The 57022-nt window shown below is 67.0% G+C and carries 47 protein-coding genes and 1 pseudogene (1 of these 48 cut by a window edge); 22 read left to right on the forward strand and 26 right to left on the reverse strand.

Going from position 1 to position 57022, the window contains the following annotated elements; genetic code table 11:
- Positions 1–180: 180 nt before the first annotated feature.
- From galU to cmk, 8 genes are all read right to left on the reverse strand, one after another.
- Positions 181–1059, reverse strand: coding sequence for a UTP--glucose-1-phosphate uridylyltransferase GalU (gene galU / locus C9412_RS16720; RefSeq protein ID WP_107232676.1), 879 nt, complete (start codon positions 1057–1059; stop codon positions 181–183).
- Positions 1056–2969, reverse strand: coding sequence for a nucleoside-diphosphate sugar epimerase/dehydratase (locus C9412_RS16725; RefSeq protein ID WP_107232677.1), 1914 nt, complete (start codon positions 2967–2969; stop codon positions 1056–1058). Before C9412_RS16725 ends, galU begins: the two co-directional genes overlap by 4 nt.
- Positions 2970–2972: 3 nt before the next feature.
- Positions 2973–3962 (reverse strand): glycosyltransferase family 4 protein, encoded by a 990-nt coding sequence (locus tag C9412_RS16730; protein ID WP_107232678.1) that lies wholly within the window; start codon positions 3960–3962, stop codon positions 2973–2975.
- A 3-nt stretch (positions 3963–3965) separates the two neighbouring features.
- Positions 3966–5144 (reverse strand): lipopolysaccharide assembly protein LapB, encoded by a 1179-nt coding sequence (gene lapB, locus C9412_RS16735; protein WP_057498115.1) that lies wholly within the window; start codon positions 5142–5144, stop codon positions 3966–3968.
- A gap of 6 nt (positions 5145–5150) precedes the next feature.
- Positions 5151–5435 carry a lipopolysaccharide assembly protein LapA domain-containing protein gene (locus C9412_RS16740; RefSeq protein WP_107232679.1) on the reverse strand — a complete coding sequence of 95 codons (285 nt, stop codon included), beginning with the start codon at positions 5433–5435 and terminating at the stop codon, positions 5151–5153.
- 75 nt (positions 5436–5510) lie between these two features.
- Entirely contained in the window at positions 5511–5816 is a 306-nt protein-coding gene (locus C9412_RS16745) for an integration host factor subunit beta (protein WP_005409286.1), read from the reverse strand.
- 89 nt (positions 5817–5905) lie between these two features.
- On the reverse strand, positions 5906–7591 hold the full coding sequence (gene rpsA, locus C9412_RS16750; protein ID WP_057498113.1) for a 30S ribosomal protein S1: 1686 nt from the start codon (positions 7589–7591) through the stop codon (positions 5906–5908).
- 198 nt (positions 7592–7789) lie between these two features.
- Positions 7790–8467 carry a (d)CMP kinase gene (cmk, locus tag C9412_RS16755; protein ID WP_065199123.1) on the reverse strand — a complete coding sequence of 226 codons (678 nt, stop codon included), beginning with the start codon at positions 8465–8467 and terminating at the stop codon, positions 7790–7792.
- Positions 8468–8664: 197 nt separating this feature from the next.
- Between cmk and ykgO the strand changes: the two genes are divergently transcribed.
- The 7 genes from ykgO (at position 8665) to C9412_RS16790 (ending at position 14181) form a co-directional block, all read left to right on the forward strand.
- Positions 8665–8790 (forward strand): type B 50S ribosomal protein L36, encoded by a 126-nt coding sequence (ykgO, locus tag C9412_RS16760; RefSeq protein WP_005409283.1) that lies wholly within the window; start codon positions 8665–8667, stop codon positions 8788–8790.
- A 145-nt stretch (positions 8791–8935) separates the two neighbouring features.
- Positions 8936–9265 carry a hypothetical protein gene (locus tag C9412_RS16765; RefSeq protein ID WP_057498111.1) on the forward strand — a complete coding sequence of 110 codons (330 nt, stop codon included), beginning with the start codon at positions 8936–8938 and terminating at the stop codon, positions 9263–9265.
- A gap of 39 nt (positions 9266–9304) precedes the next feature.
- Positions 9305–10342 carry an agmatine deiminase family protein gene (locus C9412_RS16770; RefSeq protein ID WP_107232680.1) on the forward strand — a complete coding sequence of 346 codons (1038 nt, stop codon included), beginning with the start codon at positions 9305–9307 and terminating at the stop codon, positions 10340–10342.
- 247 nt (positions 10343–10589) lie between these two features.
- Complete coding sequence (locus tag C9412_RS16775; protein WP_107232681.1) at positions 10590–11477, forward strand: carbon-nitrogen hydrolase; 888 nt, start codon at positions 10590–10592, stop codon at positions 11475–11477.
- 14 nt (positions 11478–11491) lie between these two features.
- Positions 11492–12022 (forward strand): GNAT family N-acetyltransferase, encoded by a 531-nt coding sequence (locus C9412_RS16780; RefSeq protein ID WP_107232682.1) that lies wholly within the window; start codon positions 11492–11494, stop codon positions 12020–12022.
- Entirely contained in the window at positions 12015–13247 is a 1233-nt protein-coding gene (locus C9412_RS16785; RefSeq protein ID WP_181358684.1) for a TraB/GumN family protein, read from the forward strand. Before C9412_RS16780 ends, C9412_RS16785 begins: the two co-directional genes overlap by 8 nt.
- 88 nt (positions 13248–13335) lie before the next feature.
- Complete coding sequence (locus C9412_RS16790; RefSeq protein WP_107232684.1) at positions 13336–14181, forward strand: phytanoyl-CoA dioxygenase family protein; 846 nt, start codon at positions 13336–13338, stop codon at positions 14179–14181.
- An 85-nt stretch (positions 14182–14266) separates the two neighbouring features.
- Here C9412_RS16790 and C9412_RS16795 read toward each other — a convergent pair whose 3' ends face one another.
- The 3 genes and pseudogenes from C9412_RS16795 to C9412_RS16805 form a co-directional block, all read right to left on the reverse strand.
- Positions 14267–17347 (reverse strand): efflux RND transporter permease subunit, encoded by a 3081-nt coding sequence (locus tag C9412_RS16795; RefSeq protein ID WP_107232685.1) that lies wholly within the window; start codon positions 17345–17347, stop codon positions 14267–14269.
- Positions 17344–20799, reverse strand: a pseudogene (locus tag C9412_RS16800) (efflux RND transporter permease subunit); the annotation flags it as partial. The pseudogene C9412_RS16800 and the gene C9412_RS16795, both read right to left, overlap by 4 nt.
- 62 nt (positions 20800–20861) lie before the next feature.
- Positions 20862–22019 carry an efflux RND transporter periplasmic adaptor subunit gene (locus C9412_RS16805; RefSeq protein ID WP_107232687.1) on the reverse strand — a complete coding sequence of 386 codons (1158 nt, stop codon included), beginning with the start codon at positions 22017–22019 and terminating at the stop codon, positions 20862–20864.
- 205 nt (positions 22020–22224) lie between these two features.
- Here C9412_RS16805 and C9412_RS16810 point away from each other — a divergent pair, with 205 nt between their 5' ends.
- On the forward strand, positions 22225–22620 hold the full coding sequence (locus C9412_RS16810; RefSeq protein WP_107232688.1) for a c-type cytochrome: 396 nt from the start codon (positions 22225–22227) through the stop codon (positions 22618–22620).
- A 9-nt stretch (positions 22621–22629) separates the two neighbouring features.
- Positions 22630–23091, forward strand: a complete 462-nt coding sequence (locus C9412_RS16815) for a cytochrome c (RefSeq protein WP_019661289.1) — start codon at positions 22630–22632, stop codon at positions 23089–23091.
- Between the two features lie 196 nt (positions 23092–23287).
- Here the strand turns inward: C9412_RS16815 and C9412_RS16820 are convergent, their stop codons facing one another.
- On the reverse strand, positions 23288–25159 hold the full coding sequence (locus C9412_RS16820; protein ID WP_107232689.1) for an ATP-binding cassette domain-containing protein: 1872 nt from the start codon (positions 25157–25159) through the stop codon (positions 23288–23290).
- A gap of 308 nt (positions 25160–25467) precedes the next feature.
- Positions 25468–26343 carry a LysR family transcriptional regulator gene (locus C9412_RS16830; protein ID WP_107232691.1) on the reverse strand — a complete coding sequence of 292 codons (876 nt, stop codon included), beginning with the start codon at positions 26341–26343 and terminating at the stop codon, positions 25468–25470.
- Between the two features lie 102 nt (positions 26344–26445).
- Here C9412_RS16830 and C9412_RS16835 point away from each other — a divergent pair, with 102 nt between their 5' ends.
- Positions 26446–27525: a YeiH family protein gene (locus C9412_RS16835; protein WP_107232692.1), complete on the forward strand. Its 1080-nt coding sequence runs from the start codon at positions 26446–26448 to the stop codon at positions 27523–27525.
- Positions 27526–27616: 91 nt separating this feature from the next.
- Positions 27617–28993 carry an ATP-dependent RNA helicase DbpA gene (gene dbpA, locus C9412_RS16840; protein WP_107232693.1) on the forward strand — a complete coding sequence of 459 codons (1377 nt, stop codon included), beginning with the start codon at positions 27617–27619 and terminating at the stop codon, positions 28991–28993.
- Between the two features lie 78 nt (positions 28994–29071).
- Here the strand turns inward: dbpA and C9412_RS16845 are convergent, their stop codons facing one another.
- From C9412_RS16845 to C9412_RS16860, 4 genes are all read right to left on the reverse strand, one after another.
- The gene (locus C9412_RS16845; RefSeq protein ID WP_107232694.1) at positions 29072–29608 is read right to left on the reverse strand and encodes an adenine phosphoribosyltransferase; all 537 of its coding nucleotides are present in this window, start codon (positions 29606–29608) and stop codon (positions 29072–29074) included.
- Between the two features lie 407 nt (positions 29609–30015).
- Entirely contained in the window at positions 30016–31581 is a 1566-nt protein-coding gene (locus C9412_RS16850; protein WP_107232695.1) for a YdiU family protein, read from the reverse strand.
- Between the two features lie 31 nt (positions 31582–31612).
- Entirely contained in the window at positions 31613–32302 is a 690-nt protein-coding gene (locus C9412_RS16855; RefSeq protein WP_107232696.1) for a glutathione S-transferase, read from the reverse strand.
- Positions 32303–32472: 170 nt separating this feature from the next.
- Positions 32473–32682 (reverse strand): cold-shock protein, encoded by a 210-nt coding sequence (locus C9412_RS16860; RefSeq protein ID WP_005416210.1) that lies wholly within the window; start codon positions 32680–32682, stop codon positions 32473–32475.
- Positions 32683–32984: 302 nt separating this feature from the next.
- Between C9412_RS16860 and C9412_RS16865 the strand changes: the two genes are divergently transcribed.
- On the forward strand, positions 32985–33473 hold the full coding sequence (locus tag C9412_RS16865; RefSeq protein ID WP_107232697.1) for a YaiI/YqxD family protein: 489 nt from the start codon (positions 32985–32987) through the stop codon (positions 33471–33473).
- A 6-nt stretch (positions 33474–33479) separates the two neighbouring features.
- On the opposite strand, the gene C9412_RS16870 is transcribed toward C9412_RS16865, so the two are convergent.
- Complete coding sequence (locus C9412_RS16870; protein WP_107232698.1) at positions 33480–34358, reverse strand: pseudouridine synthase; 879 nt, start codon at positions 34356–34358, stop codon at positions 33480–33482.
- Between the two features lie 123 nt (positions 34359–34481).
- Here C9412_RS16870 and C9412_RS16875 point away from each other — a divergent pair, with 123 nt between their 5' ends.
- The 3 genes from C9412_RS16875 (at position 34482) to C9412_RS16885 (ending at position 38372) form a co-directional block, all read left to right on the forward strand.
- Complete coding sequence (locus tag C9412_RS16875) at positions 34482–35030, forward strand: YaeQ family protein (protein ID WP_107232699.1); 549 nt, start codon at positions 34482–34484, stop codon at positions 35028–35030.
- Positions 35027–36211, forward strand: a complete 1185-nt coding sequence (locus tag C9412_RS16880; protein ID WP_107232700.1) for an NAD(P)/FAD-dependent oxidoreductase — start codon at positions 35027–35029, stop codon at positions 36209–36211. The genes C9412_RS16875 and C9412_RS16880 overlap by 4 nt, the downstream gene beginning before the upstream one ends.
- Before the next feature lie 91 nt (positions 36212–36302).
- Positions 36303–38372 carry an EAL domain-containing protein gene (locus tag C9412_RS16885; RefSeq protein ID WP_107232818.1) on the forward strand — a complete coding sequence of 690 codons (2070 nt, stop codon included), beginning with the start codon at positions 36303–36305 and terminating at the stop codon, positions 38370–38372.
- Between the two features lie 114 nt (positions 38373–38486).
- Here C9412_RS16885 and fabV read toward each other — a convergent pair whose 3' ends face one another.
- From fabV to queA, 6 genes are all read right to left on the reverse strand, one after another.
- Positions 38487–39746, reverse strand: coding sequence for an enoyl-ACP reductase FabV (gene fabV, locus C9412_RS16890; RefSeq protein ID WP_107232701.1), 1260 nt, complete (start codon positions 39744–39746; stop codon positions 38487–38489).
- Positions 39747–40703: 957 nt separating this feature from the next.
- Positions 40704–41684 carry a protein translocase subunit SecF gene (secF, locus tag C9412_RS16900; protein WP_107232703.1) on the reverse strand — a complete coding sequence of 327 codons (981 nt, stop codon included), beginning with the start codon at positions 41682–41684 and terminating at the stop codon, positions 40704–40706.
- 16 nt (positions 41685–41700) lie between these two features.
- Positions 41701–43557 carry a protein translocase subunit SecD gene (gene secD, locus C9412_RS16905; RefSeq protein ID WP_181358739.1) on the reverse strand — a complete coding sequence of 619 codons (1857 nt, stop codon included), beginning with the start codon at positions 43555–43557 and terminating at the stop codon, positions 41701–41703.
- Between the two features lie 61 nt (positions 43558–43618).
- Positions 43619–43963, reverse strand: coding sequence for a preprotein translocase subunit YajC (gene yajC / locus C9412_RS16910; RefSeq protein WP_006434333.1), 345 nt, complete (start codon positions 43961–43963; stop codon positions 43619–43621).
- 133 nt (positions 43964–44096) lie between these two features.
- Positions 44097–45227 carry a tRNA guanosine(34) transglycosylase Tgt gene (gene tgt / locus C9412_RS16915; RefSeq protein WP_006434331.1) on the reverse strand — a complete coding sequence of 377 codons (1131 nt, stop codon included), beginning with the start codon at positions 45225–45227 and terminating at the stop codon, positions 44097–44099.
- Between the two features lie 254 nt (positions 45228–45481).
- Entirely contained in the window at positions 45482–46549 is a 1068-nt protein-coding gene (gene queA / locus C9412_RS16920; protein ID WP_107232705.1) for a tRNA preQ1(34) S-adenosylmethionine ribosyltransferase-isomerase QueA, read from the reverse strand.
- Positions 46550–46760: 211 nt separating this feature from the next.
- Here queA and C9412_RS16925 point away from each other — a divergent pair, with 211 nt between their 5' ends.
- Entirely contained in the window at positions 46761–48257 is a 1497-nt protein-coding gene (locus C9412_RS16925) for an aminotransferase class III-fold pyridoxal phosphate-dependent enzyme (RefSeq protein WP_107232706.1), read from the forward strand.
- Between the two features lie 178 nt (positions 48258–48435).
- Positions 48436–49029, forward strand: coding sequence for a TIGR00730 family Rossman fold protein (locus C9412_RS16930; RefSeq protein WP_107232707.1), 594 nt, complete (start codon positions 48436–48438; stop codon positions 49027–49029).
- Positions 49030–49048: 19 nt separating this feature from the next.
- On the opposite strand, the gene C9412_RS16935 is transcribed toward C9412_RS16930, so the two are convergent.
- Positions 49049–51889: an EAL domain-containing protein gene (locus C9412_RS16935; protein ID WP_107232708.1), complete on the reverse strand. Its 2841-nt coding sequence runs from the start codon at positions 51887–51889 to the stop codon at positions 49049–49051.
- Between the two features lie 247 nt (positions 51890–52136).
- Here C9412_RS16935 and C9412_RS16940 point away from each other — a divergent pair, with 247 nt between their 5' ends.
- The 5 genes from C9412_RS16940 to C9412_RS16960 all read left to right on the forward strand — a co-directional run bounded on the left by C9412_RS16940 (position 52137) and on the right by C9412_RS16960 (position 56284).
- On the forward strand, positions 52137–52655 hold the full coding sequence (locus tag C9412_RS16940; RefSeq protein WP_249845006.1) for an RNA polymerase sigma factor: 519 nt from the start codon (positions 52137–52139) through the stop codon (positions 52653–52655).
- Entirely contained in the window at positions 52652–53617 is a 966-nt protein-coding gene (locus C9412_RS16945; RefSeq protein WP_107232710.1) for a hypothetical protein, read from the forward strand. Before C9412_RS16940 ends, C9412_RS16945 begins: the two co-directional genes overlap by 4 nt.
- 40 nt (positions 53618–53657) lie before the next feature.
- Positions 53658–54254: a YigZ family protein gene (locus tag C9412_RS16950; RefSeq protein WP_107232711.1), complete on the forward strand. Its 597-nt coding sequence runs from the start codon at positions 53658–53660 to the stop codon at positions 54252–54254.
- A complete protein-coding gene (locus C9412_RS16955; protein ID WP_107232712.1) occupies positions 54247–56019 on the forward strand; it encodes an ABC transporter transmembrane domain-containing protein in 1773 nt (590 codons plus the stop codon). The genes C9412_RS16950 and C9412_RS16955 overlap by 8 nt, the downstream gene beginning before the upstream one ends.
- Positions 56020–56089: 70 nt before the next feature.
- On the forward strand, positions 56090–56284 hold the full coding sequence (locus tag C9412_RS16960; protein ID WP_100441541.1) for a hypothetical protein: 195 nt from the start codon (positions 56090–56092) through the stop codon (positions 56282–56284).
- A 320-nt stretch (positions 56285–56604) separates the two neighbouring features.
- Here the strand turns inward: C9412_RS16960 and C9412_RS16965 are convergent, their stop codons facing one another.
- Positions 56605–57022, reverse strand: the final stretch of a protein-coding gene (locus C9412_RS16965) for a prephenate dehydrogenase (protein WP_107232713.1). The gene runs 707 nt beyond the window's last position; 418 of the gene's 1125 nt are visible here — the last part of the coding sequence; its start codon lies beyond the right edge, outside the window; its stop codon occupies positions 56605–56607.

Raw genomic sequence — 57022 nt, forward strand, 5'->3', positions numbered from 1 at the left:
ATCGAGCCCCCATGGGTGAGGGCGCTTTGCTTGCGAAGCACTGCTTCGCAAGCGCCCGAACGCACAGCCGCCAGCGGCTGGGCCGGACCCCGGAGGGGGGTTTACGGCATGTCCTGCAGCGGACTGCCCGCGCCTCCCCCACTTTCGCACGAAGGCGCTGACGGAGCGCTTGAAAAACCCTTATTCCGCCAGCATCGCCGCCAGCTTCTCCCGCGCCGGGCCGGCCAGCTTCGGGTTGTCCAGCGCGAAGCGGATCGTCGCCTCGACCAGACCCAGGTGCGTACCGCAGTCGAAACGGGTGCCCTCGAAGCGATAGGCGTCGACCTGTTCGGTCTTCAGCAGCTGCGCGATCGCATCGGTCAGCTGGATCTCGCCACCGGCACCACTGCCGGTCTGCTCCAGCAGTTCGAAGATCTTCGGGCTCAGCACATAGCGGCCGACCACGGCCAGATCACTCGGCGCGTCCTCCGGCTTGGGCTTCTCCACGATCTGCGAGATACGACCCTTGCGGCCATCGAACGCCTCGGTGGCGACGATGCCATAGCTGGCGGTCTTGTCATGCGGCACGTCTTCCACCGCGATCACGCTGGCACCGCTGGCTTCGTTGAGATCGGCCATCTGCTTCAGCGCGCCGGCGCCACGGTTCCAGATCAGGTCGTCCGGCAGCAGCACGGCAAACGGCTCGTCGCCGATCACCGCCTTGGCGCAGAGCACCGCATGGCCCAGACCCAGGGCTTCGGCCTGGGTGACGAACACCGCACGCACGCCGTTGGGCAGCACGTGGCGGATCATCTCCAGCTGTTCCTGCTTGCCGGCGCGTTCGAGCTTCTGCTCCAGCTCGTAGGCCTTGTCGAAATAATCGGCCACCGCGTGCTTGTAGCGGTTGGTGATGAACACCAGCGTGTCGCAGCCCGCTTCAATGGCCTCGTCCACCGCGTACTGGATCAGCGGGCGATCAATGATCGGCAGCATCTCCTTGGGCACGGTCTTGGTTGCGGGCAGAAAACGTGTGCCCAGCCCTGCCACGGGAAATACTGCCTTGCGAATTCGCTTGCTCATTGGTGCCTGTTGGCCTCACGTGCCGGGAAAGGCACGACTTTAGCGGATGAAATGTAAGCGTCCTGTTCGATCGGCGAGAACTCCGGCATCGTCGTGAACAGGATTTCCTGGATGCTGGTGGTGTCGTAGGTGGCGATCGCCTCGCGCAGGCGCGGCACGTTGCCCAGCACCAGGTCGCGCGAGAACGCGCGTACGCCGGCTTCGAGAATTTTCGGATGCGCGGTCGAACGATAATCCTCGTCCGAATAGAACAGCGTCTCGTGCAGCTTCTCGCCGGGGCGCAGGCCGGTGTAGATGATCTGGATGTCCTTGTACGGCTGCTTGCCGGTCAGGCGGATCATCTGCTCGGCCAGCACGCGGATCGGCACAGGCTCGCCCATGTCCAGCGTATAGATGGCGCCATGCGACGCCGAGGCGGCCGCCTGCAGGATCAGCTGGCAGGCCTCGGGGATGGTCATGAAGTAGCGGCTGACTTCCGGGTCGGTGACGGTGATCGGACCGCCCCGCAGGATCTGTTCGCGGAACAGCGGCACCACGCTGCCCGCCGAGGCCAGCACGTTGCCGAAGCGGACCGTGACGAAACGGGTGTGCGTGGACTTCTGGTCCAGGCTCTGGCAGATCATCTCGGCGTAGCGCTTGCTCGCACCCAGCGCGTTGACCGGATCGACCGCCTTGTCGGTGGAGATGAACACGAAATGCTCCACCCGTGCCTCCAGGCACGCGCGGGCCACGTTCTCAGTCGCCAGGATGTTGTTGCGCACCGCTTCGCGCAGCTGCCGTTCCAGCACCGGCACGTGCTTGTAGGCGGCAGCGTGGAAGGCGGTATCGACCGGATGCAGCGACAACGCGTGACGGATCACCGCCGGGTCGCCGCAATCGCCGAGTACGGCCTCGATCTCGACATCGGGGAAGCTGCGGCGCAGCTCGCCTTCGATGGTCAGCAGCAGTAGCTCGCTGATTTCCAGCAGGATGATGCGGCCGGCGCCATGTCGCGCGCACTGCCGGCACAGCTCGGAGCCGATCGAGCCACCGGCGCCGGTCACCATGATGGTGCGTCCGCCCAGCCAGCCCCGGATCAGGTTCCAGTCCGGCATGATCGGCTTGCGCCCCAGCAGGTCTTCGATCGCCACTTCCTTCAGCTGGCCCGGCAACGACTGGCCCTGCAGGATGTCGCTGAGCTTGGGCACGGTGCGGAACGGCACGCCGGTGCTTTCACAGATGGCGACCACCCGCTGCATGCCAGCGGCATCCAGCGATGGAATGGCGATGACCAGCAGCTTGGCCGCGGTTTCGCGCACCACGGTCGGCGCATCGTCCAGCGTGCCCAGGATCGGCAGGCCCTGCAGCTTGGCCCCACGCAGGTGCGGGGCGTCGTCGAGCAGGCCGACCGGCTCGAAATTGCCGGAGCGGCGCAGGTCGCGCACCAGGGTTTCGGCCGCCTGACCGGCGCCCAGAATCAGTACCCGGCGCGCGCTGGAATCGGACTGCAGTGCCTGGTAGTCCTTCCAGGCCCGGTACAACAGGCGCGGTGCGCCCAGCAGCGCCGACAGCGCGAAGGGATAGATCACCAGCACCGACATCGGCACGCCGTCGAAGCGCTTCCACATCAGCACCAGGACGATGGCAACCATGCCGATGAAGCTGGCCTTGAAGATGTTCAGCAGGTCGCTGACGCTGGCGAAACGCCACAGCCCGCGATACAGGCCCACCCGCCAGAACACCAGGCCCTGCAGCAGCAGCACCAGGGTGGTATCGACATTCCAGAGCGGCAAGGCCGGCGCGTTGGGCAGGATCGAGTAGCGACCTGCATGGAGCAACTGCCAGCATGCCCAGACCATGAACAGGTCGTGGCAGACGATGGCCGAACGCGGCATCAGGCCGAGAATTCTGTCCCGCCAGGGTGAAGCCATAAGTCAGGTAGTTCCTTGTCGATGGCGCATTCCATTGCGCAGGAGGAGCCAAAGGACAGTCAGCGCGATGAACCACGCGACCGCCACGACAGCCTCCCACCTCGGCTGCAGATTCGAGCAGACATTGAACACTGTAATACTGAACAGGCCCAAAGCAAAGTACATCCCTGTCACCTGGGGGTGACTGGCTCCTGCCTGCACCGCGCGCTGGTAGACGTGCTGGGTATGGGGTTCCATCCAGCGTTGTCCGGAAATGATGCGCGCCAGCAGTGTGAAGCCTGCGTCCACGAGGAACGGCGAAATGGGCACCAGCAGCAGGATCCAGTTGATATCGGTACGCACGCTGGCGATGGCCAGCACCACGGCGACCGCATAGCCAAGCGCGCCACTACCGACATCGCCCATGAAGATCCGGGCCCGGGGGAAGTTGAACGGCAGGAAACCCAGGCAGGCCAGGCCCAGGGCGATGGCCGCCAGCGAGTACGGCCACGGCAGCACCGGCGCCAGCCCCAGCGCGGCCACCACGGCCTGGCTGGCGGCGATACCGTTGATGCCGTCCATGAAGTTCCAGATGTTGATCAGCGAGGCGGTGAACAGCAGCACCAGCACCGCCAGCAGCCAGCTGCCGCCGTGCACCTTGACCAGCCCCGCCAGCAGCGCGGCGGCGATGAAGTGCACCATCAGCCGGCGCATCGCCGGCAGCGGCCTGTGGTCGTCCCACCAACCAATGCCGGCCACCAGCACCAGCCCGAGGCTGGCCACCAGCAGGCTGGGCGTGGCCTGCGGCCAGGCCCACATGGCCGCGCCGGCGGCCACCAGCAGGCTGATGACAATGGCAATGCCACCACCGCGGGGCGTGGCAACGCTATGGCTGCGGCGCTCGCCGGGCTGGTCCAGCAACTGCCGGCGCACGGCGTAACCGCGCGCCGCCCAGGTCAGCGCGGCGCTGAGCAGCGCAAGCGCCAGCAGCGACGCCATCACAAGCCACGGCATGGATCAGAGCACCGCGTAGTTCAGCAGCGGCTTGACCGTACCCCATTCCTTGCAGCTCGGGCACTGCCAGTGATGGGTGCGCGCACCGAAGCCGCAGCGCGTGCAACGATAGGCCGGGTTGCGTACCAGCAGCTGGTCGGTGATGTGCTTGAGGTCGTGCAGGGTGGCCGTGGAATCGGCACCTTCGGCCAGGGTCAGGTCGATCAGCGCCGACTCGCCGCGCACCGAGGGGCGGTCCTTCAACTGGCGGCCGAGATAGGCCCGTGCCGGCGCCACGCCCTCCTGCTCTTCCATCAGGCGGGTGAGTGCCAGCACCGGGGCGATGCCACGGTAGTGCTCGGTCATTTCCGACAGGAACGCACGCGCGCCCGCCAGGTCGCCCACCTTGCGGTAGTTCTGCATCAGCGCCGGCAGCAGCTCGGGCAGGTACTCGGGGTCGTTGCGGGCGGCACGCTCGAACGCGCGCACGGCCGCTTCGGAATTGCCGGCATCGGTTTCCAGGCGGCCTTCGATGATGCCGGCACGCACCGACATCGCATCGGCCTGGTAGGCGCGGGCGATGGCCGCCCTCGCCTCTTCCAGCTTGCCGGCGCCACGGAAGCGTTCGGCCAGCTCGCACTCGAACTGCCCGATCAGCTTGCCCATCGGCTCGCCGGTGACGTCTTCGAAACGGGTGGCGTTGTCGATCGCCTTTTCCCAGTCACGCTCGGCCTGGTAGATGCCGATCAGATGCTTGAGCGCCTGCGGTGCGCGCTGGTCGAGCTGGGCCAGTTCGGTGAAGACCGTCTCGGCCCGGTCCAGCAGACCGGACTTCATGTAGTCCTCGCCCAGCGCCAGCAGGGCCTGCACGCGCTGCGCGTCACTGAGGTCGCTGCGGTTGACCAGGCCCTGGTGCAGGCGGATGGCACGATCGACTTCGCCGCGGCGGCGGAACAGATGGCCCAGCGCGACCTGGGTCTCGAAGGTTTCCTTGTCCAGCTCGGCGATATGCAGGAACAGCTCGATGGCCTTGTCCGGCTGCTCGTTGAGCAGGTAGTTCAGGCCGCGGAAGTAGGTGCTGGACAGGCGGCTGACCTGGTTGTCACCGTGGCGCTGACCGCCACGCCGTCCGATCACCCATCCGGCCAGAGCGGCCAGCGGGACGAACAGGAAGAACCAGAACCACTCGGTGACGAAATCCATCTTCGATCAGCGTCCATCAAAGGATTGGGGGGAGGCAACCGGTGCCGGCGAGGCGGCAGCGGACTTGTTGGCGCGGCGCAGCTGGCTGTAGAGCGGAATGACCACGCTCACCAGCACCAGGCCGGCACCGACCACGACACCGACCAGCAGCGCGGCGATCAGGGCCACGCCCACCGAGGTGTGCAGTTGGGTAAACAGCAGGTTGATCGACATCGCGGTCATGTTGACCGCACCGATGATCAATCCAAGGATCAGCACCGCCAGCAGGACCAGCATACGAAACACCTTCATGCGAGAGCTCCAGTGGCAGGAGTCCGTAGCTTATCCGACTCGCGGCTGGATTCGCACGCGGTGGCGCGACGGGGCTCAGGCCGGATCGGCGTCCAGCGGCAGCACGCTGCTGACCCGCTCGCGCAGTTCCTTGCCCGGCTTGAAATGGGGAACGTGCTTGCCCGGCAGGGCGACCGATTCGCCGGTCTTCGGGTTGCGACCCAGGCGCGGCGGCCGGTAGTGCAGCGAGAAGCTGCCAAAACCACGGATTTCGATGCGATCCCCGGCGGACAGCGAACCGCCCATCATTTCCAGCAACGACTTTACCGCCAGATCGACATCATCGGCCTTCAGGTGCGCCTGGCGGCGCGCGAGGATTTCGATCAGTTCGGATTTGGTCATCGCCGGCTCACATCAGGGGTCACTCAGCCTGAAACGGCCCGGGCAATGCCCGGGCCGTCCAGGAAACAACGAACAGCTACAGGCCGATATTACTCGGACTTGTTGCCGTTCAGCTGTGCACGCAGCAGCGCGCCCAGCTGGGTGGTGCCGCTGGAAGCCGAAGAGGACTGGTATTCCTCCAGCACTTCGCGCATTTCAGCGTCGTCCTTGGCCTTGATCGACAGCTGCAGGGTGCGGCCCTTGCGGTCCATGCCCACGAACTTGGCTTCGACCTTGTCGCCGACCTTCAGGTGCTGGGTGGCGTCGTCAACGCGCTCGTTGGCGATGTCGCGTGCCGAGACGTAACCTTCGATGCCGTCAGCCAGCTCGATGATCGCGCCCTTGGCGTCGACTTCCTTCACCACGCCTTCGACCTTGGAGCCCTTCGGATTGGCAGCCATGTACTGGCCGAACGGATCCTGCTCCAGCTGCTTCACGCCCAGGGAGATGCGCTCGCGTTCCGGATCGACGGCCAGGACAACAGCGTCCAGGGTGTCGCCCTTCTTGAAGTTGCGAACGACGTCTTCGCCGGTGGTGTTCCAGCTGATGTCGGACAGGTGGACCAGGCCGTCGATGCCGCCGTCCAGGCCGATGAAGATGCCGAAGTCGGTGATCGACTTGATCTGGCCCGACACCTTGTCACCCTTCTTGTGGGTGGCAGCGAAGGTTTCCCACGGATTGGCGGCAACCTGCTTCATGCCCAGCGAGATACGGCGACGCTCTTCATCGACGTCCAGCACCATCACTTCGACTTCGTCACCAACCTGCACAACCTTGGACGGGTTGACGTTCTTGTTGGTCCAATCCATCTCGGAGACGTGCACCAGGCCTTCGACGCCCGGCTCGATCTCAACGAACGCGCCGTAATCGGTGACGTTGGAGACCTTGCCGAAGACGCGGCTGTTGGCCGGGTAACGACGGGCGATGTTATCCCACGGATCTTCGCCCAGCTGCTTCAGGCCCAGCGAAACGCGGTTGCGCTCGCGGTCGAACTTCAGCACGCGCACGTCCAGCTCGTCGCCGACGTTGACGACTTCGGACGGATGGCGCACGCGCTTCCATGCCATGTCGGTGATGTGCAGCAGGCCGTCGATACCGCCCAGGTCCACGAACGCGCCGTAGTCGGTCAGGTTCTTGACGACACCCTTCAGGATCGCGCCTTCCTGCAGCTTGTCCATCAGCTGCTCGCGCTCTTCCGAGTGCTCGCTTTCGACGACAGCGCGGCGCGAGACCACGACGTTGTTACGCTTGCGGTCCAGCTTGATGAGCTTGAACTCGAGCTCCTTGCCTTCCAGGTAGGCCGGATCGCGCACCGGGCGCACATCGACCAGGGAACCCGGCAGGAAGGCGCGGACATCCTTGATGTCCACGGTGAAACCACCCTTGACCTTGCCGCTGATGCGGCCGGTGATGGTTTCGTTCTTTTCCAACGCTTCTTCCAGCTCGTCCCACACCATCGCGCGCTTGGCCTTCTCGCGCGACAGGACGGTTTCGCCGAAGCCGTTCTCGATCGAGTCGAGGGCGACCTTGACGATGTCGCCTTCGGCGACGTCGATTTCGCCAGCGTCGTTACGGAACTGTTCGATCGGCACGATGCCTTCGGACTTCAGGCCAGCGTTGATCACCACGACGTCGCCGCGGACTTCAACAACGGTACCGCTGACGATGGCGCCCGGCTTCAGCTTGGCCAGATTGGCCTGGCTGGCTTCAAACAGTTCGGCAAATGATTCGGTCATTAGATTTACTCTGTTGGACACATGGGTCGGTGGCGTCCCCTTCAGGGGAATGGCGACCGCCCGCCTGTTGGTCGACCCCGGAAACGCAGGTCGTGTGTAGTAGGAAAACCGCCACGCATCATTGCGCGACGGAGCTTGTACAGCACTGCAGTGCGCGACCACCACCGGTATTGCTGGCAGTGCTCCTGCGCGAACGGATCAGGCAGCCGGAACCGGAAGCAGATCCATCACTCTGGCAACGACATCTGCGATGCCGATGCCTGTGGTGTCGATGAGGACAGCATCGTCTGCCGGCTTCAGGGGCGCCACGGTACGCTGAGCATCACGGGCGTCGCGGGCCATGATCTCGCGCAGGAGGTCATCAAAGTTAACAGAAACCCCCTTGTCTTTCAACTGCTTATGCCGGCGCTCGGCGCGCTCCTCGGCACTGGCGGTCAGGAACACCTTGTAGGGGGCGTCCGGGAAGATCACCGTACCCATGTCGCGGCCGTCGGCGACCAGGCCCGGCAATTCCCTGAATGCGCGCTGGCGCTCCTTCAGGGCGGCCCGGACCTCCGGAATGGCGGCAATGGCCGAGGCCAGGGCGCCGGTGGTCTCCAGGCGCAGCTCGTCGGTGGCATCGGTGCCGTTGACCATGACCCGCATGGCCTCACCCTGCTCGACAAACTGAACGTGGGTGTCAAAGGTGCAGCGGACCAGCGCCGAGGCGTCGGAGGTATCGATGTCGGCCCAGCTGGCGGCCACGCCCACCGCCCGGTACAGCGCGCCCGAATCCAGGTAATGCCAGCCCATCCGGCGCGCGACGATGCGGCTGATGGTACCCTTGCCGGCCCCGGATGGGCCGTCGATGGTCAGGACGGGAGCGAGTGGATTCATGGGGGTCCCAGAGCGTGTGAAGGGGTCATTCTAGCCCCTGCCAGACGCCCCCAGCGGGATCTTTTGTGCAACCACTTGAAACCACGAGGAAAAGCCCGGTAGAATGGCGGGCTTGAACGAGCGTCAACTGCCGATTGTCTTTCGCATATCGCGGCCACGCTCCACCCGAACAACTACTGTTTACGCCGAGGTATGCCATGAAAGTCCTGTCCTCCCTGAAGTCGGCGAAGGCCCGTCACCGTGACTGCAAGGTCGTGCGTCGTCGTGGCAAGATCTTCGTCATCTGCAAGTCGAACCCGCGTTTCAAGGCGCGTCAGCGCTAAGCCTCACAGCCTTCCGGCTGCGGCTGGCCCTGCGCGGGGCCGACCCGATGCAAGAAACCGCCTTCGGGCGGTTTTTTGTTTATGCGGCTTTTTCCTGCCGTTTTTGCTGTAATCGCCTTTCTTGACCACTGGGGAGTAGATCGAGATGAAGCGTTACCTGTCCGCATTGGCCGTCCTGGCCACCCTGGCCGCCGCCACACCGGCGCTGGCCGATACCCTGCTTGTCGACCGCGCCCGCGAAAAGCCGGCCGGTGCCCTGCCCGTGCGCGGCCAGAGCATGCAGCAGGTGCAGGCACAGTTCGGCGCGCCGAGCGAACAGCTGCAGCCGCGCGGCGGGCAGAAGCGGCAATGGCCGACCATCAACCGCTGGGTGTACCCGCAGTTCACCGTCTACTTCGAGAAGCAGAAGGTGATCGACGTGGTGGCCAACCAGGCGGACCCGAACGAAATCGGCCCGAAGCCGCCGATCCGTTGATCCCCTTACCCGCCGTGGGCGGGCCTGTGTAGCGAGACCATGAACCAGACCCTTCGTTTTCCTGCCGAATGGGAAGCCCAGAGCGGCGTCCTGATTGCTTGGCCCACCGCCGACACCGACTGGGCCGACCGCCTGGGCCAGGTGGAAGAGACCTACATCGCCCTGGTTGCGGCCATCACCCGCTTCCAGCCGGTGCTGATCTGCGTGGCCGATGACGATGTGGAGACCTATGCCGAAATGCGGCTCCGCTCCAACCGCATCGACATGGACAAGGTGCACTTCACCACGGCCGCCTATGACGATACCTGGCTGCGCGATTCGGGCCCGATCACCCTGCGCCGCGCCGATGGCGGTTTCCAGCTGCTGGACTTCCGCTTCACCGGCTGGGGTGGCAAGTTCGACGCCACCCTGGATGACCAGCTGGTGGGCGTGCTCGACCAGGCCGGCGTGTTCAACGACGCGCCGGTGCGCAGCATCCCGTTCGCGCTGGAAGGCGGCGGCATTGAAACCGATGGTGAAGGCACCCTGCTGACCACCTGGAAGTGCCTGCACGAGCGCCACCCGGACCGCGACCGCGCCAGCCTGAGCGCCGATCTGGCCGACTGGCTGCAGCAGGACCGCGTGCTGTGGCTGGACCACGGTTACCTTGAAGGCGACGACACCGACGCCCACATCGACACCCTGGCCCGCTTCGCCTCGCCCGACAGCATTGTCTACCAGGCCTGCGACGACCAGAGCGACTCGCACTACGCCGAACTGCAGGCGATGGGCAACGAACTGGCTGCGCTGCGGACCAAGGACGGCCAGCCGTACCGCCTGTTCCCGCTACCGTGGGCACAGCCGGTGATCGACGAAGGCCGCCGCCTGGCCGCGTCGTACGCCAATTACCTGATCGTCAACGGCGCGGTGCTGATGCCGGCCTATGGCGACCCGGCCGATGACCTGGCCCGCGACGTACTGGCCCAGGCCCACCCCGGCCGCGAGATCGTGCAGGTGCCCTGCCGCTCGCTGATCTGGCAGAACGGCAGCCTGCACTGCATCACCATGCAGCTGCCGGCAGGGCTGTTGAAGGCCTGAGGGCCTGGCGCCGGGCTCCGCCCGGCACCGCTTTTGTAGAGTCGAGCCATGCTCGACTGCCTTTCCGCGCGATCTGACCGGAGAGCAGTCGAGCAAGCTCGACTCTACGGCTTCGGCGCCTTTGGTAGCGTCGAGCTTGCTCGACGGCCGTTTGCAAGGCGGACGGAGCGCACCCATTCAGCGCGCGACACGCTGGCGCCCGTCATCCGCGCTAACATGCTGGTTTTCCCCCGCAGGAACGCCCCGCATGAACTCGCGCAGCCCCCTTACCGTCGCCCTGATCCAGGAGCGCAACCACGGTGATGCCACCGCCAACCTGGCGGTGATCGAAGCACGCGTGGCCGAGGCGGCTGCCCAGGGTGCCAAGCTGGTGCTGTTGCAGGAACTGCATAACGGCCCGTACTTCTGCCAGCACGAATCGGTGGACGAGTTCGACCTGGCCGAGCCGATTCCGGGCCCCAGCACCGAACGCCTGGGCGCGCTGGCGAAGAAGCATGGCGTGGTGCTGGTCGGCTCGCTGTTCGAACGCCGCGCCGCCGGCCTGTACCACAACACCGCGGTGGTGTTCGAAAAGGACGGCACCCTGCTCGGCAAGTACCGCAAGATGCACATCCCCGATGATCCGGGCTTCTACGAGAAGTTCTACTTCACCCCGGGCGACATCGGCTTCACGCCGATCGATACCTCGGTGGGCCGTCTGGGCGTGCTGGTGTGCTGGGACCAGTGGTACCCGGAAGCAGCGCGTCTGATGGCACTGGCCGGTGCCGAGCTGCTGCTCTACCCGACCGCGATCGGCTGGGACCCGGACGACGTGCAGGACGAGAAGACCCGCCAGCGCGACGCGTGGGTACTGAGCCACCGTGGCCATGCGGTGGCCAACGGTCTGCCGGTGCTGAGCTGCAACCGCGTCGGCCACGAAGCCTCGCCGCTGGGCGCGTCGGGCATCCAGTTCTGGGGCAACAGCCACGTGCTCGGCCCGCAGGGCGAATTCCTGGCCGAAGCCGGTACCGATGCCACCGTGCTGCTGTGCGATGTTGACCTGCAGCGCAGCGAGCATGTGCGCCGGATCTGGCCGTTCCTGCGTGATCGCCGCATCGATGCCTACGGCGACCTGCTCAAGCGCTACATCGACTGAGCCGGAGCCCGCGCATGGCCGTCCTCATCCGTGATGCCGGCACGGCCGACATCGACGCGATCACCGCGATCTACGCGGTGGAAGTGACCGACTTCGTCAACACCTACGAGTACGACATCCCGGACGCGACCGAGATGCTGCGCCGCATGCGCGACATCATCGACCGTGGCTTCCCCTACCTGGTCGCCGAGATCGATGGCCAGGTAGCCGGCTATGCCTACGCCAACACCTACCGCACCCGCATCGCCTACCAGTGGACCGTGGAGAACTCGGTCTATGTCGATGCCACGTTCCAGGGCAAGGGCGTGGGTACGGCCCTGCTGCAGGGATTGATCGACGCCTGCACCGCACGCGGCTACCGGCAGATGGTGGCGGTGATCGGCGAGCCCACCAACACCGCCTCCATCAAGCTGCACGAACGCTTCGGCTTCCACCTGGTGGGCGTGTTCCAGGGCCTGGGCCGCAAGCATGGCCGCTGGCTGGATACCGTGCAGATGCAGCGCGCGCTCGGCGATGGCGCCGACACCGCACCTTCCAATGAATGAACCCATGACCGAAAACCTTCCCGAAACCAACGACGACCTGTTCGCCGGGCAGCCGGTGCGCGTCGTTGAACGCGACGGTGTGCGCTACACCCTGCTGGGCACCGCCCACGTCTCACACGCCAGCGTGGAGGCCGTGGAAAAGGCCATCGACAGCGGCCGCTTCGATGCGGTGGCGGTGGAACTGGACCCACAGCGCCTGCAGGCACTGAGCGATCCGGATACGTTGGCCAAACTCGATCTGGTCGAGGTGATCCGAAAGGGCCGCGTCGCCCTGTTCGCTGCCAACCTGGCCTTGTCGGCCTACCAGCGCCGCCTGGCCGAGCAGCTGGGCATCGAGCCCGGGGCCGAGCTCAAGCGCGCGGTGGAACTGGCCCGCGAGCGCAACCTGCCGGTGCACCTGATCGACCGCGAAGTGGGCCTGACCTTCCGCCGCGCATCGCAGCGGCTGGGCTTCTTCGGCAAGCTGAAGCTGGTGGCCGGGCTCGGCGCCGGCCTGTTCTCGTCCGAAGAAGTGGGCGAGAACGAGATCGAGAAGCTCAAGCAGGGCGACATGCTGGAGTCGAGCTTTGGTGAGTTCGCCAGTGAAAGCCCGGCGCTGTACGAAACCATCATCGGCGAACGCGACCGCTACATGGCCACGCGCCTGCGCGAAGCGCATGATCCGGACCAGCGCGAAGTGCTGGCCGTGGTCGGTGCCGGCCACCTGGCCGGGCTGGCGCGCTACCTGGAAACCGACACCGACGCCCCGGCGCCGCTGCGCGCCGAGCTGGAAGCGGTGCCGAAGAAGCGCAACATCCCCTGGTTCACGCTGGGCATCCTGGCCATCGTGATCACCGGCATCGCGGTCGGCTTCTACCGCGGCGGGCTGGGCGTGGGCACCGAACTGCTGGCGACCTGGGCGATGTACACCGGCGGTCTGGCCGGCCTCGGTTGCCTGCTGGCCGGCAGCCATCCGCTGAGCATCCTCACCGCGATTGCGGTGGCACCGTTCAAGCCGTTCCGCCTGAGCATTCCCACCGGTGCGTTCTCGGCGCTGGTCGAAGCTCGCCTGCGCAAGCCGGCCTACGAAGACTTCCTCAAGCTGCGTGACGATGCGCAGAGCCTGAAGGGCTGGTACCGCAACCGGGTCACCCGCGTGGTGCTGACCTTCATGCTGACCAACCTGGGCAGCATGCTGGGCCTGTGGCTGACCGCCGGCCGCGTGTGGGGCAAGGTCGCCGGCTGAGCCGGCTGCAGCCGACCCACGGCGCCGCCCGGCTCAGCCCGGCGGCGCCCTCGCTATACTGCGGTCCTTCCCCGGACGGAGTCCTGCAATGGATGCATATGACGCGCTGATGCGCGACGGTTTCGTGGTGGTCCGCCAGGCCATTGCGCCGGCCCTGGTGCAGGACATCAACCAGCGCATCGATCGCTTCAAGCAGCGCAATCCGAAGGCAGTCAGCCGCAATCTCGATGCGCACCAGCGCTTGTACCGGGTGGTCAACCTGCATCTGGTGGTCGATGCGATCAGCGGCCTGCTGACCGACAACGCAGCCATCGATGTCTGCGACCGTTTCCTCGGCGAGCCCACCACGCTCTACACCAGCCTCTACTACGAACGCGGCTCGGAACAGCCGCTGCACCGTGACACGCCGGTGTTCTGCACCTCGCCCGGCGAACGCTACCTGGGCGTCTGGACCGCGCTGGATGCGGTGGACGACAGCAACGGCCCCCTGCGTGTGGTGCCGGGCAGCCACCTGCTGCCCGCCATCGACGTCCAGGCGCTGCGCCAGCAGGTGTTCGGTGATGGGCCGGTCAGCCCGATGTCCGGCGAAGGCTGGGCCGCTTACCAGGATGCGGTGGCGCGCCAATGCGAGGAGGCCGGGCTGCAGGCGCAGCCGGTACATGTGCAGCCGGGCGACGTGATCGTGTGGCACCCGCAGCTGTTCCATGGCGGTGCGCCGCATCCTTCTGCCGGCACCCGTCGCAGCGTGGTCATGCACGTCACTCCGAAATCGATGCCGGTCGGGCACATGGACGTGTTCTACGGCGCCAAGCCCGCACAGAGCAAGGCGCCCTGGCGCTACTACCGGCGCGGTGAGCGTGAGATCGCCCGCTTCGGCCAGGTCGATTTTGGCCATGAATACACACGGCGCACCTGGTTCCTGCGGCGCGCCTGAAAAAAGGGGGAGGCCGCCCCACTACGACCGGCCTCCCCCACACCACAACACGTTGTCGCGTATTTCGGTCGAGCAAGCTCGACCACTACACCGCGGTCCCCGCCACGACCTCCAGGCCGCGCGCACGGCGGATCAGCCGCGTCACGGCATTGCGCAGGTCATCCAGCACCGCATAGATGGTCGGCAGGAACAGCAGGCTGACCACGGTGGAGAACGCCAGGCCACCGGCAATGGCGCGGGCCATCGGTGCGTACTCCGGGCCATCGCCGAACATCTGCGTGTTGGTCAGCGAGATCGGCACCATCGCCAGAATCGCCGTGCCCATGGTCATCATGATCGGGCGCAGGCGTTCGCGTGAGCCTTCCACCAGTGCCTGGGTGCGGCCCATGCCGCTGCGCCGCAGGTTGTTGATGTGCTCGATCATCACGATGCCGTTGTTCACCACCACGCCCATCAGCACCAGGATGCCGATGAAGGACATGATCCCGAACGAGGTGCCGGTGATCCAGAACAGCCAGAACACGCCGAAGATCGAGAACAGCACACCGCTCATGATCGCCGCCGGGAACAGCAGCGACTCGAACACCGCAGCCATCACCACGTAGATCATCACCAGCGCGATCAGCAGGTTGAACACCATCTGCTGCATCGCCTCGTCGTCGTTGCCGTAATCGCCGCCGTCGAAGGTGTAGCCATAGCCGGCCGGGAAGTTCATCGGCTTGAGCACCGCCTCGATCGCCTTGCGGCCATCCGGCGCGGTGATCTTCTCGGCCAGATTGGCCTTGATGGTCAGCGTGGTCTGGCGGTTGGTGCGGCCGATCTGGGTGGCCGACGAGCCGACGTCCACGGTGACCAGGCTCAGCAGCGGCACGCTGCGGCCATCGCCGGTGCGCACACTGAAGCTGGCCAGGTCTTCCGGGCTGCTCTGCTCGGCACCGGCGAAGCGCACCCACACCGGCACCTCGTTGTCACCGCGGCGGAACTCGCGCATCGGTGCACCGCGCAGGGCCAGGCCGACGAAGCTGGCGACCTGTTCGGCGTTGAAGCCGAACGCCGCAGCACGCTCGCGGTCGACGCGCACCTTCAGCTCGCCGCCCTTTTCACCGTTGTCGATGCGCACATCGCGCAGCTCGGTGCGCTGCGCCAGCAGCGGCACCACCTCCTGGCCGATCTCCTGCAGCATGCTGCTGGAGTCGCCGACCAGCTGCACCTGCACGCCCTGGTTGCCGCCACCGCCGCCGTCACCGCCCTGGTTGCCGACGAAGTAGTCGGTGCGCGCCGACTTCGGCAGGCCCTTGCGCAGCTCTTCCTGCAGTGCCTTGATGTCCTTGGCGTACTTCTCGTCCAGGGTGACCACGGTCGAGCTGCCTTCCTGCTCGCTGTACCAGGAGTACACCTGCTTGACGTGCAGGCGCTCGCGGTTGGCATCGATCCAGTTCTCCACCCGCGCCACTTCCTCGGACATCTGCCGGTAGGTGTAGGCGCCCTTCCACATGTAGCCTATGAAGATGTCCTTGCCGCCCTCACCGCCGAACATGTCGACCTTGGTCAGCTTCATCGGCACCAGGCTGACCAGCACCACCAGCACGATGCCCAGCAGGCTCCAGCCACGATGGCGCAGCGACCAGTCCAGCAGGTGGGCATAGCGGCGCTGCAGCCGTGCGATCACGCCGGTCTGCGAGTGCACCAGCTTGGGCGTGGCCATGCGTGCGGACAGCATCGGAATCAGGCTGACCGCCACCAGCCAGGATGCCAGCAGCGAGACCGAGATGGTGATGGCGATCTGCGCCATGAAGATGCTGATGTTGTTGGTCTCGCCGAACAGGTTCGGCACGAACACGATGCAGTGGCACAGGGTGCCCGCACTGAGGGCGATGGCCACATTGCGGGTGCCGATGATCGAGGCCAGGCGCGGCTGATCCGGCATGCGCTCGCGTTCCTGGTAGATGCTCTCCACCACCACCACGGCGTTGTCCACCAGCATGCCCACTGCCAGCAGCAGGCCCATCATGGTCAGGATGTTCAGCGTCACCCCGACGAAGTACATGAAGCCCAGGGTGATGGTGAAGCAGATCGGAATGGCCAGGGTCACCATCAGCGTCGATGGCCAGTGGCGCAGGAAGAAGAACAGCACGGTTACCGACAGGATCAGGCCGACCGCGCCGGCCTCGGCCAGCTCCAGCAGCGAGGAGGTCACCGCCTTGCCCTGGTTGTCGATGACCTTGATCTGCACGTCGCGCATCGACGGCTGCGCGCGGATCGCTTCGACTTCGGCCAGCGCCGCACGCGAGACGTCCACCAGGTTGGCGCTGCGCTCCTTGAAGATGTCCAGTCCGACGGCCGGGTTGCCGTCCAGGCGGCGCCCATAGTTCATGCGAGCCGGCTTCAGGCGCACGTCGGCGATGTCGCCCAGGCGCAGCCCCTTGGCGTTGATCACCAGGTCGCGCATCTCCTGCAGGTCGGTGATCTCGCCCACCGGCTGCACGCGCACGCGCTGGCCGTTGTCGTCGATCTGCCCGGCCGAGATCGAGAAGTTCAGCGTGCGCAGGCGTTCGCTGAGCTCGTTGATGCTCAGCCCGTGCGCGTTGAGGCGGTTGGGATCGATGGCGATCTCCACCTCGTTCGGCGGCGCGCCGGTGATGTCCACCCGTGCCACGCCGGGAATGCGCTCGATCCGGCGCTTGAACTCGCGGTCGAGCATGTCATAGGCAGTGGTCAGGTCGGTGGTGCTGGCCAGGCGCACCTTCAGCACCGGCTGGTCGCTGCTGGACCACTTGAACACGTTGTAGCGCTGCAGGTCGTCAGGCAGGTCGCTGCGGATCGCGTCGATCCGTTCGCGTGCATCGGAGGCGGCGATGGCGATATCGCGGTCCCAGTCGCTGAACTCGATATAGATCAGTGCCGCCTCGGAGGTGGCCGACGAGCGCATGCGCTTGATGCCGGTCATCGTCGCCAGCGATTCCTCGACGGGGCGGATGATGGTGCGCTCCACTTCTTCCGGCGTCGAACCGGTGTAGGGAATCTGCACGAACAGGAACGGTGCGGAAATGTCCGGCAGCGCCTCCAGCGGCAGCCGGAACGAGGCGATCAGGCCGATCACCACCAGTGACACGAAACACATGATGGTGGTGACCGGACGACGGATGGAGAACTCGGCAACACTCATGCCGGTTCCTCCGCGCCCGCCGCACTGCCGGTGGCGCCCGGCTCGATCTCACCGGCATGCTTGCGGCCACGCTCGCGGTAGTAGGCATCGCCGCGGCGGTCCATCAGGTCGTACACCACCGGAATCACCAGCAGGGTCAGCAGGGTCGACACCAGCAGGCCGCCGATCACGGTGATCGCCATCGGCGCGCGCACCTCGGCGCCCTCGCCCATCGCCACCGCCAGCGGCAGGAAGCCGAACAGCGTGCACAGGGTGGTCATGATGATCGGCCGCAGGCGCGAACGCGCGCCCTCCACCAGCGCCTCCTGCTTGGCCACGCCGGCTTCGCGCAGCTGGTTCACCTTGTCGATCAGGATGATCGCGTTCTTGGTGACCAGGCCGACCAGCAGGATCAGGCCGATGAACACCACCACCGAAATGGGTTTGCCGGTCAGCATCAGGGCCAGGATCGCACCGACCAGCGCCAGCGGGATGGTGAACAGGATCACGAACGGGTGCAGCAGCGATTCGAACTGCGAAGCCATCACCAGGTAGACCAGGAAGATCGCCAGGCCGAAGGCGAAGATCAGCGACTTGGCGGCCTGCGCCAATTCCTCGCCCTGGCCGCCGATGTGCAGGCCGACGCCCGCGCCCAGTGGCTGCTCGGCCACCATCTGCTGGACTTCGCGCATGGCCGCGCCCAGATCGATGTCGCGCAGGTTGGCCGACACCACCGCCACGCGGGTCTGGTCGGCGCGATGGATCTCGCTGGGGCCGGTGGTGGCGACCACATCGGCCACCGCGTCCAGGGTGACCGGGCGGGTGCTGCCCGGATTGACGATCAGCCGGCGGATGCTCTCCACGCTGGCGCGGTCGCCTTCCTGCGCCCGCACCAGCACGTCGATCTTGCGGTCGCGGAAGCTGTAGCGGGTGGCCACGTCGCCACGCACCTTCTTCACCACCACATCGGCGATCTGGCGCGTGGTCAGGCCCAGCGCGCCGGCACGCTCCTGATCGAAACGGATCTGGATTTCCGGGAAGCCTTCTTCCACCGTCGACTTGACGTCGGCGTAGTGCGCGTTGCCACGCAGCATCGCCGCCAGGCGCTGGCCGGCCACTTCCAGGGTGGCCATGTCCTGCCCGCGCAGTTCGATTTCCAGCGGCGTGGAGAAGCTGAACAGTGCCGGCCGGGCGAAGTCGACCTGCGCACCGGGGTGCTGGGTCATGGTGTCGCGCAGGCGCTCGGTGATCGCCGCCTCGGTCCGCGGGTTGCCGCCACCTTCCATCACCACGGTCAGCTTGCCGATGTTCTCGCCGCTTTCGGTCGGGCTGGCATCCAGGCGGGTGCCACTGCCGCTGACACCGTACAGCGAGTCCACGCCTTCGCTCTTGCCATGCGCCAGCTGCAGCTCACGCACCAGCGCGTCGGTCTGCTTCAGCGGGGTGCCAGCCGGCAGCTTCACAGTCATCTCGAAGCGGTCCTGCGCCAGCTGCGGAATCAGGTCGGCACCGAGCATCGGCACCAGCGCCATGGTCGCCACGAAGATGACGGTGGCCACGCCCAGCACCTTGCCCGGATGCGCCAGCGCGCTCGGCAGCAGGCGCAGGTAACCGCGCTCGGCGCCGGCATAGGGCTTCATCGCCAGGTCGCTGGCCTTGCGCATCACCGGGCCAATCACCGCCACCACGCCGCGCCACAGCCGCACCACCAGCCAGGCCAGCGCATAGAACCCCCAGCGCGCGGTCGCGACCACGCCACGACGGCCCAGCGCGACCGGCTTCTGCCAGCGGTTCTGCGGCTGCCACGCTGCATTCGGCGCTTCCTCGGGGAACGCCAGCGGCGGCTGCCCTTTCAGCGAGCTCAGCATCGGGATCAACGTCATCGACACCAGCAGCGAGATCGCAATGGCGATCGCCACGGTCAGTGCCTGGTCGCGGAACAGCTGGCCGGCGATACCGTCAACGAACACCAGCGGCAGGAACACCGCGATGGTGGTCAACGTGGAAGCAACCACCGCCATGCTGACCTCGCGGGTACCGGCAATGGCCGCCTGCAGGATCCCCAGCCCGCGCTCGCGGGCCTTGGCAATGCTTTCCAGCACCACGATCGAATCGTCCACCACCAGGCCGGTGGCCAGTGCCAGGCCGCCCAGCGACATCACGTTCAAGCTCAGGCCGAGCTGGCCCATGAAGAAGAACGTGGCGATGATCGAGACCGGCAGCGACAGGCTGATCACGAACGTGCTCCAGCCATCACGCAGGAACAGGAAGATGATGAGGATGGCCAGCAGGCCGCCGATCACCGCATCTTTCTTCACGTCGGCGATGGCGTGCTCGATGAAGCGTGACTGGTCCTCGATGGTGGTCAGCTCGACATCGGAGGGGAAGGTGGTCTTGATCTGCTCCAGCCGCTTGCGCAACGCCTCGGCGGTGGCAACGGTGTTGGCGTCGCCTTCCTTGTAGATGGCCAGCTCGACCGATTCCTTGCCGCCCAGGCGGATGATCGCTTCGCGTTCCTTGTAGCCCTGGCGCACGCTGGCCACGTCCTTCAGACGCACCGGCACGCCATTGGCGACCACGCTGGAGGCGCCACCGGACGAAGCGCTCTGCGCCGCCGACGCCGCCGCGATGGCGGCCGCCGAGCCGGTCGAGGCGGCGATGTTGAACATCTGCTGCAGGGCCGAGTCGGCTGCACTGCCGTTGGATGCCTGGGTGGTGACCAGCAGGTTGCGGATCTCCTCCAGGTCGGCGAACTGGTTGACGGTGCGCACCAGGAAGCGCTGCGAACCTTCCTCCAGGCGGCCGCCGGAGATGTTGATGTTCTCGTCCTTCAGGCGCTTGATGACGGTGTCGATGGGCAGGTTCAGCTGCGCCAGCTTCTGCTGGTCGATGTCGACCTGGATTTCGTCTTCCAGGCCACCGCCGACCTTCACCGCAGCCACGCCGGTGACCGGCTCGAGCTTCTTCTTCAGGTCTTCATCGGCGTAGCGGCGCAGGCCGGTCAGCTCGCGGATCGCATCGGCGTCGGTGGCCGCTGCGGTCTTGTTCGACAGCACCAGGCGCATGATCGGCTCGGTGGACGGATTGAAGCGCAGCAGCACCGGCGCCTTGGCCTCCAGCGGCAGGTTCAGCGCTTCCATCTTGTCGCGCACTTCCAGGCTGGCCTGGTCCATGTTGGTGCCCCAGGCAAACTCCAGCACCACGTCGCTCTGGCCGGTACGCGAGACCGACTTCAGCTTGCGCAGGTTCTTGACCACGCCCACCGCTTCTTCCACCGGCTGGCTGATCAGGGTTTCGATTTCGGTTGGTGCGGCACCGGTGTATTCGGTACGCACGGTCAGCGTCGGATAGCTCAGGTCCGGCAGCAGATTGACCTTGAGGTTGCCCAGCGCAATCAAGCCGAACAGCAGCAGCGTGACGGTGCACATGGCGATGGTGACGCGGCGGCGGGTGGCGAACTCCACCAGGCCGCCGCGCATGCCGGAGGCGGCGCGCTCGCTCGCCGGCGAGGCACCGTGGTCGTGGCCCGGGGTGGTCATTGCGTGCTCCCGGCCTTGTCTGCCGGCTTGGCGGCCGGCGTGCCTGCCGCCGCCACCGTCTTCGCCTTCGGATCAGCGATCACCTGCACCGTGGTGCCATCGCGCAGCGCAACCTTGCCGGCGGTGACCACCTGATCACCGGCCGCCAGGCCCTCACGGATCTCCACCCACGGCCCTTCGGCGTAACCCAGCTTGACCGCAACGCGTGCGACCTTGCCTGCGCGCACCCGGAACACGGCAGGTTCGCCGTCGTCGAGCAGTGCCAGGCGTGGCACCACCAGGGCATCTGCGCGCTGGTCGTAATCGATGCGGATGCGCCCGAACATGCCCGGCTGCAACGCATGCGCAGCGCCGTCGAAGGCGCTGACCACGCGAAACGTGCCGCTGCCCGAATCGACCACCGGTGCGATGCGATCGACGGTGCCGGTGAAGCTCTGCCCCGGCAGTGCGTCGGCGGCCAGCGTCACCGGCTGGCCGGCGCGCAGGGTGGCCAGTTCGCGTTCGGGCACGTTGAGCGTGGCTTCCAGCCGCGAGTTGTCGACGATGCGGAAGATCGGCGTGTTGATCTGCACGAAGTTGCCGGTCTTGATCGAACGCGACGCGATCACGCCGGAAATCGGCGCCACCACTGTGGTGTAGGACAGTTCCAGCGTGGCCAGGCGGTACTGCGCGCGGACGTTTTCCAAGTCGTAGCGCAGCTGGTCGACATCGGCGGCACTGACCATCTGCTGGCCGACCAGCTTCTGCGCGCGCTGGTAGTTGTTTTCCAGCTTGCGCATCTGCGCTTCGCTCTGTGCAACGGCCAGGCGCGCGCGGTCCGGATCCAGGCGCACCAGCGGCTGCCCGGCGGTGACCCGCTGGCCTTCCTCGACCAGCACCGCCAGCGCCACGCCGGAGGTCTTGGCGACCACCTGCGATTCGGCGCGCGGTTCCAGCGCGGCGGTACCGGTGTAGCTGGCCGCAACCGCGCGATGGCTGGCCACCGCCACTTCGACCGGCACCGCATCGACCTTCTTCTCGTCTTTGCTTTCGGCGGCCTTGGCTTCGGAATTGGGCCCTGCGGCGCAACCGCCCAGCAGCAGGGAGGTGGAGATCAGCAGTGCGGCAGCGCAGATTCCGCTGCGGCGGCCGGACAGGAAGGTTGGGTGCGACATCGTCAGATCCCTGGAGGATGCGTGGGCAGGTGTGGTAGCAAAGTAATGCACCACTTCACGGCAACACCATATCCCAAAGGTCATGGTGCCTTCACGCCGCTGGTCGGCGCGACCCCATTTCAGCTAGATGAAACCTGAGGCTATACTCGGGTCGTTCCGTACCCCACGCCGGAACGACCAGACCCGAATCCCCGGAAACGACACCATGCGCCCGCAGCCGCTCGCCGCTTGTCTCGCTCTGGCCGTCCTCCTGCCCCTTGGGGCCGCCGCACAGCCCGCTTCTGCTCCTGCTCCTGCAACACCTGCCCCGGCCACGGCTCCCGCCGCTGCGCCGCCGGCCACCGCCCCCACCGGCAATTTCGACAATGGCCGCGTGCTGGCTTACACCTGCCAGGGGTGCCACGGCATCACCGGCTACAAGAACGCCTACCCCAGCTACCGGGTGCCGAAGATCGGCGGCCAGACCCAGCAGTACCTGGCCCAGGCCCTGACCGAGTACCGCCAGGGCAAGCGCCGGCATCCGACGATGCAGGCGCAGTCGATGAGTTTCAGCGAACAGGAGATCGCCGATCTCTCTGTTTACCTGTCCACCGTCAAGTAAGGCCCGCCCATGTCGAAAGCCGCGCATCCGATGCGTCATGCCATCGCCCTGTCCGTTGCCCTGCTGCTGGCCGCCTGTTCGCAGTCGCAGGTGGAAAACAGCGAGAAGTCCGCCGCCGACCCGGGCCATGCCAGCGGCGAACATGGCTCTTCTTCATCGGCCGGCCTGCCTGCAGGCCGCGAGGCCGCCGGCGAGGCCCGCGCCAAGGTGAAGGGCAAGGCCACCAACCAGAGCTGCATCGATTGCCACGGCGCCGACGGCAACGCGCCGATCGACCCGACCTACCCCAAGCTGGGTGGGCAATACGGTGACTACCTGGCGCATGCCCTGCAGGCCTACCGCGCCGGTGACCGCCAGCACATGCTGATGACGCCACAGGCGAAGGACCTGAGCGATCAGGACATCGCCGATCTGGCGGCGTACTTCGGCAGCCGGCCGAGCCAGCTGCGGGATCTGCACGGGGTGAAGTGACCCCTGGCCCCCGGTGGGTGCGGACCGTTGGTCCGCACAGATCCGGATATCCACGCATGGCGTGGATCTACCAGCCGAGCATGGGCTCGGCTCTACAGCGCCTGCTGGCATGCCTCGGTAGAGCCGAGCCTACGCTCGGCTGCTCTCCGGCCAGATCACGATGAGCCGAGCATGGGCTCGGCTCTACAGTAGGCGCTCAGCCTTCCAGCTCTTCCCAGCGCGCGTAGGCGGCGTCCAGCTCGGCCTGCACCTTGGCCAGCTGCTGGGTGTGCGCGGTCACTTCTGCGCTGCTGCGGGTGTAGAACGACGGGTCGTTCATTGCCGAGGTCAACCCTTCGACATCACCTTCCAGCTTCTCGATGGTCTTCGGCAGCTGCTCCAGCTCGCGCGCCTCCTTGTAGGCCAGCTTGCGCTTGGGCGCGGCAGGCGCGGCCGCTGCAGCCGTTGCCGGCTTGGCCGCAGCCACTACGGTCGGAGCCGGCGCCACACTGGCCGCATAGCGCTGCCAGTCGCTGTAACCGCCCACGTACTCGCCGATCACGCCGTCGCCTTCCATCACCAGCGTAGAGGTCACCACGTTGTCGATGAAGTCACGGTCATGGCTGACCAGCAGCAGCGTGCCGGTGTATTCGCCCAGCAGCTCTTCCAGCAGCTCCAGGGTTTCCACGTCCAGATCGTTGGTCGGTTCGTCCATCACCAGCAGGTTGGACGGCTGTGCGAACAGCTTGGCCAGCAGCAGGCGGTTGCGCTCGCCACCGGACAGGCGGGTGATCGGCGCGCGCGCGCGTTCCGGGGTGAACATGAAGTCCTGCAGGTAGGCATGCACGTGCTTGCGCTTGCCGTTGAACTCGAGGAAATCGCGGCCTTCGGCCACGTTCTCGATCGCGCTCCAGTCTTCGCGCAGCACCGCACGGTACTGGTCGAAGTACGCGATCTGCAGGTTGGTGCCGGCGTTGACTTCGCCCTTGGCCGGCTGCAGCTCACCGAGCAGCAGCTTCAGCAGCGTGGTCTTGCCGCTTCCGTTGGGACCGATCAGGCCGATGCGGTCGCCACGCAGGATGGTGGTGGTGAAGTCGCGGACCATGGTGCGCTCGCCGAAGGCGAACGAGATGTCCTTGACGTCGATGACCTTCTTGCCGGAGCTGACGCCCTGCGCGGCTTCCATCTTGACGTTGCCGCTGAGATCGCGGCGCTGCGAACGCTCGGTGCGCATCGCCTTCAAGCGGCGTACGCGACCCTCGTCGCGGGTGCGACGGGCCTTGATGCCCTGCCGGATCCAGACTTCTTCCTGCGCCAGCAGCTTGTCGAAGCGGGCGTTTTCCTGCGCCTGCGCGTTGAGGCGTTCCTCACGGCGGCGCTCGTAGTTGGCCCAGTCGCCCGGCCAGCTGGTGACCTGGCCGCGATCGATCTCGACGATGCGGGTGGCCAGCGCACGCAGGAAGCGGCGGTCATGGGTGACAAACACTACGCTGCCGCTCCAGCCCTTCAGGAACGCTTCGAGCCAGTCGATGGCTTCGATGTCGAGGTGGTTGGTCGGTTCGTCCAGCAGCAGCACGTCGGGGCTGGACACCAGCGCGCGGGCCAGCAGCACGCGGCGCTTCATGCCGCCTGACAGGCGGCCGAACTCGGCCTCGCCGTCCAGATCGAGCTTGGTCAGGGTTTCGCTGACGCGCTGGTCCAGACCCCAGCCGTTGGCGGCGTCGATCTTGGCCTGCACGTTGCCCAGTGCTTCGCCATCGAACACCTCGGCATGGCTGAGGTGGTGGAATTCGGCCAGCCACTGGCCCAGTTCGCCCAGGCCGTCGGCGACGACGTCGAACACCGAACCGGCGGCGCCGTGTGGCACTTCCTGCTCCAGGCGGGTGACGCGCACGCCCTGCTGCACGCGGACTTCGCCGTCATCGGGCTTGTGGTCGCCGGACAGCAGCTTGAGCAGGGTGGATTTGCCGGCGCCGTTGCGGCCGATCAGGGCGATGCGTTCGCCCGGCTCGATCGACAGTTCGGCCTTTTCCAGCAACAACGGGCCGCCGACGCTGAAGTCGACGTTCTGCAGAGTAATCAGAGGCATCCCACCATTGTAGCGGGTTGCGGGCGTCGGCCGGGTTGCACCCGGCACCCGCGGTAGTGCCGGCCGCTGGCCGGCAACGTCAACGTCAACGTCAACGTCAAACGCAGGTTCGCTCTGGGATGGCGAGGCGGTGTGGGTCTGCAGGACACGCCGTAAACCCATCCATGGGGGCTCGATGGCGCCATCCATGGCGCCAACGGTCCTGCAGACCCACACCGCCCCGCCCCTGACAGTTTCCCGCGATCTGTCGGAACGGCATTCTGCTCTGGTGGGTGTCGACCTTGGTCGACACATGGGAATCTGATGGCTTACCCCACCTCCCCCAGCAGTGCCTGTAGGCCCGGCAGCCATTGCTTGCCGGGATGCCGTACCAGCCACAGCGTGCGCTGCAGGGCAGGCAGCGGGGTCTGGAGCATGCGCAGGCGGCCCAGCGCCAGCGGCTCCTCCAGCGCATGACGGGAGAGGCAGGCCAGGCCGAGGCCGGCGATCGCGGCCTGCTTGATCGCTTCGGTGTTGCCCAGCTGCAGGGTCTGCGCGAAGCCGCGCAGATGAGGCAGCAGGGCTTGTTCCACCGCCTCGCGGGTACCGGAGCCGGGTTCACGCAGCAGCCAACGTGCACCGCGCAGCTGCTCCAGCGACCAGCGCGCCGGGGCATCGGCGGCAGCCACGATCACCAGCGGGTCCTGCTGCCAGGCGGTCACCTGCAGGCCGCGCTCGTGGCAGGGGCCTTCGATCAGCCCGGCGTCCACATCCAGGCGCTGCACGGCGGCGACCACGCCGGCACTGTTGTCGATGCGCAGATCGACCTCAGCCTGCGGTGCCTGACGCAGCAGCTCGGCGATGCGCGGCGGCAACAGGTAGTTGCCGATGGTGGTACTGGCGGCCAGTACAAGCCGCAGGGGGGCGCCCTGCGCCGGGTCGCCGCCCGCAGCCAGCTGCCGTTCGAGGTCGGCAGCGTTGACCAGCAGCGTGCGCGCCGGCTCCAGCAGCGCGCGGCCGTGCCCGTTCAGGGCCAGGCGGCGTCCGATGCGGTCGAACAGCGGCGTGCCGAAGTGCGCTTCGAGCTCCTGCAGGGCCGCACTGCTGGCCGACTGCGAGAGCGCGATGGCCTGGCCCGCAGCCGTGGTGCTGCCGTGGTCGGCGATGGCGACGAACACCTGCAGCTGGCGCAAGGTCAGGCGCATGGCAATTACCTGCTTGATAGGTAGGTTTCACCCATATTATTCGTTTTACAGGTCGATCATGCGGGCGCACGCTTGCACCATCACTTCAGCCCTGCCCTCGCCATGAACGCCCCCGCCCTTTCCTCCTGGTCACTGCCCGCCCTGCGCCAACGCTGGCAGCCGCGCCTGCCCGGCCTGCTGCTGGTCGGCCTGGTGGCGGCGGCGTCACTGTACCTGGCCGAGCTGCCCTGGCTGCAGGCACATGGCCTGAGCGCGCTGACCGTGGCCATCGTCGCCGGCATCGTGGTTGGCAACACCTTCTACCCGCGGTTGGCGCCAAGCAGTGCGGCCGGCGTCGGGTTCTCCAAGCATTGGCTGCTGCGCGCCGGCATCGTGCTGTACGGCCTGCGCCTGACCTTCCAGGACATCGGCCATGTCGGCGTGGCCGGTGTGCTGATGGACGTGCTGGTGGTCGCCAGCACCTTCGGCCTGGCCTGCTGGCTGGGCGTACGCGTGTTCCGGATGGAACGCGAGGCGGCGATGCTGATCGGTGCCGGCAGCGCGATCTGCGGCGCGGCAGCGGTGATGGCCGCCGAACCGGTGGTTCGCGGACGCGCGGTGCAGGTCACCGTGGCGGTGTCGACGGTGGTGGTGTTCGGCACGTTGGCGATGTTCCTGTACCCGGCGTTGTACGCACTGGTGCAGTCGCATGGCTGGCTGGCGATGGATGCACGGCAGTACGGGTTGTTCACCGGTGCGACGGTCCATGAAGTGGCACAGGTGGTGGCCGCCGGCCGTGCGGTCAACGAAGCGGCGGCCGATACCGCAGTGATCACCAAGATGGTGCGGGTGATGCTGCTGGCACCGTTCCTGGTGATGCTGTCGCTGTGGCTGGCGCGGGGCGGCAAGCCCAGCGGCGACGGCGGCAAGGCACGCATCGTGGTGCCGTGGTTCGCGTTCGGGTTTGTAGCGGTGGCCGGTTTCAACTCGCTGCATCTGCTGCCGGCTGGCCTGCAGGCCGGGCTGGTGCAGCTGGACACGGTGCTGCTGGCCATGGCGATGGCCGCGCTGGGCCTGACCACCCACGTCTCGGCGCTGCGCCAGGCCGGCCTGAAGCCGCTGCTGCTGGCGTCGATCCTGTTTGCCTGGCTGTTGTTCGGTGGCCTGGCGATTCATCAGGGCGTGCTGGCGGTGCTGGGCTGAGGGCAGTGCCGACCAACGGTCGGCACCCACCAGTGGATGGCGACCCCGCCCCATCAGGCGGGACCGGCCACGCGGGCAGGTACAATGCGCCATGACTGACTTCTCGACCCTGCCGCTGAGCCCGGCCCTGCAGCCCGGCCTGGATGCCCTCGGCTACACCACCCTCACCCCCGTGCAGGCGCAGAGCCTGCCGGCCATCCTTGATGGCCGCGATGTGATCGCACAGGCACCCACCGGCAGCGGCAAGACCGCCGCCTTCGGCCTGGGCCTGCTGCAGTCCATCGACCCCAGCCTGATCCGCGTGCAGGCGCTGGTGCTGTGCCCGACCCGCGAACTGGCCGATCAGGTCGGCAAGCAGATCCGCAAGCTGGCCACCGGCATTCCGAATCTGAAGCTGTTGCTGCTGGTCGGTGGCGTGCCGCTGGGTCCGCAGCTGGCCTCGCTGGAAGGCCACGACCCGCATGTGGTGGTCGGCACGCCCGGCCGCGTGCAGGAACTGGCGCGCAAGCGTGCACTGAACCTGGGCGCAGTGCGCACGCTGGTGCTGGACGAAGCCGACCGCATGCTCGACATGGGCTTCGAGGAGCCGATCCGCGAGATCGCCGGCCGCACCCACAGGGACCGCCAGAGCCTGCTGTTCTCGGCCACCTTCCCCGACAGCATCCGCGCCATGGCGCGTGACCTGCTGCGCGAGGCGGTGGAAGTGACCGTGGAAGGCGCCGACCAGGCACCGGCGATCCGTCATATGTTCTGCGAGGTGGAACCGGCACACCGGCAGAAGGCGCTGGCCGGCCTGCTGCTGAAATACACGCCGGAATCGGCGGTGGTGTTCTGCAATACCCGCAAGGACGTGGACGAGGTTGCCAATTCGCTGCAGCAGTTCGGCTTCTCGGCGCTGGCCCTGCATGGCGACATGGAGCAGCGCGACCGCGAGGAAGTGCTGCTGCTGCTGGCCAACCGCAGCTGCAACGTGCTGGTCGCCAGCGACGTGGCCGCGCGTGGCCTGGACGTGGAAGAACTGGCGGCAGTGATCAACTACGAACTGCCGACCGACGTGGAGAGCTACCAGCACCGCGTGGGCCGTACCGGCCGTGCCGGTGCCAGTGGCCTGGCGATCAGCCTGGTGGCCGGCCGCGAAAAGTCCCGTGCCGAAGCGATCGAAGCGCAGATGGGGCAGCCGCTGGACTGGCAGAAGACGCCGCTGGCGACCTCGCGTCCGGCCGAACTGCCGCAGGCGGCAATGCGCACGTTGCGCATCGACGGCGGCAAGACCGACAAGCTTCGCCCCGGCGACATCCTGGGTGCGCTGACCGGCGACGCCGGCCTGTCGAGCAAGTTCATCGGCAAGATCGCGATCTTCCCGACCCGCTCCTACGTGGCGATCGCCCGTGAGCAGGCCAACAAGGCCGTGGCCAAACTGGAAGCCGGCAAGATCAAGGGCCGTCGTTTCCGCGTGCGGATGATGTGATCGGCAAGGTGGTCGCCGGGCATGGCCCGGCGCTACCTGCATACGGTGTGCAGCGCCGGGCCACGCCCGGCGACAGACTCAGAACACCAGTTCGGTGTGCAGCGGCAGGCCCGCTTCCCAGCGCGCGCGGCCGCCCAGGCCATCCAGCTCGACCAGCACGCCGGCACCCACCACCTCGACACCGAGGCGGCGCACCAGCGACAGCGCGGCGCCCAACGTGCCGCCAGTGGCCAGCACGTCGTCGATGATCGCCACGCGCGCACCGGCCGGCAGCGCATCGGCGTGCACTTCGATGCAGTCGCTGCGGTATTCCAGCGTGTATTCCTCGCGCAGCACCTGGCCCGGCAGCTTGCCCGGCTTGCGCACCGGCACGAAGCCCACGCCCAGTTCGAGTGCCATCGCGGCACCGAGGATGAAACCACGCGATTCGATGCCGACCACCGCGTCCAGCTTCTGGTCGCGCCAACGGTCGGCCATCGCGCTGATCGCGCCGCGGAAGTCCTCGCCGTGAGCGAGCAGCGGCATGATGTCCTTGAACAGGATGCCGGGCTTGGGGAAGTCGGCGATGTCGCGCAGGCGCGAGGCCCACTGCGGAGCGACGATGGCGTCGGTCATGTCAGGTTGGCTATCTGATGGCGGCATAGGGTACCCGTTCCGGGCGCCGCCTGCCTGTTGGGGGGTCGGCCGGGCTGCGCCCGGCGCCTGCGGTAGTGCCGGCCGCTGGCCGGCAGCTGCAATGGTTTTCCGCGAGCTGTGGGACCTGCGGTCGGGGTCAGATCCACCGTGTCGACCAAGGTCGACACCTACCCACAGCAGTGGGGATCTGTCGGAGGCGGGGCGGTGTGGGGCTGCAGGACCGTTGGCGCCATGGATGGCGCCATCGAGCCCCCATGGACGGGTTTACGGCGTGTCCTGCCGTCCCACACCGCCCCGCCAGACCATCAGCAATCCAGAGCCGCTTTGGCTTTGGCTTTGGCGGTTGCCTCTGCGGGTGCAGGGCGCAGCCTTGCCGAACCCCACGCTCAGGAACTGCAGGACAGCATCGAGCAGCCGGCGCGGTGGTCGGCCCAGGCCGGGCGCTTGCCGGCGTAATGCTCCAGCCCGGCGCGCTCGGTGTACGGGTCGCGCAACACCTGCTGCAACACCCGCACACCGTCAAGGTCGCCCTGCTCGGCGCGGTCGATGGCCTCCTGCGCCAGCCAGTTGCGCAGCACGTACAGCGGGTTGGCCGCGGCCATCTTCGCGGTGCGTTCGCCGGCCGACAGCGGATCGGCGCGCAGCCGCGTAGCGTAGTCCTGCAGCCACTGCTGCAGCGGCGCCTGCACCGCCTGCCTGCGTGCGTCGTCGTAGTACACCGCGTCCAGCACGGCCACATCCGGCGCGGCAGGATCGATGCGCATCAATGCGCGCCAGGCCAGGGTCATGTCCATCGCGCCGTCCTGCATCAGCTGCTGCCAGCGCTGGTAGAGCTGCAGGTCGTCATCGTCGGCGGCGGCCAGACCCAGCTTGGCGGCGGCATCACGACGTGTGCAGGCCACGAAGGTGGACTGGTACGCCGCCAGCCCCGCCTGCAGTGGTGCCACATCGGCGAACAGCGGCGACAGCGCCTGTGCCAGCCGCCCCAGGTTCCAGTACGCCACCTGCGGCTGGGTGCCGAAGCGGTAGCGCCGCCCCTGCGCGTCGGTGGTGTTCGGTGTCCAGTCTGGATCGAAGTCCTCGACCCAGCCATACGGGCCGTAATCCAGCGTGAGGCCGAGCACGGACAGGTTGTCGGTGTTCATCACCCCGTGCACGAAGCCGACGCGCATCCAGTGCGCGATCATCTCGGCGGTGCGCACCGCGATCTGCGCGAACCAGTCGCCATACAGCGCCTCGCCCTGCCCTTCCAGTTCGGGAAAATCACGGGCGATGCAGGCATCCACCAGTTGCTGCAGCAGCGCGGTTTCACCTCGCGATGCCGGCAGCTCGAACGAGCCGAAACGCAGGAACGAAGGCGACACCCGGCACACGATGGCGCCGGGCTCGGCACGCGGATGGCCGTCATAGAACATGTCGCGCACCACCTCTTCGCCGGTCCCGACCAGCGACAGCGCACGCGTGGTTGGCACCCCCAGGTGATGCATCGCCTCGCTGCACAGGAACTCACGGATCGACGAACGCAGCACTGCACGCCCATCGGCGCCGCGCGAGTAGGGGGTCGGGCCGGCGCCCTTCAGCTGCAGCTCCCAGTGACGGCCATCCGGCGCCAGCAGTTCACCCAACGAGATCGCGCGGCCATCGCCCAACTGCCCGGCCCAATGGCCGAATTGATGCCCCCCATAGTTGGCCGCCCATGGCTGCATGCCGGCGTACAGCGCATTGCCGCCGAACACATCGGCGAAGCCTTCACTTGCCACCTCATCGGCATCGAAACCGAGCATCGCGGCCACCTCCGGCGACCAGGCCAGCAGCGTGGGCGCGGCCACCGGGGTCGGCATGACCGGCGACCACGCGGCACCGCGGACCTCACGGCGGCGCGGTCCGGATTCAGGGTCGCCCGGCAGTACGCTCAGCAGGCGGTTGTCGAAACGGGGGCTGTCGGTATCCATGGGCTTGAAATGGGGGCGACTGCCGCCCGCCTCAATTGCCGCTGAGCGCCTGCAGGTGGCCACCGTGGGCCTCGGCGCGCTGGTACGCCGGGCGCTCGCCGATGCGCTTGAGGAAACCGCGCAATGCAGGCTTGTCGTCCAGGCCGCCCCCACGTGCGGCTGCGGCCTGGATCGGGAAACTCATCTGGATGTCGGCGGCGCTGAAGCGTTCGCCGGCAAACCAGGGGCTTTCAGCCAGGCGCCGCTCCATCCAGTCCAGGTGCAGGCGGCGCTGCGGGCCGATGAAGCCGCGCTCGGCCTTGTCGGCGATGCTGCGTGCGATCGGGCGCGCGAAGAACGGCATCGGCGCGCTGCGGATGCGCCCCATCACCAGGGTCAGCAGCAACGGCGGCATCGCCGAGCCTTCGGCGTAATGCAGCCAGTAACGGTAGGCCATGCGTTCGGCCCCGTCGGCCGGCATCGGCGGAGGCGACAGCTGGCGCTGGGTGTCGTAGCGGTCGGCCAGGTAATCGAGAATCGCACCGGATTCTGCCAGCACCAGCTCATCGTCCTGCAGCACCGGCGACTTGCCCAGCGGATGCACCGTGCGCAGCTCCGGCGGCGCCAGCAACGTCTTCGGATCGCGCGGGTAGCGGCGAAGCTCGTAGTCCAGGCCCAGCTCCTCCAGCATCCACAGCACACGCAGTGAGCGGGAGTTTTCCAGGTGGTGGACGATGCGCATGGGGATGATCCTTGGGGAGAGGTTCATCCTACCGCGCCCGGTAGAGTCGAGCTTGCTCGACTGCCGTGCAGAAGCAGTCGAGCAAGCTCGACTCTACGGAACGGTGGGCAATAAAAAACGCCGGAAGCTTTCGCTTCCGGCGTTCTGGCTACCAAGCGGTAGCAGACGGATTAGACCGCCTGCACCTGATCAGCCTGCATGCCCTTCTGACCCTGGACGGCGATGAAGGTAACCTTCTGGCCTTCCTGCAGGGTCTTGAAGCCGGTGCCCTGGATGGCACGGAAGTGCACGAACAGGTCCGGGCCGCTTTCCGGGGTGATGAAGCCGAAGCCCTTGGCATCGTTGAACCACTTGACGGTACCGGTCTGACGTTCCGACATTTTACTAACTCCTGAAACACATGTTGAAAAAAATCGCAGCCGCCGGGTATCGGGGCCGAGACTGAGTTGCAGGCGTTGGTAAAGCGGATCGATGAGCGGATCGTGAGATCAACTGCACCAGGCCACGATTCACGGTGACCCTAGCAAACACAGTGGGTCGCACGATACGCGTGTTTTCTGCAAAAAGCGATAGCCCGCACGTTCATGACAACAGGCCGGCCCCTAGGCGTGACAAGGGCTGGCAGCTTGTCGGGGCTAACTCCGAGTCCCCATTCAGGTTTTTCCTACCCTACACTGGGTAAATGACTGAAGCTGAAACCCACGCTGAACCGGCCCTCCCCCGCATCTGGGTGGATGCGGACGCCTGTCCCACCGTCATCCGCGACATCCTGTTCCGCGCCGCCGAACGGGTCGGGATCGAGCTGACCCTGGTCGCCAACCAGTGGATCCGCACCCCGCCCTCGCGCTGGCTGCGCTCGATCCAGGTACCGCAAGGGCTGGACGTGGCCGACAGTGCGATCGTCGAGCGGGTCGCGGCCGGCGACCTGGTGGTGACCCAGGACATCCCGCTGGCGGCCCTGGTGCTGGAAAAGAAGGCGGTGGCGCTGAACCCGCGCGGCCAGCTGTACACCCCCAACAACATGGCCGAGCGGCTGTCGATGCGCAATTTCATGGAAGAGCTGCGCGGTGCCGGGGTCCAGACCGGTGGCCCGCCGCCGCTTGGACCGCGCGACCGGCAACTGTTCGCCGCCGAGCTGGACCGCTGGCTGGCGCGGCGCCCGGTTCGCTGAACGGCCTTATTCGCCCTGGCCGGGCAGGCGCAGGCAGCGCTGGCTACTGAACCGCCGCGGCTCCCCGCTCAAAGGATCGTCGAAGGCCAACCCCTGCGCCAGCAGCTGCAGGGGGGGCTCAACCGCGGCTTCCACGCGCGTCTGCAACTGCGGGTACAGGTCATCGCCGATGATCGGCGCCCCCAGCATCGCCATATGTACGCGCAGTTGGTGCTTGCGCCCGGTGTCCGGCAGCAGCCGATAGCGCCAGACCGGCCCGCCGGCCTCGATCAGCTCGATGCGGCTACACGCATTGGGCTCGCCCGGCACCTCGGCCATGCGGAAAAACGGCTCGCCCGGCACCAACCGGCTGTGCCGCTGCAGCGGGAAAGCCACGCCCGGCAGTGCCGGCGCCAGCGCCTCATAGGTCTTTTCGATACGGCGCTCGCGAAACAGCCGCTGATAGGCATCACGGGTGGCCGGCCGGGTCGAGAACAGCACCAGCCCGGCGGTGAGCCGATCCAGCCGGTGCAGCGGCACCAGTTCCGTATTGCCGGTGCGCGCCACCAGCCGCGCCAGCAGGGTCTGCCGCACATGGCCGCCGGCCGGGGTCACCGGCAGGAAGTGCGGCTTGTCGGCCACCAGAAGATCCTCATCCAGGTGCAGAACGTGCTCGGCATGCGGAATCACTGCTTCGTCGGCCACTTCGCGGAAGTAGCGGATTTCCAGCCCGACCTGCCACGGCTGGTCCGGCGCCAGCGCCCTGCCCTGCGCATCCTGCACGCGGCCACGGGCGAAGCGATCCAGCCACTGCGCGCGGTCGATGCGCGGAAAGCGCGCGCACAGGCCGTCAAGCAGGCTGGGCCAGTGCCCCGGCGGCAGCTGCAATCGGCTGGGCATCGTCATCGCATCGGCTCCGCTGCTGGAAATGAGCGCAAGGGGCCATCGTCGACGGCACGCGCACAGCACGGCCACGGACACCCCTCAAGCAAACCTCTATCATTGTCGTCTTTAGTCGACGGATCCTCCATGGCCCTCACCGCCACCATCCGCAAGGCCGAACTGCAGATCAGCGACATGGATCGCGGCTACTACGCGACCCACAACCTGACCCTGGCCCAGCACCCGTCCGAGACCGACGAGCGCCTGATGGTGCGCCTGCTGGCCTTCGCCCTCAATGCCGGCGACCGCCTGGAGTTCGGCCGCGGCCTGAGCACCGATGACGAGCCGGACCTGTGGGAACACGATTACACCGGCGACATCCTGCAGTGGATCGACCTGGGCCATCCGGACGAATCGCGCATCCGCAAGGCCAGCAACCGCAGCCGCCAGGTGCAGGTGATCAACTACGGTGGCAACGCCTCGGAGATCTGGTGGAGCAAGCAGGGCAAGGGCCTGGCGCGCTTCGACAACCTGTCGGTGGTCGATCTGGACGGCGCCTTCGTTGAACAGTGGGGCCAGCAGATCCAGCGCGCCATGCGCTGGAGCGTGCTGATCCAGGACGGCGAGGTGCAGCTGCTCAACGATCAGATGCAGCTCGACGTGATCCCGAACTGGCGCAAGCGCGCCAAGGCATGAGCACCATCCGTTGCGACGTGGTGGTCATTGGCGCCGGCGCGGCCGGGCTGATGACGGCGATCACCGCCGGCCAGCGCGGCCGCCAGGTGCAGGTGATCGACCATGCCAACAAGGTCGGCAAGAAGATCCTGATGTCCGGCGGCGGCCGCTGCAACTTCACCAACACCGGCACCACCCCGGCCAACTTCCTGTCGGCCAACCCGCACTTCTGCAAATCGGCGCTGGCGCGCTACACGCCCTGGCACTTCATCGAGCTGGTGCACAAGCACGGCATCGCGTATCACGAAAAAGAGCTGGGCCAGTTGTTCTGCGATGAGTCGTCCAAGCTGATCGTGAAAATGCTGGTGGATGAGTGCCAGGCCGCCGGCGCGCAGATCCGCACCGGGTGCAGCGTGCAGCGCATCGAGCACGGCAGTGATGGCTTCCGCGTACACACCACACAGGGTCTGTTCCATTGTGCTTCGCTGGTGGTGGCCACCGGCGGCCTGTCGATTCCGAGCATGGGCGCCACCGGCTTCGGCTACGAGATCGCGCGCCAGTTCGGCCACCAGGTGCTGCCGACCCGCGCCGGCCTGGTGCCACTCACGCTCAGCGGCACCCACCAGGAGCGGCTGGCCGATCTGAGCGGTGTCGCGCTGCCGATCGAGGCACGTTGCAACGGCAAGCGTTTCCAGAACTTCATGCTGCTGACCCATCGCGGCGTGAGCGGCCCGGCGATCCTGCAGATTTCCTCGTTCTGGCAACCCGGCGACGCGCTGGAGCTGGACCTGCTGCCCGGCCAGGATGCCGGCGAGTGGCTGCGCCAGATGAAGCGCGAGCGCCCCGCTGCCGAGCTGCGCACGGTGCTGGGCGAGGTGCTGCCCAAGCGCTTCGCACAGCGCCTGTGCGAACACTGGTTGCCCGACCGTCCGGTGCGCCAGCTGGATGAGCCGGTGCTTCGCCAGGCCGCGCAGCTGCTGGGCGCGTTCCCGCTGGTGGCCAGCGGAACCGAAGGCTATCGCACCGCCGAGGTCACCCTGGGCGGCGTGGACACCGCTGAGGTGTCGTCTTCGACGATGGAATCCAAGCGCGTGCCCGGCCTGCATTTCGTTGGCGAGGTGCTGGATGTGACCGGCTGGCTGGGCGGATACAACTTCCAGTGGGCCTGGGCCAGCGGCCACGCGGCCGGCGGCGTGGTGTGAACCACTTCGCCGTTCGGCGCGCGCAAGGGGGCCGCGCATGGACGGTTCGCCGCGCATCGTGTATCTAGGTTCGCAGATTGGGGAGCAGTGCATGCAGAACGCGAACGACATCACCATCCGCCTGCTGATCATCGATGACAGCGGCGAGAATGCCGAAGCCATCGTCAGCACGCTGCGCAACAGCGGCATCGCGGTGCGTCCCTGGCGCCCGCAGGATGCCGCCGAGCTGGCCCAGGTGCTGGCCGGCCAGGCCATCGACCTGGTCCTGGCCTCGCCGTCGCAGGGTATTCCGCTGCCCTTGGTTGCCCAGCACATTGCCGCCAGCGGCAAGGACATCCCGCTGGTGCTGCTGGCCGAACGCATCGACGAGGACGAACTGGTGCAGGCCAGCAGCCACGGCATCCGCGCCCTCGCCCTGCGCCAGCGTGCCGAGCATCTGCTGGCCGTGGTCCGCGACCAGTGGGTCGATCTGCAGGCCCGCCGCGGCCTGCGCCGCATCGAGGCACAGATGCGCGAGACCGAGCGCCGCTGCGATGCACTGATCGCCTCCTCGCGCGACCCCATCGCCTATGTGCATGAAGGCATGCACATCCGCGCCAACGACGCCTACCTGGAGATGTTCGGCTATGAGCAGTTCGACGACATCGAAGGCATCTCGCTGCTGGACATGGTCGCGGCCCAGCATGTGGAGGGCTTCAAGCAGCTGCTGAAGGGCCTGAGCCGTGGCGAGGCGCCGCCGCCGCAGTACCAGCTCGATGCCCGCCATGAAGATGGCAGCGCGTTCCCGGCGACGATGGAGTTCACCGCCGCCACCTACGAAGGTGAATCCTGCCTCCAGGTCGTGCTCCGCCGCCGCATGGAGTTCGATCCGGAACTGGCGCGCGAGGTCGAGGACCTGCGCCAGCGCGACCAGGTCACCGGCCTGCTCAACCGTCCCACCTTCATGCTGCAGCTGGAAAGCGCGGTGGCCCAGGCCGGCCGCAGCGAAGGCCAGTTCGGCCTGCTGCTGATCGAGCCGGACCATTACGCACGCCTGCTGCCGGACATCGGCCTGGCCTCGGCCGACACGCTGATTGGCGCCCTGGCCGCCCTGCTCACCGAGGTGGTGGGCGAACAGGCGCAGCTGGCGCGCTTCGGCGAGCACAGCTTCGCCGTGCTGCAGGCCGGCCCGTACGCACAGACCGTGGCACTGGCCGAGCGTATCCGCGAGGCCTATGCCGCGCATGTGTTCAGCATCGGCGCGCGCTCGGCCACGGTCACCGTCAGCATCGGCGGCGTGCAGGTGGGCGAGAAGATCGCCAGCATCGGCCAGGTGCTGGCACGCGCCAGCGAGTGCACACAGGCCGCGGCCGAACTGGGCAACACCTGCCGCATCTTCGATCCGGCCGCGGTCGACCGTGTCGAGCAGGAGCGCGTGCTGCGCTGGGTTGCGCGCATCCGCGAGGCGCTGGCCGGCGACGGCTTCCAGCTGCACTACCAGCCGGTGCTGAACCTGCAGGGCGAGCCGCTGGAACTATACGAAGCCTATCTGCGCCTGGAACACAACGGCGAGCTGTTGAGTCCGACCGCCTTCCTTGGCATTGCCGAGGAGCATGGGCTGCTGGCCGACATCAACCGCTGGGTGGTCACCCAGGCCATCTCGGTACTGGGCCAGCGCGCAGCCGAGGGCCATGCCACCCAGGTCCTGGTGAAGGTGACGCCGGAGTCGTTTGACGACCCGCAGATGGTGGCCACCCTGCGCCGTGAACTGCAGGCACGCGGCGTGCCCGGCGAACGTCTGTGGCTGCATGCGCCGGAAGCCAAGGTGTTCACCCACCTGCGCAGCGCCCAGCAGTTCCTGGCCGACGTGGCGCCGCTGGGCTGCCGCATCGGCCTAGAGCAGTTCGGTTCGGGACTGGATTCGTTCCAGCTGCTGGCGCACTTCCAGCCGCAGTTCCTGAAGCTGGACCGCGGTTTCACCAGTGATCTGGCGGCCACCCGCGAGAACATCGACCGCATCAGCCAGATCACCGCGCGCGCGCAGGAGGCCGGTATCCGCACCATCGCCGAGTTCGTCAGCGATGCCAATTCGATGACGCTGCTGTTCAGTGCCGGCGTGGATTACGTGCAGGGCGATTTTGTCGGCCCGGCGCTGCCGGAGATGGGCTTCGAATTCGGGTGATGCCTGCCTGTAGAGCCGAGCATGGCTCGGCTGCCGGGCCCAGGCAAAGCGTAGCCGAGCATGGCTCGGCTCTACAGAAACAAAAAGGCCGGCGTTCGCCGGCCTTTTCGTTGATCAGGTCATGTCGACCAGGTTGTCGATCTTCACGTCCGGATTGACGTCGGCCTCGTAGTCCACGCCCTCCACGCCAAAGCCGAACAGGCGCAGGAAGTCGGCCTTGTAGCCGGCCAGATCGCTGATCTCGTACAGATTCTCGTTGGTCACCTGCGGCCACAGCGCGACGACCTTGCCCTGCACATCGGCGGCCATTTCCTTGTAGTCGGCGCGCAGGCGGCCTTCCTCATCGATCAGCGCGACGCTATGGCCATCGCCATCGACCAGGTCGTGGCGCAGGCGATCGATCGCCACGCCGTCGGCCTTGCCGCCGTAGAGGATGTCGTACAGCACGTCCAGCTGCTCGATGCAGCCTTCGTGGGTGCCCTTTTCCTTCATTACCTTGAACAGCAGCGACAGGTACAGCGGCATGGTCGGAATGGCCGAGCTGGCCTGGGTGACCACGGCCTTGAGCACCGATACACGCGCGTCGCCGCCGATTTTCGCCAGTTTCTCGCGCAGGCCCAGCACCTTGTTGTCCAGGTCCTTCTTGGCGGCACCGATGGAGCCGTTCCAGTAGATGGCCTGGGTGATCTCTTCGCCCACATAGGTGAAGGCGGTGGTGGTGCAGCCGTTGGCCAGCACGCCGGCATCGGCCAGCGCGTCGATCCACATCTGCCAGTCTTCACCACCCATCACTGCGACGGTGCCGGCGATTTCTTCCGGGGTGGCCGGCTGCAGATGGGTCTCGGTCAGCACTTCCTTGTCGGTATCCAGGCCACGCAGGGTGATCGGCTCGCCGATCGGCTTCAACGTGGAGCTGATGATCTCGCCGGTCTTGGGATGCTTGCGGCGCGGCGCGGCCAGGCTGTAGACGACCTGGTCGACCTGGCCGAGATCGGCCTTGATCATCTCGATGGTCCTGGCCTTCACTTCATCGGAGAAGGCATCGCCGTTGATGCTCTTGGCGTACAGGCCGGCTTCGTCGGCGTACTTGTGGAACGCCGCCGAGTTGTACCAGCCCGCCGTGCCCGGCTTGGTCTCGCTGCCCGGGCGCTCGAAGAAGATGCCCAGGGTCGCCGCGCCACTGCCGAAGGCAGCGGTGATGCGCGCGGCCAGGCCGTAGCCGGTGGAGGCGCCGATCACCAGCACGCGCTTGGGGCCATTCTGGATCGGCGGACGCGCGCGGATGTAGTCGATCTGCTGCTTGACCGCGGCCTCGCAGCCGGTCGGGTGGGTGGTGACGCAGATGAAGCCGCGGACGCGCGGTTTGATGACCATGGATACCTCGGGTTGGCAGATGCGGCGCGCAGGGCGCTCAGCAGGAATACGGGTGCGCGCACGCGCGCGAACCGCAGGATCGTAGTGCGCGGGGGGCGATTGCACAACCGACGCTGGCGTAGGGTGGGGTTTGTCCTGCAGGGTTGCACCCTGCACCCGCCGAAGCAACGGCCAGAGCCGAGGCAACAGCCAAAGCCGGTTCCTGAAGGATGGCGGGGTGGGTCCGGTTGCGGGGGACGCCGCAAGTACGTCCTTGTAGGCTTGGCCGCGGCATCCATGCCGCGGACACCCCCGCAACCGGACCCACCCCGCCTTCGACAGTGTTCCGCGATCTGTCGGAACGGCGTCCGCCTCTGGTAGGTGTCGACCTTGGTCGACACGGATGAATTCATTCGATATCTGACAGATGTGTCGACCAAGGTCGACACCTACCAACGGCCGCAGGAATCTGTCAGAGGTGGGGCCCTGTGGGTTGGCAGGACCGTTGGCGCCATGGATGGCGCCATCGAGCCCCCATGGATGGGTTTACGGCGTGTCCTGCCAACCCACAGGGCCCCGCCCAACCAGCAGAAAGCCAGCTCCGTTTTGGACGTGGATGTTGCTCTGGCTTCGGCGGGTGCAGGGCTGCAAGCCCTGCCAACAAAAACCCCGCTTGTGAATTCATTCGATATCTGACAGACGTGTCGACCAAGGTCGACACCTACCAACAGCCGCATGAGCCTGTCGAAGGCGGGGCACTGTGGGTTTGCGGGGTGTGAGCCGCATGGATGCGGCGACCAAGCCCCCATGGATGGGTTTACGGCGTCCCCGCAAACCCACAGTGACCCGCCATCCCACGGAATGCTGCTCCGGCTTTTGAAGTTGCCGTTGCATTGAGCAGGTGCAGGGCTGCAAGCCCCGCCAACAAAAAACCCCGCTTGCGCGGGGTTCTCTGTGTGTTGCGGGCAGCGCGAACGCTTACGGGCGACGGGCCAGGGCCTCGACGTCCTTTGCCTTGGGCAGCAGGTCCTGCTTGCTGACGCGCAGGAAACCGATCGTCAGCATCGGCACCGCCACCAGGATCGAGGACAGCACCACGATCACCGCGCCGATCATATGCGTCTCGGCCAAGCCTTCCATCGAGCTGCCGCCGTACATGTACAGGGCCAGCGCCGAGAGGAAGAACATCACCGCGGTGATCACCGTACGCGACAGCGTCTGGTTGATCGAACGGTTCAGCACTTCCATCGAGTCCACGCGCAGGCTGCGGAAGTTCTCGCGGACGCGGTCGAAGACCACGATGATGTCGTTGATCGCAAAGCCCATCACCGACAACAGGCCGGCCAGCACGGTCAGGTCGAACTCACGGCCCAGCAGGGACACGTAAGCCACCGTCACGATCAGGTCGAACATGGCCACGATGCTGGCGGTAACCGCGAACTTCCATTCGAAGCGCACCGCGATGTAGATCAGGAAGCCGGCGAGCATGAAGATGGTGGCGTACAGGCCATTCATCGCCAGATCCTTGCCGATCTGCGGACCCACGAACTCGTTACGCAACACCGTGGCCTGGTTGTCGGCCGACGACAGCGCCTTCACCACAGCCGCAGCGGTCGCCTTGTCTTCGGTGGCGGCAGCGCCGGTACCCGGGGCGTGCTCGCCGTGCGGGGCCAGGCGGATCAGCAGGTCGGTGTTGCCACCGACGCTCTGCACCTGAGCGCCATCAAAGCCATTCTGCTCGAGCTTGGTACGGACCTGCTCGACGTCCACCGGCTTGTCGAAGCGGGCTTCGATCAGGGTGCCGCCGGTGAAGTCCAGCGCGTAGTTGAAGCCCTTGAACGCGATGATGCTGATCGACGCCAGGAACACCACGATGGTGACTGCCATGGCGACATGGCGCCAACGCATGAAGTCGATCTTGGTGTCGTTCGGGAGGATGTGCAGCGGAAACAGTTTCATTGTGCGTGTCGTCCCGTCAGATGGCCACGTTCTGGAGCTTCTTGCGGCGGCCGTAGATCAGCGTCGCCAGCGCACGCGACACGGTGATCGCGGTGAACATGGAGGCGAAAATACCGATGATCATGGTCAGCGCGAAGCCCTTCAGCGGACCGGTACCGAATGCGAACAGCGCCACACCGACGATCAGGCCGGTCAGGTTGGCGTCGAGGATGGTGCCCGAGGCCCGCTCATAACCGGTCACGATCGCGGTCTTGCCCGGCACGCCGGCACGCAGCTCTTCACGGATACGCTCGTTGATCAGCACGTTGGCGTCCACCGACAGGCCAACCGACAACGCCAGGCCGGCGAAGCCCGGCAGGGTCATGGTCGCGCCGAACAGCGACATCACCGCCACCACGATCAGCAGGTTGAACAGCATCGCCGCCGAGGTGATCACACCGAACATGCGGTAGTACACGCTGAAGAACACCAGGGTGAACAGGAACGCGAACACCACCGCGCGCATGCCGTTCTTGACGTTCTCGGCACCCAGGCTCGGGCCGACCACACGCTCTTCGACGAAGTCCATCGGCGCGGCCAGCGAGCCGGACTTCAGCAGCTTGGCCAGGTCTTCGGCTTCCTTCTTCTGCAGACCGGTGGTCTGGAAGTTCTTGCCGAACACGCCGTTGATGTTGGCCACCGAGATCACTTCCTCGTTGACCTTGAAGCCACGCACTTCCTGGCCGTCAACCACGGTCACGGTCGGCACGCGTTCGGTGTAGACCACCGCCATCGGCTTGTTCACGTTGGCGCTGGTGAAGTCGAACATGCGCTGGCCGCCGACATTGTTCAGCGTCACGCTGACCGCCGGCGAGCCGCTGTTGGAGTCGGTCACCGCCTGCGCGCCGACCATCTGGTCACCGGTGACGATCACGCGCTTGTTCAGCAGGATCGGGCCACCGCCGTCACGGCGCTGGTAGACCTTGGCTTCCGGCGGGATGCGGCCGGAGCTGATCGCGTCCTGTGCGTTGCCTTCCACCACTGCGCGGTATTCCAGGGTGGCGGTGGCGCCGATCATGCGCTTGGCTTCGGCGGTGTCCTGCACGCCCGGCAGCTGCACGACCACGCGGTCGGCACCCTGGCGCTGGATGATCGGTTCGGCCACGCCGAGCTGGTTCACGCGGTTGCGCAGGGTGTTGATGTTCTGCTCGATGGCACCGTTGGCGATCTGTGCGATCTCGGCTTCCGGCACGGTCACCGTGATGCGGCTGCCACTGACGTCGTAGCCGAGGGTCGGCTGTGCCTTGACCAGGGCGGCGCGGGCACGCTGCGCGGCGTCGTCACCGGCGGACGGGCTCAGGTTGGCCACGATGCTGTTGTCCGCGCGGCGCTCCACCGACTGGTAGGCGATGCGGGCGTCACGCAGGGTGCTGCGCACGTCTTCGGTATAGGCATCCAGGCGCTTGTCCAGCGCAGCCTTCTGGTCGACCTGCAGCACGAAGTGCACGCCACCCTGCAGGTCCAGGCCCAGCACCATCGGGCGGCCGCCGAGCTTGGACAGCCAGTCCGGCACGGTCGAGGCCAGGTTCAGGGCCACGGTGTACTTTTCACCGACGGTGTCACGCAGCGCATCGCTGGCCGCGGACTGCGCCTTCAGGTCCGGCAGGCGGACAATCAGGCTTTCCCCTTCCTTCTCGGCACCGAGGGTGGCGACACCGGCCGTCTTCAGGTCGGCCAGCACACGGTCGCGCAGCGCATCGTCGATCTGCCCGCCACGGTTGGCGGTGATCTGGATGGCCGGGTCCTTCTGGTAGATGTTGGGCAGCGCGTACAGCGCGCTGAGCGCCAGTACGATCAGGATGACGACGTACTTCCAGCGTGGAAATTCGAGCATTGCTTGGGTCCCGCGCGGCGCCATCCCCGGCGCCGCGGTTGTGCATCGGAAAGGGAGTGGCTTACTGGGCCGACTTCAGGGTGCCGGCCGGCAGCACGTTGCCGACGGCGCCCTTCTGCACGCGGATGCGCACGTTGTCGGCCACTTCGATGGTGATGAAGTTGTCGCCGATGTCGGTGACGATGCCGGCGATGCCGCCGTTGGTCAGCACTTCGTCGCCACGCTTGATCTTCTCCAGCATGGCCTTGTGCTCCTTCTGCCGCTTCATCTGCGGGCGGATCATCAGGAAGTACATGATGGCGATCAGGATGATCGGGAACAGCAGCGTGGTCAGGCCCATGCCCTGCGGTTGGCCGCCGGCGGCCTGGGCGTGGGCGGCGGGAATCAGGAAGGCAAGCAGGTTCATCGTTGGTCCTTTAGTTGGGCGGCGCTCCCGTCCCTTCAGGGGCGGGGGTGTCGACCGCGGATCTGGGTCAGCCTTGAAGTATGCCACGGCCCCAGGCGTTCGTCCTTGGGCCGTTCGGCAGGGGGCATCCGGGTTACAGGGGCGGGGCCACCGCCCCGCGTGCCGCGTAGAAGGACTCGCGGAAGGCCAGGAAGGTTCCCGCCTCGATCGCGGCCCGGATGTCGGCCATCAGTTTTTCGTAATAGAACAGGTTGTGCAGGGTGCCCAGCATCGGCGCCAGCATCTCGTTGCAGCGGTCCAGGTGGCGCAGGTAGGAGCGGGTATAGCCGCCGGTGCAGGCCACGCAGCCGCAGCCCGGCTCGATCGGGTCCATGTCGCGCGCGTACTGGGAGTTGCGGATGCGAACGGTGCCGAACGAGGTGAAATAGTGGCCGTTGCGCGCATTGCGGGTCGGCATCACACAATCGAACATGTCCACGCCACGGGCCACGCCTTCCACCAGGTCTTCCGGCCGGCCGACGCCCATCAGATAGCGCGGCCGGTCGCCGGGCAGCTCCGGGTCCAGGTGGTCGAGCATGGCGTTGCGCTCGTGCTCCGGCTCGCCCACGGCCAGGCCGCCGATGGCATAGCCGTCGAAGCCGATCGCCTGCAGGGCCTCGGCCGAGCGGCTGCGCAGGTCGGTATGCACCCCACCCTGCACGATGCCGAACAGGGCCGCGTCGTTGCCCAGCTCGTCATGCGCGTTGCGGCTGCGCTGGGCCCAGCGCAGGCTCAGCTCCATCGAACGGCGGGCGACATCCTCGGTGGCCGGGTACGGGGTGCACTCGTCGAAGATCATCACCACGTCCGAATCGAGCACTTTCTGGATCTTCATGCTCTCCTCCGGGCCCAGGAACACGCGGGCACCGTCGGTGGGCGAGGCGAAGGTCACGCCCTGCTCGGTGATCTTGCGGCGATGGGCCAGCGAGAACACCTGGAAACCGCCGGAGTCGGTCAGGATCGGGCCATCCCAACGGCAGAAGCCGTGCAGGCCACCGTGGTCGGCGATGATGTCCAGGCCCGGGCGCAGGTACAGGTGGAAGGTGTTGCCGAGGATGATCTCGGCGCCCAGCGCACGCACCTGGTCCGGCAGGATGCCCTTGACCGAGCCATAGGTTCCCACCGGCATGAAGGCCGGCGTTTCCACCGTGCCACGCGGGAAGGTCAGGCGGCCACGGCGGGCACGGCCGTCGCGGGTCTTGAGCTGGAACTGCAGTCGGGACATGGAGCGGTCGTTCAGGCAAATAGTCGCCTATTGTCTCCCAAAACCGCCTTCCCTGCTCCGGTAGCGCCGGGCCATGCCCGGCGGAGCGGTCCGCTCGGGATGGCCGGGGCCGCCGGATTCATCCACGCATGGCGTGGATCTACTGATTCCAGCGGCAGTAGAGCCACGCCATGCGTGGATTCGATGTTGCGGGCGCGACCCGTGCGCACCAACGGTGCGCACCCACCACAAGCAGACAGAGGTCAGCCAGCCCCCTACCCCGCCTGCGGGAACAGCAGCATCGCGTCGCCGTAGCTGAAGAAGCGGTAGCGCTGTTCGATGGCGTGCCGGTAGGCCTCGAACACGCGGTCCTTGCCGGCGAACGCGGAGATCATCATCAGCAGCGTGCTTTCCGGCAGGTGGAAGTTGGTCACCATCGCGTCGACACTGCGGATGCGGTAGCCCGGGGTGATGAAGATCTGGGTCTCGCCGGCGAACGGCAGCAGCTCACCGTCACACATGGCGCTTTCCAGCGCGCGCACCACGGTGGTGCCGACGCCGATCACCCGACCGCCGGCCGCACGCGTGCGCCGCACCTGCTGTACCAGCTCGGCGCCCACGTTCAGCCACTCGCGGTGCATCACGTGATCCTTCAGATCATCGGCACGCACCGGCTGGAAGGTCCCCGCACCCACATGCAGGGTGACATGGCCGAACGCCACGCCCTTGTCCTTCAGCGCGGCCAGCAGCGGTTCGTCGAAGTGCAGGCCGGCCGTTGGCGCGGCCACCGCGCCCACTTCGCGCGCGAACACGGTCTGGTAGCGCTCGCGGTCGTCCACGCCCGGCTCGCGCTGGATGTAGGGCGGCAGCGGCAGGCGGCCGGCATGCAGCAGCCACTGCTCCAGCGATTCGGGCACGTGGAACTGCAGCACATAGAACTCGCCGTCACGGCCCAGCACCTCGGCCTCGCCGCCGGCGTCCAGCGCGATGCGGCTGCCGGCCTTCGGCGACTTGCTGGCACCGACCTGCGCACGCGCCTGCTGGCCGCCGAGCAGGCGCTCGATCAGGATCTCCACACGGCCACCACTGGCCTTCTGCCCGAACAGGCGCGCCGGGATCACCCGGGTATCGTTGAACACCAGCAGGTCGCCCGGCTGCAGCAGCGACGGCAGATCGCGCACCTGCAGATCGGTGAAGGCGGCCGGCGCCGCGGGCACCAGCATCAGACGGCTGGCGGAGCGTTCGGCCAGGGGCGCCTGCGCGATCAGTTCAGCCGGCAGGTCGTAATGGAAATCGGACTTCTTCAAGGCAGTGGGCGGCAACAGGTCGACAATGGCGCGCATTGTACGGCCAGCGTCTGCGAGCCGGCGTGCTTCGCGGCGAACGTCGCGCAAAATGCTGCTATGCAGCAGGTTTCTGCGGGGTTATCGCGCAAAAAAACAAGTGCTAGCATCGAGTTGGAAGTCCGCTGCACGAGCCTGCCCCCAAGCGCGCGTGATGACGCGCGTTTTGCTTTTGAAGGCCCGTGCGACCCAACGTTTCAGGAGATCTGCAATGAGCTTCATCGAACGCCTCGCCCCCCTGCGCAGCCAGCCTGGCACTCGTCTTACCACCGGCCTGGACGACGCGACCCTGACCGCCCTGTCCGCCAACCATCCGCAGCTGATCGCCGCCGTGGACGCCGCCGCCGAGGAATTCGCGCGCGTGCAGGCCGACCTGGGGCCGCTGCTGGCGCAGGACGAACAGGCGCAGATCGATGCGATGCAGGAGGGTTTCGTCAACTTCTATGCCGATGACGCGGTGACCCCGTACGTGGCGCTGGCCGCGCGCGGCCCGTGGGTGGTCACCCTGAAGGGCGCGGTGCTGTACGACGCCGGCGGCTACGGCATGCTCGGCTTCGGGCACACCCCGGAGGCGGTGCTGGAAGCAATGGCGCGTCCGCAGGTGATGGCCAACATCATGACCCCCAGCCTGTCGCAGCAGCGCTTCATCAGTGCCCTGCGCGCGGAGATCGGCCACCGCCGTGGCGGCTGCCCGTTCACCCGCTTCATGTGCCTGAACTCCGGCTCCGAGGCGGTCGGCCTGGCCGCGCGCATCGCCGACGTCAACGCCAAGCTGCAGACCGACCCGGGCGCACGCCACGCCGGCGCCGCGATCAAGCGCGTGGTGGTCAAGGGCAGCTTCCATGGCCGCACCGATCGGCCGGCGCTGTACTCCGATTCCAGCCGCAAGAGCTACCTGCAGCACCTGGCCAGCTACCGTGGCGAGGACTCGGTGATCACTGTGGCGCCGTACGACGAGGCCGGCCTGCGCAAGGTGTTCGAGGATGCCGCGCGCAACCAGTGGTTCATCGAAGCGGTGTTCCTGGAGCCGGTGATGGGCGAAGGCGACCCGGGCCGTTCGGTGCCGCCGTCGTTCTATGCCGTTGCCCGTGAACTGACCCGTGCGCACGGCAGCCTGCTGCTGCTCGACTCGATCCAGGCCGGCCTGCGCGCGCATGGCGTGCTGTCGGTGGTCGACTATCCGGGCTTTGAAGGCCTGGACCCGCCGGACATGGAGACCTACTCCAAGGCACTCAACGCCGCGCAGTACCCGCTGTCGGTGCTGGCGGTGACCGACCATGCCGCGCAGCTGTACCGCAAGGGCATCTATGGCAACACCATGACCAGCAACCCGCGCGCGCTGGACGTGGCCTGCGCCACCCTGGCCCAGCTGACCCCGCAGGTGCGCGCCAACATCGCCGAGCGCGGCGCCGAAGCGGTGCGCAAGCTGGAGCAGCTGAAGAACGAGCTGGGCGGCCTGATCACCAAGGTGCAGGGCACCGGCCTGCTGTTCTCCTGCGAGCTGGCCCCGCAGTTCAAGTGCTACGGCAGCCATTCCACCGAGGAATGGCTGCGCCAGCACGGCATCAACGTGATCCACGGTGGCGAGAACTCGCTGCGCTTCACTCCACACTTCGGCATGGACAGCGAGGAGCTGGACCTGCTGGTGGGCATGGTCGGCCGCGCCCTGCGTGAAGGCCCGCGCCGGGAGCAGGCCGCAGCAGCGTAAGCCTCCGCTTTTGTAGAGTCGAGCTTGCTCGACTGGGCCGTTGCCGGGATCTGAATGAAAAGCAGTCGAGCAAGCTCGACGCTACGGAAAGCCTCATACTCTGCGCACACCCCGTCGCTGACCGCCTTTCGGTCGGCGACGGGGCGTTTTCGTTTCCGGCCAAGAAACAGGAATATCCATGAAATCGATCTGTGTGTACTGCGGTTCCAACGCTGGCAGCAAGCCGGCCTATACCGAACGCGCCATTGCACTGGGTGACCGCATCGCCCGCGATGGCCTGCGCCTGGTGTACGGCGGCGGCAATGTCGGCCTGATGGGCACCGTGGCCAATGCCGTGCTGGCCGCCGGCGGCGAAGTGACTGGCGTGATTCCGCGCCAGCTGGCCGACTGGGAAGTGGCCCATCGCGGCCTGACCGAACTGGAGATCGTCGGCTCGATGCATGAGCGCAAGTCGCGCATGTTCGATCTGGCCGATGGCTTCGTCGCCCTGCCCGGCGGCTTCGGCACCCTGGAAGAAATCTTCGAGATGCTGACCTGGCGCCAGCTGGGCATCGGCAACAAGCCGTGCGCCTTCCTCGATGTGGACGGCTTCTACGCGCCGCTGATCGGCATGATCGATCGCATGGTGGAAGAGCGCTTCCTGCACCCGGACCAGCGCCACGATCTGTGGTACGGCTCGGACATCGACGCGATGCTGGCCTGGATGCGCAATTACCAGCCGGCCCAGGCCTCCAAGTGGATCGACGAGAAGCGCCGCGCCGCCCTGCGTTGAGCCGGCAACACGCGGCGGCTCAGGCTGCCGCGTGCGCCCACGGTGCGGGCCGGCCCAACAGGTAGCCCTGCCCGTAGTCACAGCCGAGTTCGCGCAGGGTCTGCCGCTGCGCCTCGGTTTCGATGCCTTCACCGATGGTTTCAATGCCCAGCGTGCGCGCCAGTGACAGCACGCCTTCAACCAGTGCGCGCGTGCTGTGCACTTCCGGACCGTGCAGCCCGGCAATGAAGCTCTGGTCGATCTTCAGCGTGCTGATCGGGAAACGGTGCAGGTAGGACAGCGCCGAGAAGCCGGTACCGAAATCGTCCAGCTGCACCTGGATGCCACGCTCGCGCAGGCCCTGCAGGATGCGCAGCGTGTGCGGGCCATCGTCCAGCAGCGCCACCTCGGTGATCTCCAGCCGCAGCCGGCGCGGGTCGGCGCCGCAGGCATCAAGCAGGCCGAACAGGCGGGTGCTGAAGCCAGCCGAGCGGAAATGGCGCGGCGATACGTTCACCGAGACGTAGCCCTGCCCGCCCTCGGCCAGGCCAGCGATGACCTGTTCGTAGATCAGCCAGTCAACCTGCTCGATCAGGCCACTCTCCTCGCCCAGCTCGAGGAATGCGCCGGGCAGCAGCAGGCCGCGGCGTTCATGCTGCCAGCGCAGCAGCGCTTCGTGGCCGACCACCTCGCCGTCGCACAGGCGCACGATCGGCTGGTAGAACGGCACGAAGTCGCGGTTGTTGATGGCACGGCGCAGATCGGCCTCCAGATCGAGGCTGCGCATGGCCTGCTCGCGCATGTCCTCATCGAAGATCGCGCAACGATCATGGCCCTGCGCCTTGGCCCGGTACATCGCCGCATCCGCATCGCGCAACAGCTCCTCGCCGGTGCGGTAGCGCGGGTTCCACAAGGCAATGCCCAGGCTGCCGGACGGGAACAGTTCGCGCCCGGCGATCCACATCGATTCCTGCAGGGCCAGCAGCAACCGCTGGCCGAAGTCCAGCGCCTGTGCCAGCCCCTGCGGGCATTGCAGCAGCACCGCGAACTCGTCGCCGCCCAGCCGCGCCACCACGTCATCGGAACCGGCCATCGATACGATGCGCTTGGCCACCTCCACCAGCATGCGGTCGCCCGCAGCATGGCCGATGCTGTCGTTGACCAGCTTGAACCGGTCCAGGTCGAGGAACAGCACGGCGAACACCGGGCCGCCCTCGCGCCGGGCCAGCGCCAGCGCGTCCTGCAGCCGATCGAGCAGATGCAGGCGGTTGGGCAGACCGGTCAACGCGTCGTGCATCGCCTGGTGGGTCAAGCGCTGTTCGGCGCGCAGGCGCTCGCCAATCTGGCCGAGCAGCTTCTCGTTGACCTCGGCCAGCTCGCGGGTGCGCTCTTCCACGCGCTTTTCAAGTTCAGCGTGCGCCGAACGCAGCCGCTGCTGGTCGCGCTGGCGGGCCAGACCGGTACCGATGTTCTGCGCGACGAACGTCAGCAGGCGCTGGTCATGCACGCTGAACGTGCTGTTCTGGCTGTAGCTCTGCACCACGATCGCACCGACCACCTCGTCGTCGCGCAGCAGCGGTACGCCCAGCCAGCAGTGCGAGCGGGCGCCGTGTTCACGCACCTCGCCGGCGGCCAGCAGCGCATCGATCTGTGCACGCGAGGCCAGCAACGGGCGCCGGTTGCGCACCACGTACTCGGTCAACCCGCGACTGAACGGCCGCGGTGCGCGGCTGGCGTTGTGTTCATCCACCGAGTAGACGAAGTCCAGCCCATTGCCGGCGCCATTGACCAGTGCGATGTAGAAGTTGCGGGCGTCGAGCAGGCGCCCGACCACGCCGTGCACCTGGCCGTAGAACTGGGCCAGGCTGTCGGCCGACATCGCCATTTCGGCAATGTTGTACAGCGCGGTCTGCAGCTGCTCGGCGCGGCGCCGCTCGGCCACTTCGTCCTGCAGGCTGCGGTTGGCGCGCTGCAGCTCCTGCGTGCGCCGCTCCACCTGCTGCTCCAGCCGCACCTGGGCCTGGCGCCGGTCCATCGCGGTCTGCACGTGCTGGGCAACGAAGCCCAGCAGGGCACGCTCGGCTTCACCATAGCGGGCCGCCCGTTCATAGCTCTGCACCACGATGGCGCCGCACACGCGGCCATCGCGCAGCATCGGTACGCCCAGCCAGTCCAGGCTTTCCGGCCCCCGCTGCGGATCGTGCTCCTGCTCGACCACGCGGGCCAGCAGCTCACGCGAAGGGCCACTGAGCGGCTTGCCATGGCGCAGCAGTGCCACGGTCAGGCTGCGCGGCATCTCACTGGCATCGTGGCTCTGCGATGGATCAGCCACGAAGTCATCCACCTGGTCTGCGAAGTACAGGAAGCGGATCTGGTCGCGTACGTCGTCGTATTCGACGATGTAGCAGTTCTCCGCGTACATCAGCGTGCCCAGCACGCCGTGCACATGGCGCAGCATCTCGGCCATTTCCAGGTCGGCGCCGGCCAGGTCGGCGATCTGGAACAGTGCCTGCTGCAGGCGCTCGGCCTCTTCCAGCGCCTTGATCTGGCCGGCCTGGCGGCCGCGCTGCAGGGCCAGCTCCATGGCCTGCCGGGCCAGCCCCCACCATGCCGCGGAAGGTACTGCGCCCTCCACCGACAAACGCAGTCGCGCGCCATCGTGCACCCAACCGTGGCTGCCGTCGTCGCCGCCCTGGATCGCGGCGCCTGCGGTTACGGCAACGGGCGGCCAGCCGGCTTGGCCACTGCCCAGCTGCGGATCGTCCCAGCCCACGCGGACCACGGCCGGATCGGGCAACAGCCCATGCAATGCGCGCACCAGCGCCGTGCTCAGCACGGCCTCGTGTGGTGGCTCTTCCGCCGGTTCAACATGCGTGGACAAATGACAATCTCTTGGCACCGTCTGAGCGGCACCTCCCCTGAGCCGACGAGCATAGCGCGCCACCCGGGGGGCAATGGAAGCCCGCGAACCCCGAATCGTGCGCCCGTACGTTTTTCCTGTTGCCCGCCCCCCCTTCGCCGCCATGACCCTCGCCCTTGCCGCCCTCCCCAACGGCTATGCGCCATCGCCTCCAGGCCTTACCCTGTATGCCGTGGAAGCCAGCGCACTGCCAACCGATGAAGCCTTGATGCTGGCCTGGGCCGGTGGCGATCTGCGTGCGTTCGAGAGCCTGTATGCGCGCCACCGCAAGCGCCTGTTCGGCTTCCTGCTGCGGCACCTGCGCGACAACGCGCTGGCCGAGGAGATCTTCCAGGATGTGTGGCAACGGGTCATCAGTGCCCGCGCCGGCTGGCAGCCTGAGGCCGCGTTCAGCACCTGGCTGTTCCGTATCGCGCACAACCGCCTGAACGACCACTGGCGTGCCGCCCGCCATCGCCCGGCAGCACCGGCCGACGCCGACCTGCGCCTGGCCGCGCTGGAAGACGGCCAGACCCCGGAAGCTGAACTGTCCGAATTCGAACAGCGTCGCCGCATCCAACGGGCGATGGAAGAACTGCCGCCCGAGCAGCGCGAAGTGCTGCAGCTGCGGCTGGATCAGGAACTGAGCCTGGAGGAGATCGGCCAGATCACCGGCGTGGGCCGGGAAACCGTGAAATCGCGGCTGCGCTATGCGATGGACAAGCTGCGTGCGGGATTGAACGCATGAACCGAGACGAACCGCTGACGCCGGAAGAACGCGACCTGGCACGCCTGCTCGGCCGTCGCGCTGAACAGGCACCGCCGGCCGCGCTGGATGCCGCCATCCTGGCCGCTGCCCGTGCAGCGGTGGACGCACCGGCCGTCGATACCGCTGCGTCGCCACGCACGCCGCGCAGGCGGCCACGCTGGCCAGCGGTGTTCGGCATTGCCGCCTCGATGGTCTTCGCCATCGGCATCGCCTGGCAGCTGCGTCCCGAGCCTCCGCCGATCCCGGCCAGCGAAGCTGCGGTGGCGGCGGCACCGGCTGCTGCCGATCAGACCACTGAAAGCCGTGCAGCAGACGCCGCGATGGCGCCCCCCGAACCGGCCGCTGCAGCACCGGCAGCCCCGCAGGCCGCGCCCATGGCGGCTCCGGCCCCGGCCATCGCCCGCACGGCCAGGCCCGCGCCCGCAGAAGCCACGCCAGCGCCAGCACCGGCGAAGGCAGAGGCCGCCCGCGCACGCATCGCGGAACCCGCCGCCGACACGTCTTTTGCAGCGCTGCCGCCGCCGGCGCCGCCCGCGCCTCCTGCACCTGTTGCCTATTCGGCGCCGGTGCCGGCCTCCGCACCGGCTGCGGCTGCGGCCATGAAGGCAGACAGCGATGCGGCACCCATGGCCAGCGCGGCGAGCGTCGAACAGGCGCCAGCACTGGATCGCGTCGAGGTCACCGCGAGCAAGCGCGCGGCCACCACCCGGTCGGCGCCCGGCGTCATGCGCCGCAGCGGCAATGCGGGCCTCAGCGCGGACGCAGTACAGGCCGAGGTGAACGCCGACGCCCGCCTGCCGCGCCGGCAATGGCTGCAGAAGATCCGCGAACGCCGCGACCAGGGCCAGCGCGATCTTGCCCGCGCCAGCCTGGAGCGCTACGTGCAGCAGTATCCGGAAGCACGCCTGCCGCGTGATCTGCGCCCGCTGCTGGACGAGTGAAAGCAGCGGCCACGGCCGGCAACCCCGTAGAATGAGCGGGATGCCCGATACTCTCGCCCAGCCGGCCAGCCATACACTGGACGTCAAGCACAGCCGCTTCATCGCCCACGCCACGGCAATCGACGGTGCCACGGCGGCACTGGCGTTCCTGCAGCAGGTGGCGGTGGCCGATGCCACGCACAACTGCTGGGCCTACCGGCACGGCCAGGACTATCGCTCCAGCGACGACGGCGAGCCTGCGGGCACCGCCGGGCGGCCAATCCTGGCCGCGATCGACGGCCAGGGCTTCGACCGGGTGATGGTGGTGGTGACGCGCTGGTACGGCGGCATCAAGCTCGGTGCCGGCGGCCTGGTGCGCGCCTATGGGGGCGCCGCCGCCGAGTGCCTGCGTACCGCGCCGCGGCTGCCGCTGGTGGCCATGACCCGGCTGCAGCTGATGGCGGGCTTCGAGGACCTGGGCACCCTGCATGCCGCCCTGCCCGCCTTCGGCGCCGAAAAACGCGATGAACAGTTCGATGCCAACGGCGTGTGCCTGCGGGTCGAATTGCCCGCCGATCAGGCCGACGCATTGAAAATCCGTCTGCGCGACGCCACCCGTGACCGTATCCGCATACAAGACGACGACCAGGATGACTGACAAGGACGGCGCCCCCGCCTCGACCCCGCCATTGCGCCGCCTCGGCAGCCTGCGCACGTTGTGGCCGTTCGTGCGCCGCCACAGTGGCCTGTTCAGTGCCTGGCTGCTGGCCCTGGCGGTGTCTTCGGCAGCCACGCTGAGCCTGCCGCCGGCGGTGAAGCAGATGATCGATCACGGCTTCAGCAGCGGCGGCCAGATCAATCGTGCCTTTGCCCTGTTGATGCTGGTCGCCGTGGTGCTGGCACTGGCCACCGCCGCGCGCTTCTACTTTGTCTCGCTGCTGGGCGAAAAGGTCGTGGCCGACCTGCGCAGCCGCCTGTACGCGCACCTGATCCAGCTCGGTGCCGGCTTCCATGACCGCAGCCGCAGCGGCGAGCTGGTTTCGCGCCTGACCGCCGACAGCGAGCTGCTGCGCAGCGTGGTCGGCTCCACCATGTCGGTGGCCCTGCGCAGCAGTGTCACCGTGGTCGGCAGCCTGGCGATGCTATTCGTGACCAGCCCGCGCCTGGCCGCGTGGTCACTGCTGGGCATTCCGCTGGCAGTGCTGCCGATCATCATCGGCGCTCGCAAGCTGCGCACCGTTGCGCGCAGCAGCCAGGACCGCATCGCCGACGCCAACAGCCTGGCCAGCGAGACCCTGGGCGCGGTGCGCACGGTACAGGCACACGCACGCGAGCCCTACGAGCGTGGCCGCTTCGACCACGCGCTGGGCGATGCGATCAAGGCCGCACGGCGCCGCATCGGCGCGCAGTCGCTGGTCACCGCCAGCGCCATCCTGCTGGTGTTCGGCGCCATCGTCGGCGTGCTGTGGCTGGGCGCGCACGATGTCATCGATGGTCGCCTCAGCGCCGGTACCCTGGGCCAGTTCGTGCTGTACGCGCTGATCGGCGGCGGCTCGGTCGGTGCGCTGGCTGAAGTCTGGAACGAACTGCAGCGCGCGGCCGGCGGCATGGGCCGCATCGGCGAACTGCTGCAGGAAGACATCGAGATCCGCGCGCCGGCGCAGCCGCACGTGCTGCCGCAGCCGCTGCGGGGCGAGATCCAGTTCGACGACGTGGTGTTCCACTATCCACAGCGGCCGGACCAGGCCGCGCTGGACCACTTCAACCTGCACGTGCGCCCGGGCGAGACCGTGGCCCTGGTCGGACCGTCGGGCGCTGGCAAGAGCACCGTGCTGTCGATGCTGCTGCGCTTCCACGATCCGGCCGCCGGCCGCATCTGCGTCGATGGTATCGACGTGCGCCAGGTCGATCCGGCCGAACTGCGCGCGCAGCTGGCGCTGGTGCCACAGCAGCCGACGCTGTTCGCGGCCAGTGCACGCGACAACATCCGCTACGGCCGCCTGCAGGCCAGCGACGCCGAGGTCGAGGACGCCGCGCGCGCGGCCGAGGCCGATGGCTTCCTGCGCGCGTTGCCGCACGGCTATGACAGCGAGCTGGGCGAGCGCGGCGCGCGCCTGTCCGGCGGCCAGCAGCAGCGCGTGGCGATTGCACGTGCCCTGCTGAAGGACGCCCCGATCCTGTTGCTGGACGAAGCCACCAGCGCCCTGGATGCGCAGAGCGAATACGGCGTGCAGCAGGCGCTGGAGCGGCTGATGGCCGGTCGCACCACGCTGGTCATCGCCCATCGCCTGGCCACCGTGCTCAAGGCCGACCGCATCGTGGTGATGGACCAGGGCCGTATCGTCGCCGAAGGTACGCATGCGCAGCTGCTGGCCGAAGGCGGTCTGTACGCTGAACTGGCACGACTGCAGTTCATCGATTGATGACGGCCGCCTAACATCGGCGGGGCGAAGCTGGCGGCGCATCAACAGCATCCATTGAAGGAGGTGCACGATGTCGTTCCGTCAGTTCCCCGCCGTCGACAGCCAGGGCGAAAGCCACATCATCATCGAGTTCAAGCCCGAGGCGAATGGCAGCGGGCATCATTCCGAAGCCACCCCGCGCTATGAGCTGGACGATGGGCGGCTGCTGGTGCGCAATGGCCGCGAATTCACCACCAGCGGTGGCGAGTTGAGGCTGACGATCTGAGGTTTGCCGGGCATGGCCCGGCGCTACCGGATTGGCACCGTCCCGCTCTGGTAGGTGTCGACCTTGGTCGACACGCACTTTTGCCGAAAGCAGCCGAGCATGGCTCGGCTCTACAAGATGGCCCGCCGAAGCGCTTCTGGTAGGTGTCGACCTTGGTCGACACAGGCTTTGGCCGAAAGCAGCCGAGCATGGCTCGGCTCTACAAAAAGGTGTGGTCAATTTTTGATCAACCATCTTGACAGCCTTGGATGCCAAGGCCTGCGCGTGGTTATCCACATGTTTGCGCAGAAGCCATCCACACCACCTGTGGATGAATGTTCTCAGCCAAGCACACGCCCGATGCCGCTGGCATCGACCTCGGCCGCCGCCAGCGCAATCGCGGCCCGGTCGCTGCCGGCGACGAAACCGATACGGAAATGCACTTCGCCGCCCGGCGTGCGCGAAGAATGGATCGAGGCCAGGCTGATGCGATGCTGCTCGAACACGTTCAGCAGCTCGCGCAGCGAACCCGGCCGGTCTTCCGGCAGATGCACCGACAGCGCATTGCGCTCGGTCAGGTCGGCCAGCAGGTACCCCACCCGCTCGAAGGTGTAGTTGCCGTCGGCCAGTGCCCGTTCGCCGAAGGCACTGCGGTTGGCCGACAACAGCTGCTCACGGAATGCGTCGCGCGCGCTGTCGTCGCCCTGCCCGACCTGGGCCTGCAACGCCTGCAGCTGGCCGACCAGGCGCTCCAGCATC

It is taken from the genome of Stenotrophomonas sp. Nf1, assembly GCF_003028475.1.
Lineage (GTDB): Bacteria > Pseudomonadota > Gammaproteobacteria > Xanthomonadales > Xanthomonadaceae > Stenotrophomonas.

What these genes read in the sequence shown, in the direction of transcription:
- tgt (WP_006434331.1), bottom strand. Translation starts at nt 45,227, where the DNA reads ATGTCCCGACTGCAGTTCCAGCTCAAGACCCGCGACGGCCGTGCCCGC.
- C9412_RS16960 (WP_100441541.1), top strand. Translation starts at nt 56,090, where the DNA reads ATGTCGTTCCGTCAGTTCCCCGCCGTCGACAGCCAGGGCGAAAGCCAC.
- C9412_RS16945 (WP_107232710.1), top strand. Translation starts at nt 52,652, where the DNA reads ATGAACCGAGACGAACCGCTGACGCCGGAAGAACGCGACCTGGCACGC.
- C9412_RS16860 (WP_005416210.1), bottom strand. Translation starts at nt 32,682, where the DNA reads ATGTCGGAACGTCAGACCGGTACCGTCAAGTGGTTCAACGATGCCAAG.
- C9412_RS16795 (WP_107232685.1), bottom strand. Translation starts at nt 17,347, where the DNA reads ATGAGTGTTGCCGAGTTCTCCATCCGTCGTCCGGTCACCACCATCATG.
- C9412_RS16880 (WP_107232700.1), top strand. Translation starts at nt 35,027, where the DNA reads ATGAGCACCATCCGTTGCGACGTGGTGGTCATTGGCGCCGGCGCGGCC.
- C9412_RS16820 (WP_107232689.1), bottom strand. Translation starts at nt 25,159, where the DNA reads ATGCCTCTGATTACTCTGCAGAACGTCGACTTCAGCGTCGGCGGCCCG.
- dbpA (WP_107232693.1), top strand. Translation starts at nt 27,617, where the DNA reads ATGACTGACTTCTCGACCCTGCCGCTGAGCCCGGCCCTGCAGCCCGGC.
- C9412_RS16815 (WP_019661289.1), top strand. Translation starts at nt 22,630, where the DNA reads ATGTCGAAAGCCGCGCATCCGATGCGTCATGCCATCGCCCTGTCCGTT.
- C9412_RS16955 (WP_107232712.1), top strand. Translation starts at nt 54,247, where the DNA reads ATGACTGACAAGGACGGCGCCCCCGCCTCGACCCCGCCATTGCGCCGC.
- fabV (WP_107232701.1), bottom strand. Translation starts at nt 39,746, where the DNA reads ATGGTCATCAAACCGCGCGTCCGCGGCTTCATCTGCGTCACCACCCAC.
- cmk (WP_065199123.1), bottom strand. Translation starts at nt 8,467, where the DNA reads ATGAATCCACTCGCTCCCGTCCTGACCATCGACGGCCCATCCGGGGCC.
- C9412_RS16740 (WP_107232679.1), bottom strand. Translation starts at nt 5,435, where the DNA reads ATGAAGGTGTTTCGTATGCTGGTCCTGCTGGCGGTGCTGATCCTTGGA.
- secD (WP_181358739.1), bottom strand. Translation starts at nt 43,557, where the DNA reads ATGCTCGAATTTCCACGCTGGAAGTACGTCGTCATCCTGATCGTACTG.
- C9412_RS16730 (WP_107232678.1), bottom strand. Translation starts at nt 3,962, where the DNA reads ATGCCGTGGCTTGTGATGGCGTCGCTGCTGGCGCTTGCGCTGCTCAGC.
- C9412_RS16845 (WP_107232694.1), bottom strand. Translation starts at nt 29,608, where the DNA reads ATGACCGACGCCATCGTCGCTCCGCAGTGGGCCTCGCGCCTGCGCGAC.
- C9412_RS16835 (WP_107232692.1), top strand. Translation starts at nt 26,446, where the DNA reads ATGAACGCCCCCGCCCTTTCCTCCTGGTCACTGCCCGCCCTGCGCCAA.
- yajC (WP_006434333.1), bottom strand. Translation starts at nt 43,963, where the DNA reads ATGAACCTGCTTGCCTTCCTGATTCCCGCCGCCCACGCCCAGGCCGCC.
- C9412_RS16925 (WP_107232706.1), top strand. Translation starts at nt 46,761, where the DNA reads ATGAGCTTCATCGAACGCCTCGCCCCCCTGCGCAGCCAGCCTGGCACT.
- C9412_RS16870 (WP_107232698.1), bottom strand. Translation starts at nt 34,358, where the DNA reads ATGACGATGCCCAGCCGATTGCAGCTGCCGCCGGGGCACTGGCCCAGC.
- C9412_RS16770 (WP_107232680.1), top strand. Translation starts at nt 9,305, where the DNA reads ATGAACCAGACCCTTCGTTTTCCTGCCGAATGGGAAGCCCAGAGCGGC.
- C9412_RS16940 (WP_249845006.1), top strand. Translation starts at nt 52,137, where the DNA reads ATGCTGGCCTGGGCCGGTGGCGATCTGCGTGCGTTCGAGAGCCTGTAT.
- C9412_RS16810 (WP_107232688.1), top strand. Translation starts at nt 22,225, where the DNA reads ATGCGCCCGCAGCCGCTCGCCGCTTGTCTCGCTCTGGCCGTCCTCCTG.
- C9412_RS16850 (WP_107232695.1), bottom strand. Translation starts at nt 31,581, where the DNA reads ATGGATACCGACAGCCCCCGTTTCGACAACCGCCTGCTGAGCGTACTG.
- queA (WP_107232705.1), bottom strand. Translation starts at nt 46,549, where the DNA reads ATGCGCGCCATTGTCGACCTGTTGCCGCCCACTGCCTTGAAGAAGTCC.
- secF (WP_107232703.1), bottom strand. Translation starts at nt 41,684, where the DNA reads ATGAAACTGTTTCCGCTGCACATCCTCCCGAACGACACCAAGATCGAC.
- C9412_RS16930 (WP_107232707.1), top strand. Translation starts at nt 48,436, where the DNA reads ATGAAATCGATCTGTGTGTACTGCGGTTCCAACGCTGGCAGCAAGCCG.
- C9412_RS16805 (WP_107232687.1), bottom strand. Translation starts at nt 22,019, where the DNA reads ATGTCGCACCCAACCTTCCTGTCCGGCCGCCGCAGCGGAATCTGCGCT.
- galU (WP_107232676.1), bottom strand. Translation starts at nt 1,059, where the DNA reads ATGAGCAAGCGAATTCGCAAGGCAGTATTTCCCGTGGCAGGGCTGGGC.
- C9412_RS16745 (WP_005409286.1), bottom strand. Translation starts at nt 5,816, where the DNA reads ATGACCAAATCCGAACTGATCGAAATCCTCGCGCGCCGCCAGGCGCAC.
- C9412_RS16875 (WP_107232699.1), top strand. Translation starts at nt 34,482, where the DNA reads ATGGCCCTCACCGCCACCATCCGCAAGGCCGAACTGCAGATCAGCGAC.
- C9412_RS16725 (WP_107232677.1), bottom strand. Translation starts at nt 2,969, where the DNA reads ATGGCTTCACCCTGGCGGGACAGAATTCTCGGCCTGATGCCGCGTTCG.
- rpsA (WP_057498113.1), bottom strand. Translation starts at nt 7,591, where the DNA reads ATGACCGAATCATTTGCCGAACTGTTTGAAGCCAGCCAGGCCAATCTG.
- C9412_RS16785 (WP_181358684.1), top strand. Translation starts at nt 12,015, where the DNA reads ATGAATGAACCCATGACCGAAAACCTTCCCGAAACCAACGACGACCTG.
- C9412_RS16950 (WP_107232711.1), top strand. Translation starts at nt 53,658, where the DNA reads ATGCCCGATACTCTCGCCCAGCCGGCCAGCCATACACTGGACGTCAAG.
- ykgO (WP_005409283.1), top strand. Translation starts at nt 8,665, where the DNA reads ATGAAAGTCCTGTCCTCCCTGAAGTCGGCGAAGGCCCGTCACCGTGAC.
- C9412_RS16765 (WP_057498111.1), top strand. Translation starts at nt 8,936, where the DNA reads ATGAAGCGTTACCTGTCCGCATTGGCCGTCCTGGCCACCCTGGCCGCC.
- C9412_RS16855 (WP_107232696.1), bottom strand. Translation starts at nt 32,302, where the DNA reads ATGCGCATCGTCCACCACCTGGAAAACTCCCGCTCACTGCGTGTGCTG.
- C9412_RS16865 (WP_107232697.1), top strand. Translation starts at nt 32,985, where the DNA reads ATGACTGAAGCTGAAACCCACGCTGAACCGGCCCTCCCCCGCATCTGG.
- lapB (WP_057498115.1), bottom strand. Translation starts at nt 5,144, where the DNA reads ATGGATTTCGTCACCGAGTGGTTCTGGTTCTTCCTGTTCGTCCCGCTG.
- C9412_RS16780 (WP_107232682.1), top strand. Translation starts at nt 11,492, where the DNA reads ATGGCCGTCCTCATCCGTGATGCCGGCACGGCCGACATCGACGCGATC.
- C9412_RS16775 (WP_107232681.1), top strand. Translation starts at nt 10,590, where the DNA reads ATGAACTCGCGCAGCCCCCTTACCGTCGCCCTGATCCAGGAGCGCAAC.
- C9412_RS16830 (WP_107232691.1), bottom strand. Translation starts at nt 26,343, where the DNA reads ATGCGCCTGACCTTGCGCCAGCTGCAGGTGTTCGTCGCCATCGCCGAC.
- C9412_RS16885 (WP_107232818.1), top strand. Translation starts at nt 36,303, where the DNA reads ATGCAGAACGCGAACGACATCACCATCCGCCTGCTGATCATCGATGAC.
- C9412_RS16790 (WP_107232684.1), top strand. Translation starts at nt 13,336, where the DNA reads ATGGATGCATATGACGCGCTGATGCGCGACGGTTTCGTGGTGGTCCGC.